The organism is Caballeronia sp. AZ7_KS35, assembly GCF_023631045.1.
GTDB lineage: Bacteria > Pseudomonadota > Gammaproteobacteria > Burkholderiales > Burkholderiaceae > Caballeronia > Caballeronia zhejiangensis.
Map to the genome: position 1 here is coordinate 1 of NZ_JALQDV010000039.1, position 57,671 is coordinate 57,671.

General features: G+C 64.1%; 49 protein-coding genes and 2 pseudogenes. 22 read left to right on the forward strand and 29 right to left on the reverse strand.

Annotated elements, in window-relative coordinates; genetic code table 11:
• From NCT05_RS24085 to glgX, 6 genes and pseudogenes are all read right to left on the reverse strand, one after another.
• A pseudogene (locus tag NCT05_RS24085) lies at window positions 1–245 on the reverse strand (hypothetical protein); the annotation flags it as partial.
• A gap of 21 nt (window positions 246–266) precedes the next feature.
• Window positions 267–494 (reverse strand): annotated as a pseudogene (locus NCT05_RS37035) (DUF2950 family protein); the annotation flags it as partial.
• An 88-nt stretch (window positions 495–582) separates the two neighbouring features.
• Window positions 583–1,254: a VIT1/CCC1 transporter family protein gene (locus NCT05_RS24090; protein WP_008348510.1), complete on the reverse strand. Its 672-nt coding sequence runs from the start codon at window positions 1,252–1,254 to the stop codon at window positions 583–585.
• Window positions 1,255–1,264: 10 nt separating this feature from the next.
• Window positions 1,265–2,260: a 2-hydroxyacid dehydrogenase gene (locus NCT05_RS24095; protein WP_008348512.1), complete on the reverse strand. Its 996-nt coding sequence runs from the start codon at window positions 2,258–2,260 to the stop codon at window positions 1,265–1,267.
• 42 nt (window positions 2,261–2,302) lie between these two features.
• Window positions 2,303–3,892, reverse strand: coding sequence for an aspartate-alanine antiporter-like transporter (locus tag NCT05_RS24100; RefSeq protein ID WP_250503335.1), 1,590 nt, complete (start codon window positions 3,890–3,892; stop codon window positions 2,303–2,305).
• A gap of 89 nt (window positions 3,893–3,981) precedes the next feature.
• Window positions 3,982–6,081 (reverse strand): glycogen debranching protein GlgX, encoded by a 2,100-nt coding sequence (gene glgX, locus NCT05_RS24105; RefSeq protein ID WP_250503336.1) that lies wholly within the window; start codon window positions 6,079–6,081, stop codon window positions 3,982–3,984.
• 196 nt (window positions 6,082–6,277) lie between these two features.
• Between glgX and NCT05_RS24110 the strand changes: the two genes are divergently transcribed.
• Complete coding sequence (locus NCT05_RS24110; protein ID WP_250503337.1) at window positions 6,278–8,014, forward strand: SulP family inorganic anion transporter; 1,737 nt, start codon at window positions 6,278–6,280, stop codon at window positions 8,012–8,014.
• Here the strand turns inward: NCT05_RS24110 and NCT05_RS24115 are convergent.
• From NCT05_RS24115 to NCT05_RS24125, 3 genes are all read right to left on the reverse strand, one after another.
• Window positions 7,996–9,672, reverse strand: a complete 1,677-nt coding sequence (locus NCT05_RS24115; protein WP_250503338.1) for a fatty acid--CoA ligase — start codon at window positions 9,670–9,672, stop codon at window positions 7,996–7,998. The genes NCT05_RS24110 and NCT05_RS24115 overlap by 19 nt on opposite strands.
• Window positions 9,673–9,688: 16 nt before the next feature.
• Window positions 9,689–10,813 carry a porin gene (locus tag NCT05_RS24120; protein ID WP_175981191.1) on the reverse strand — a complete coding sequence of 375 codons (1,125 nt, stop codon included), beginning with the start codon at window positions 10,811–10,813 and terminating at the stop codon, window positions 9,689–9,691.
• Window positions 10,814–10,975: 162 nt separating this feature from the next.
• A complete protein-coding gene (locus NCT05_RS24125; protein ID WP_250503339.1) occupies window positions 10,976–13,651 on the reverse strand; it encodes a winged helix-turn-helix domain-containing protein in 2,676 nt (891 codons plus the stop codon).
• Between the two features lie 136 nt (window positions 13,652–13,787).
• Here NCT05_RS24125 and NCT05_RS24130 point away from each other — a divergent pair, with 136 nt between their 5' ends.
• From NCT05_RS24130 to NCT05_RS24145, 4 genes are read left to right on the forward strand one after another with little or no spacing between them, the layout of a single operon-like run.
• A complete protein-coding gene (locus tag NCT05_RS24130) occupies window positions 13,788–14,519 on the forward strand; it encodes a universal stress protein (RefSeq protein ID WP_008348524.1) in 732 nt (243 codons plus the stop codon).
• Between the two features lie 38 nt (window positions 14,520–14,557).
• On the forward strand, window positions 14,558–15,538 hold the full coding sequence (locus NCT05_RS24135; protein WP_175981196.1) for a quinone oxidoreductase family protein: 981 nt from the start codon (window positions 14,558–14,560) through the stop codon (window positions 15,536–15,538).
• 10 nt (window positions 15,539–15,548) lie between these two features.
• On the forward strand, window positions 15,549–16,397 hold the full coding sequence (locus tag NCT05_RS24140) for a TauD/TfdA dioxygenase family protein (RefSeq protein WP_008348529.1): 849 nt from the start codon (window positions 15,549–15,551) through the stop codon (window positions 16,395–16,397).
• Between the two features lie 11 nt (window positions 16,398–16,408).
• Window positions 16,409–16,966, forward strand: coding sequence for an RBBP9/YdeN family alpha/beta hydrolase (locus NCT05_RS24145; RefSeq protein ID WP_175981198.1), 558 nt, complete (start codon window positions 16,409–16,411; stop codon window positions 16,964–16,966).
• Here the strand turns inward: NCT05_RS24145 and NCT05_RS24150 are convergent.
• On the reverse strand, window positions 16,963–18,195 hold the full coding sequence (locus tag NCT05_RS24150; protein ID WP_175981200.1) for a Zn-dependent hydrolase: 1,233 nt from the start codon (window positions 18,193–18,195) through the stop codon (window positions 16,963–16,965). The genes NCT05_RS24145 and NCT05_RS24150 overlap by 4 nt on opposite strands.
• A 21-nt stretch (window positions 18,196–18,216) precedes the next feature.
• The gene (locus tag NCT05_RS24155) at window positions 18,217–19,164 is read right to left on the reverse strand and encodes a GlxA family transcriptional regulator (protein ID WP_250436924.1); all 948 of its coding nucleotides are present in this window, start codon (window positions 19,162–19,164) and stop codon (window positions 18,217–18,219) included.
• Between the two features lie 118 nt (window positions 19,165–19,282).
• Between NCT05_RS24155 and NCT05_RS24160 the strand changes: the two genes are divergently transcribed.
• Window positions 19,283–20,095, forward strand: a complete 813-nt coding sequence (locus tag NCT05_RS24160; RefSeq protein WP_250503340.1) for an SDR family NAD(P)-dependent oxidoreductase — start codon at window positions 19,283–19,285, stop codon at window positions 20,093–20,095.
• Here the strand turns inward: NCT05_RS24160 and NCT05_RS24165 are convergent.
• On the reverse strand, window positions 20,081–21,292 hold the full coding sequence (locus NCT05_RS24165; RefSeq protein ID WP_250503341.1) for an MFS transporter: 1,212 nt from the start codon (window positions 21,290–21,292) through the stop codon (window positions 20,081–20,083). The genes NCT05_RS24160 and NCT05_RS24165 overlap by 15 nt on opposite strands.
• A gap of 164 nt (window positions 21,293–21,456) precedes the next feature.
• Window positions 21,457–23,049: a galactarate dehydratase gene (garD, locus tag NCT05_RS24170; protein ID WP_250436816.1), complete on the reverse strand. Its 1,593-nt coding sequence runs from the start codon at window positions 23,047–23,049 to the stop codon at window positions 21,457–21,459.
• A gap of 204 nt (window positions 23,050–23,253) precedes the next feature.
• On the opposite strand from garD, the gene kdgD reads away from it, so the two are divergent.
• Together kdgD and NCT05_RS24180 are read left to right on the forward strand one after the other, a co-directional pair.
• Complete coding sequence (kdgD, locus tag NCT05_RS24175) at window positions 23,254–24,171, forward strand: 5-dehydro-4-deoxyglucarate dehydratase (protein WP_008348545.1); 918 nt, start codon at window positions 23,254–23,256, stop codon at window positions 24,169–24,171.
• Window positions 24,172–24,290: 119 nt separating this feature from the next.
• Window positions 24,291–25,643, forward strand: a complete 1,353-nt coding sequence (locus NCT05_RS24180; protein WP_008348547.1) for an MFS transporter — start codon at window positions 24,291–24,293, stop codon at window positions 25,641–25,643.
• Between the two features lie 60 nt (window positions 25,644–25,703).
• On the opposite strand, the gene NCT05_RS24185 is transcribed toward NCT05_RS24180, so the two are convergent.
• Complete coding sequence (locus NCT05_RS24185) at window positions 25,704–26,036, reverse strand: DUF2322 family protein (protein WP_008348548.1); 333 nt, start codon at window positions 26,034–26,036, stop codon at window positions 25,704–25,706.
• Between the two features lie 82 nt (window positions 26,037–26,118).
• A complete protein-coding gene (locus tag NCT05_RS24190; protein WP_008348550.1) occupies window positions 26,119–26,565 on the reverse strand; it encodes an SRPBCC family protein in 447 nt (148 codons plus the stop codon).
• Between the two features lie 164 nt (window positions 26,566–26,729).
• Here NCT05_RS24190 and NCT05_RS24195 point away from each other — a divergent pair, with 164 nt between their 5' ends.
• From NCT05_RS24195 to NCT05_RS24220, 6 genes are all read left to right on the forward strand, one after another.
• Entirely contained in the window at window positions 26,730–28,214 is a 1,485-nt protein-coding gene (locus tag NCT05_RS24195) for an MmgE/PrpD family protein (RefSeq protein WP_250503342.1), read from the forward strand.
• Window positions 28,215–28,428: 214 nt separating this feature from the next.
• Complete coding sequence (locus NCT05_RS24200) at window positions 28,429–29,304, forward strand: glycine betaine ABC transporter substrate-binding protein (protein ID WP_175981212.1); 876 nt, start codon at window positions 28,429–28,431, stop codon at window positions 29,302–29,304.
• A 154-nt stretch (window positions 29,305–29,458) separates the two neighbouring features.
• Window positions 29,459–30,820: an MFS transporter gene (locus NCT05_RS24205; protein WP_250503343.1), complete on the forward strand. Its 1,362-nt coding sequence runs from the start codon at window positions 29,459–29,461 to the stop codon at window positions 30,818–30,820.
• Between the two features lie 13 nt (window positions 30,821–30,833).
• A complete protein-coding gene (locus NCT05_RS24210) occupies window positions 30,834–31,805 on the forward strand; it encodes a dipeptidase (RefSeq protein ID WP_250503344.1) in 972 nt (323 codons plus the stop codon).
• Window positions 31,806–31,880: 75 nt separating this feature from the next.
• On the forward strand, window positions 31,881–32,441 hold the full coding sequence (locus NCT05_RS24215) for a PAS and helix-turn-helix domain-containing protein (RefSeq protein ID WP_008348559.1): 561 nt from the start codon (window positions 31,881–31,883) through the stop codon (window positions 32,439–32,441).
• Between the two features lie 180 nt (window positions 32,442–32,621).
• Window positions 32,622–32,825: a hypothetical protein gene (locus NCT05_RS24220; protein WP_144403683.1), complete on the forward strand. Its 204-nt coding sequence runs from the start codon at window positions 32,622–32,624 to the stop codon at window positions 32,823–32,825.
• A gap of 77 nt (window positions 32,826–32,902) precedes the next feature.
• Here NCT05_RS24220 and NCT05_RS24225 read toward each other — a convergent pair whose 3' ends face one another.
• Window positions 32,903–34,882: a PhoX family protein gene (locus NCT05_RS24225; RefSeq protein ID WP_250503345.1), complete on the reverse strand. Its 1,980-nt coding sequence runs from the start codon at window positions 34,880–34,882 to the stop codon at window positions 32,903–32,905.
• An 88-nt stretch (window positions 34,883–34,970) separates the two neighbouring features.
• Window positions 34,971–35,294 carry a hypothetical protein gene (locus tag NCT05_RS24230; protein ID WP_250503346.1) on the reverse strand — a complete coding sequence of 108 codons (324 nt, stop codon included), beginning with the start codon at window positions 35,292–35,294 and terminating at the stop codon, window positions 34,971–34,973.
• Here NCT05_RS24230 and NCT05_RS36825 point away from each other — a divergent pair.
• A complete protein-coding gene (locus tag NCT05_RS36825) occupies window positions 35,284–35,406 on the forward strand; it encodes a hypothetical protein (protein ID WP_284507566.1) in 123 nt (40 codons plus the stop codon). The two genes, NCT05_RS24230 and NCT05_RS36825, sit on opposite strands and share 11 nt — an antisense overlap.
• A gap of 108 nt (window positions 35,407–35,514) precedes the next feature.
• Here NCT05_RS36825 and NCT05_RS24235 read toward each other — a convergent pair whose 3' ends face one another.
• Window positions 35,515–35,847, reverse strand: coding sequence for a double zinc ribbon domain-containing protein (locus NCT05_RS24235; protein ID WP_250441091.1), 333 nt, complete (start codon window positions 35,845–35,847; stop codon window positions 35,515–35,517).
• 27 nt (window positions 35,848–35,874) lie between these two features.
• The gene (locus NCT05_RS24240; protein ID WP_250503347.1) at window positions 35,875–37,938 is read right to left on the reverse strand and encodes a heavy metal translocating P-type ATPase; all 2,064 of its coding nucleotides are present in this window, start codon (window positions 37,936–37,938) and stop codon (window positions 35,875–35,877) included.
• A 202-nt stretch (window positions 37,939–38,140) separates the two neighbouring features.
• Here NCT05_RS24240 and cadR point away from each other — a divergent pair, with 202 nt between their 5' ends.
• Entirely contained in the window at window positions 38,141–38,572 is a 432-nt protein-coding gene (gene cadR, locus NCT05_RS24245) for a Cd(II)/Pb(II)-responsive transcriptional regulator (protein WP_250503348.1), read from the forward strand.
• Window positions 38,573–38,592: 20 nt separating this feature from the next.
• On the opposite strand, the gene NCT05_RS24250 is transcribed toward cadR, so the two are convergent.
• Genes NCT05_RS24250 through NCT05_RS24260 form a run of 3 tightly spaced genes read right to left on the reverse strand, consistent with a single transcriptional unit; the run spans window position 38,593 to window position 42,522 of the window.
• Window positions 38,593–39,621 carry an alpha/beta fold hydrolase gene (locus NCT05_RS24250; RefSeq protein ID WP_250457516.1) on the reverse strand — a complete coding sequence of 343 codons (1,029 nt, stop codon included), beginning with the start codon at window positions 39,619–39,621 and terminating at the stop codon, window positions 38,593–38,595.
• Between the two features lie 39 nt (window positions 39,622–39,660).
• Complete coding sequence (locus tag NCT05_RS24255; RefSeq protein ID WP_250503349.1) at window positions 39,661–41,166, reverse strand: M81 family metallopeptidase; 1,506 nt, start codon at window positions 41,164–41,166, stop codon at window positions 39,661–39,663.
• Window positions 41,167–41,196: 30 nt separating this feature from the next.
• Window positions 41,197–42,522: an MFS transporter gene (locus NCT05_RS24260; protein ID WP_008348574.1), complete on the reverse strand. Its 1,326-nt coding sequence runs from the start codon at window positions 42,520–42,522 to the stop codon at window positions 41,197–41,199.
• 135 nt (window positions 42,523–42,657) lie between these two features.
• On the opposite strand from NCT05_RS24260, the gene NCT05_RS24265 reads away from it, so the two are divergent.
• Window positions 42,658–43,617, forward strand: coding sequence for a LysR family transcriptional regulator (locus tag NCT05_RS24265; protein ID WP_250457518.1), 960 nt, complete (start codon window positions 42,658–42,660; stop codon window positions 43,615–43,617).
• 65 nt (window positions 43,618–43,682) lie between these two features.
• Here the strand turns inward: NCT05_RS24265 and NCT05_RS24270 are convergent, their stop codons facing one another.
• The 5 genes from NCT05_RS24270 to NCT05_RS24290 all read right to left on the reverse strand — a co-directional run bounded on the left by NCT05_RS24270 (window position 43,683) and on the right by NCT05_RS24290 (window position 51,174).
• Window positions 43,683–44,552 carry a YajG family lipoprotein gene (locus NCT05_RS24270; RefSeq protein ID WP_250503350.1) on the reverse strand — a complete coding sequence of 290 codons (870 nt, stop codon included), beginning with the start codon at window positions 44,550–44,552 and terminating at the stop codon, window positions 43,683–43,685.
• Between the two features lie 152 nt (window positions 44,553–44,704).
• On the reverse strand, window positions 44,705–46,984 hold the full coding sequence (locus NCT05_RS24275; RefSeq protein ID WP_250503351.1) for a putative bifunctional diguanylate cyclase/phosphodiesterase: 2,280 nt from the start codon (window positions 46,982–46,984) through the stop codon (window positions 44,705–44,707).
• Between the two features lie 76 nt (window positions 46,985–47,060).
• Window positions 47,061–49,181, reverse strand: coding sequence for an ATP-binding protein (locus NCT05_RS24280; RefSeq protein WP_250503352.1), 2,121 nt, complete (start codon window positions 49,179–49,181; stop codon window positions 47,061–47,063).
• A 97-nt stretch (window positions 49,182–49,278) separates the two neighbouring features.
• A complete protein-coding gene (locus NCT05_RS24285; protein WP_250503353.1) occupies window positions 49,279–49,917 on the reverse strand; it encodes a Vgb family protein in 639 nt (212 codons plus the stop codon).
• Window positions 49,918–49,953: 36 nt separating this feature from the next.
• Entirely contained in the window at window positions 49,954–51,174 is a 1,221-nt protein-coding gene (locus NCT05_RS24290; RefSeq protein WP_250503354.1) for a helix-turn-helix domain-containing protein, read from the reverse strand.
• Window positions 51,175–51,264: 90 nt separating this feature from the next.
• Between NCT05_RS24290 and NCT05_RS24295 the strand changes: the two genes are divergently transcribed.
• Entirely contained in the window at window positions 51,265–51,576 is a 312-nt protein-coding gene (locus NCT05_RS24295; RefSeq protein ID WP_250503355.1) for a hypothetical protein, read from the forward strand.
• On the opposite strand, the gene NCT05_RS24300 is transcribed toward NCT05_RS24295, so the two are convergent.
• A complete protein-coding gene (locus NCT05_RS24300) occupies window positions 51,518–52,516 on the reverse strand; it encodes an FUSC family protein (protein ID WP_250503356.1) in 999 nt (332 codons plus the stop codon). The two genes, NCT05_RS24295 and NCT05_RS24300, sit on opposite strands and share 59 nt — an antisense overlap.
• Window positions 52,517–52,625: 109 nt before the next feature.
• Window positions 52,626–52,841: a hypothetical protein gene (locus NCT05_RS24305; RefSeq protein ID WP_250497396.1), complete on the reverse strand. Its 216-nt coding sequence runs from the start codon at window positions 52,839–52,841 to the stop codon at window positions 52,626–52,628.
• Between NCT05_RS24305 and NCT05_RS24310 the strand changes: the two genes are divergently transcribed.
• The 4 genes from NCT05_RS24310 to NCT05_RS24325 all read left to right on the forward strand — a co-directional run bounded on the left by NCT05_RS24310 (window position 52,840) and on the right by NCT05_RS24325 (window position 57,467).
• The gene (locus tag NCT05_RS24310) at window positions 52,840–54,360 is read left to right on the forward strand and encodes a methyl-accepting chemotaxis protein (RefSeq protein WP_008348591.1); all 1,521 of its coding nucleotides are present in this window, start codon (window positions 52,840–52,842) and stop codon (window positions 54,358–54,360) included. The two genes, NCT05_RS24305 and NCT05_RS24310, sit on opposite strands and share 2 nt — an antisense overlap.
• 232 nt (window positions 54,361–54,592) lie before the next feature.
• Window positions 54,593–55,888 (forward strand): MFS transporter, encoded by a 1,296-nt coding sequence (locus tag NCT05_RS24315; protein ID WP_250503357.1) that lies wholly within the window; start codon window positions 54,593–54,595, stop codon window positions 55,886–55,888.
• Window positions 55,889–56,241: 353 nt separating this feature from the next.
• Window positions 56,242–56,820, forward strand: a complete 579-nt coding sequence (locus NCT05_RS24320; RefSeq protein ID WP_250436837.1) for a PAAR domain-containing protein — start codon at window positions 56,242–56,244, stop codon at window positions 56,818–56,820.
• The gene (locus NCT05_RS24325; RefSeq protein WP_250503358.1) at window positions 56,820–57,467 is read left to right on the forward strand and encodes a M35 family metalloendopeptidase; all 648 of its coding nucleotides are present in this window, start codon (window positions 56,820–56,822) and stop codon (window positions 57,465–57,467) included. The genes NCT05_RS24320 and NCT05_RS24325 overlap by 1 nt, the downstream gene beginning before the upstream one ends.
• The last annotated feature ends 204 nt before the right edge of the window (window positions 57,468–57,671 follow it).

Sequence of the window (57,671 nt, forward strand, 5' to 3'; positions counted from 1 at the left end):
CCGCCGACGCGCTCGCCGCCGCCCACAGCCGGTCCGCCTTGCGGTGGCGGCGCCGCCGATGCCGTCGCCGGGTCGATGCCCGTGTTGCTCTTCGCCCAGCTGTAGCACGCGCCGTCGTCGCTTTGCTGCTTCTGCGCGCTCTGTCCCTTGGCCGGATAAGCGATCGGCTTGCTCTGCGCAATGGCGTCGAGCGCCATCACGGCGATCACGATGGCGCAGCCGGCACGCAATCTCGTTGCATTCATGGCGACTCCTTGCCTGATTTCCAGAGTTGGCGATTCAAGATTCTTTTGATACACGACGCCGTCGTTATTGACAATGAAAGTCATCGCGCCGCTTGCGCCGGATTGCACGCGATAGTCTGCAATACAGACCACTCCGGATTCAGGAAGCGAACGCGTGAAGAACCTCTGACCAGAACAGCAAATTTGTATTCTCGTGTTGCCGTTTGTAGCTTGATGCGCGCCGGACGCAGCGCCGCGAAAAACATGCATATTCGAAGATATGCGAACGTCCTGGCGAATTCAAGAATCGCCGCATAGGTGTTTGTTCGCTGATTTGTCGAACGACTCGGGCTTTTAATTACCCGCCTAAAGCGATGATCGCCATCGTCAGAAGCACGCCGAGCGCCATCATCGCGAGACCGGCTTTCCAGCCGCGCCAACCCGCATAACCGCCCAGCGCGAAGCCGCAGCAAAACAGCATCGCGAGCGTGAGCACGCGCGATATGAAGAGCGCGGTCGGAACGTGCTTGACGAGAACAAAAGGCGCGGCGACCGGAAAGGTCGACAGTACGATGATGATGAAGATGCCCAGCGCCGCGAGAAAATCGTCGCGCACGAAGCGCGCGCGTTCCGGCAGGCTGTCGCTCGCGGCGATGCGCTTGCGGATGGATTCGAGATCGTCGTCGGAGATGAACGGATCGAGCGTCGCGGATACTCTCTCGCGCAACATGCGCACGCCCGCCGCCGCGTCGCGCTCGCGCTGGATCGCAAGCGCGAGCGCGTGCCTGCGCGCGCGGTCCGCGATCGTGCGAACGAGATACATGACGGCATCGGCGAGACCCCACGCGAGATTGCAGCCGAGCGCCGTGTAGAGCATCTTGTGTCCCGCCGCCTCGCCGCCCGTCGCCGCCGATACCGTGCCGACAAACGTCAGCGCCATGAAGAGGCCGAAGCACAGCTCCGACACGCGATCGACGGTGTCGAGCACCGGCGCTCGCGTGCGTTTGCCCGGCGAAGTCTCCTCGTGCATGAGCGCGCGGCTATCCGACCTTCACCTCGTTTTCCAGGGGTTGATTGTTCTCGAAAGCCGTGATGCTCTGCAGCGTGGTTTCGCAGATCGTCGTCAACGCTTCGCGCGTCAGATAAGCCTGATGCCCCGTCACGATCACATTCGGAAACGACACGAGCCGCTGGAAAACGTCGTCGGTGATGATTTCGCTCGAGAGATCGCGGAAGAAGAGATCGGCTTCCTGTTCGTAGACGTCGATTGCGAGGCCGCCCAGTTGTCCCGTCTTCAGCGCTTCGATCACCGCTTCGGTGTCGATCAGTCCGCCGCGGCTCGTATTGACGAGCAACGCGCCGTGCTTCGAACGCTTGAGCGATTCCGCGTTGATGATGTGATGCGTCTCTGGCGTCAGCGGGCAAAAGAGCGCGACGATGTCCGCCTTCTCGCCGATCTCGCCGGACGTCGCGTAACGCAACCCGAGCGCCTCGAACTGTTTCGACGGATACGGATCGTAGCCGATCACGTTGCAGCCGAAGCCCTGCATGATCTTCGCGAACACGCAGCCGATCTTGCCCGTTCCCACGACCGCGACGGTTTTGCCGTACAGATCGAAACCGATGAGGCCGTCGAGCGAGAAGTTCGAATCGCGCGTGCGGTTGTATGCGCGATGCACTTTGCGATTGATCGCGAGCAAGAGCGCGACCGCGTGCTCCGCGACCGAGTTCGGCGAATAGTTGACGACGCGAACCACCTTGATGCCGAGCTTCGCGGCGGCCGCGAGATCGACGTTGTTGAAGCCGGTGCAGCGCAGCGCCACGAGACGCGTGCCGCCTTTGTGCAGCGCTTCGAGCACTTCGGCATTCGCCGTATCGTTGACGAAGATGCAGACCGCGCCGTAGCCCGCCGCGAGCTCGACGGTGTCCATGTCGAGCGACATGTCGTGGTACCGGAGCTTGTGGTTTTCCTTCTTGTTCGCCTGGTCGATGTACTGACGCTCGTAAGGGGTCGAACTATAGATCGCCACTTCCATGATGCACTCCTTGAAAATTGTATTGACGGGCCGGTCAAGAGCCTAACCCGCGGCCAGCGATATGGCGATCTGCACGAATAACACCTTGACGATGGTCATCGACGGAAAAATCATCGCGTACATGATGTCCGGCTGATCCGTCGGCGCGACGCGGTTCGCGAACGCGAGGATCGCCGGATTGCCGGTCGCGCCGCAGATCACGCCGATCGACGTGTCGAACGGCAGCCTGAAAATCCACAGGCAGCATATCGCCGTGACCGCCACGAGCACGAATACCGTGATGATGCTGAAGACGAGCAGAATCGGCCCGGCGGTGCCAACGGTGTCGACGAACTTCGGCCCGCACGAAATGCCCACTTGCGCGAGAAAAATCGTGAGGCCGAGATTGCGCAAGACGAGATTCGCGGACAGCGGCATCACCCAGACGAACGGCCCGTTGCGGCGCGCCTTGCCGAGACACAGCGCGACCAGGAGCAGCGCGGCGAGACCAAGACTGAACGCGCCGAGGCCGGGAATCGGCAGCGGAATCGCGCCGGCAAGCAAGCCCAGCGCCGCGCCGATGCCGAGGCAGATGAAGCTCAGGTCCGCCGTGCCCTTGATCGAATCGCCGAAGAACGTCCGCATGGTCGCCTGATGCGCGCGATTGACGAGCAGCCCGACGCGATCGCCCGCTTCGAGGATGAGATCGGGCGTCGAGAGCATGTCCGCGTCGCCGCGCCGCACGTGCGCAATGGCGCAGTTCACGCCATCGGGAAAGCGGATGTCGCCGAGCGCCATGCCGACGACCGCCGGATTCGACGCGAACACGCGCATGTAGTCGAGGTCCTCGCGATGGCTCGTCATGCGGCCCGGCTGCATTTCGCCGCAGAGCGCGGCGGCTTCTTCGAGCAGACGGCGATCGGTGCTCGTGGCGAGCAGCACGTCGTCAGCGCGCAGCGTGAGGTCGGCGGCGGGCAACTGATTGTGATGCGCGCGCCGCACCGCCGCGATCGCCACGCCCGAGGGCAGCCGGCTCGACAGCTCCGACAACCTGAGGCCGATGAGGCCCGCGTTTCGCAGCGCGATTTCGGCCGTTTCGAGTATCTTCGCGGGCGGCTTCTGAATCTTTATCTTCAGCGCAACGTTGAGCAGATAGATGAGCAGGATCGGCCCGGCGACGCCGAACGGATAGGAAATGCTGTACGCGACGGCCGCATCGTTGCTTTTCATCGATGCGATCGCGACCTGCAGGCTCGCCGTGCTGGTTCCGCTGCCGGCGAACATGCCGAGCGCATCGGCGAGCTTGATGCCGAAGTGGATGAAGCCGCACGCCACGAGGCCCGCGACGATCACGCCGACGCACGCGGCGATGTTCGCCTTCATGCCCTCGCGGCTCGTCAGTCCGCGAAAGAACTGCGCGCCGTACTGAATGCCGATGCCGTATAGGAACAGCAGCAGCCCCAGCGTGCCGAGCAACGGCGGCGGTGCGGACTTCGGCGCGAACGCGCCGATTGCGAGCCCGACGAACAGCACCGCGCCGGAGCCGAGGGCCACGCCTTTGATGTTGATTTCACCGATCAGATAGCCCAGCGCGATCGTCAGAAAAAGCGCGAACAACGACTGATTCTCGAGGAAGGTTCTGACTGCATCCATGCCGCCTCCTGTGGGTGGACAAAGCAACTCGGCAGTACACGAACATTAAAGGCGCTTTGCGTCGCACAGTCCAGCACCGCCGTGCGCATTCAACGGGACTGAAGCACGACGACGCTGCGCGCCTCGACGCGGCACGCACCGCGCTCGACGAGCGCCGTTTCGACATTCGGAACAATGTCGTTCGGCGATTCGGCAGATGTATCGACGACGCGCAGCCAGCTCGAATTGTCCACCGCCGGCAGCGCGGCCTCGCGCGCATCGTCGTTCATGTTGAGGACGATGTGCAGCATCGGCTCGCCCGGCGCGTGGCCCGCGAGCGTGAACGCCACGAAGCGCGCGCCGGGGTCGTGCCACGCGGGCGCATCGAGACGTTCGCCGTGCCATGCGACATCGGGATGCGTCTGTCCGTTCGCCGGACGTCCCGTCAGAAAGCGTCGGCGGCGCAGGCTCGCGTGACGCTTGCGCAGCGCGATCATCTCGCGCGTGAAACGCAACATGTCGCGCGCGTCGTCGGAAAGTTGCCAGTCCATCCACGAAAGCGCGTTGTCCTGACAGAACGCGTTGTTGTTGCCGCGCTGGCTGCGCAGGAGCTCGTCGCCGGCGAGAAGCATCGGCACACCTTGGCTCAGCAGCAGGATCGCGATGAAGTTGCGCGCCTGCCGAAGCCGCAGTTGGATGATCGCGGGATCGTCCGTCTCGCCTTCCGCGCCGCAATTCCACGACAGATTGTCGTTGCTGCCGTCTCGGTTGTCCTCGCCGTTCGCCTCGTTGTGCTTCGCGTCGTAGCTGACGAGATCGGCGAGCGTAAAGCCGTCATGGCACGTCACGAAGTTGATGCTGTTCGCGGGCAGCCGGCCATCGTCCTCGTAGAGGTCCGCGCTGCCCGCGATGCGCGTGCACACTTCGCCGACGACGCCCGGCTCGCCGCGCACGAAGCGCCGGATCGCGTCGCGATAACGCCCGTTCCACTCGGACCAGTCCATGCCGGGGAACGTGCCGACGTGATAAAGGCCGCCCGCATCCCAGGCTTCGGCGATCAACGGCACGCGCGCGAGGATCGGCGATGCTTCCATCGCCCAGGGTAACGGCGGCGTGCGCAGCAATTCGCCGTGCTCGCCGCGAGCAAAGACGCTCGCGAGATCGAAGCGAAAGCCGTCGACGCCGAGTTCGCGCACCCAGTATTCGAGGCAACGCATGATGAACGCCGACACCAGCGGATGATTGCAATTGACCGTATTGCCGCAGCCCGTGTAATCGAGGTATCGCCGCGAATCGTTCGGGTCGGACTGATAGAAGGCGTCGTTGGCGAAGACCTTGAAGTGGATCAGCGGGCCGTTGTTGCCCGCCTCCGACGTGTGATTGAACACGACATCGAGCAGCACGCGAATGTCCGCCGCGTGCAATGCGTCGACGAGTTCGCGGAATTCCTGCGGCGCCCGCGCGGGCTCGACGCAATAGCGCGGATGCGGGCTATAGAAGCCATATGTGCTGTAGCCCCAATAGTTGCGAAGTCCGCGCTCGGCGGCGAAGGCGGGAAGGTCCTGTTCGTCGAAGGCCATCACGGGAAGCAGTTCGACATGCGTGACGCCGAGCGCCTTCAGATAGGGAATCTTTTCGATGAGACCTGCGAACGTGCCCGGATGACGCACGCCGCTCGACGCATGCCGCGTGAAGCCGCCGACATGCAGTTCGTAGATGATCGCGTCGTCGAGGGTGCGGATGTCCACGTCGTCGACGGGCCGATTCAACGGCTCCGTCACGATGCCTCTGAGCGACGCGTGTTCGGCGGCGTGCACAGCGGCGGCCTGCGCGCGATCGTAGAAGCGGTCGCTCACGCCGCGCGCTTGCGGATCGAGCAGTTCCTTCCGGCTCGCGGCTTCGTCGCTCATCTGGGGCACGTCGAGCGGGCCGTATGCGCGCCACGTATAGCAGCAACGCAGCGGCAGATCTTCGACGAACACATGCCAGAAGAAATACGTGCGGTTCGTTTCGCTCGTGAGCGCGATGACCCGAAACGGTTCGACGCTCTCTTCCGATGCGTACAGCAATAGTTCGACGCGCGTCGCGCGCCGGCAGAACGCGCAGAAGTTGACGCCGCCCGGCATGACCGTCGCGCCGAGCGGGAAGCGCGAGCCGGTCCGCGTGCGATAGCCCGCGTGATCGTGCGCGACTGCAGGAACATCGCTCATGGTCGTCTCCCGCTTCGCTTCGTCACACTGAGCAAGGATATGTGAGGCGTCGCGGATTACAAGTGGACGGCTCGGGCGCGCGTCGCATCGGCGGGTGTTAAGCGTTTCAATATTTCTGTCGGATCGTTTCATCCGCTTGACCCCATTCGGATTCCGGCTACAACGGAATCAGTGCACACGTTGCGTGGAATCGGTCATGCCATCCGAACAAACGTTACAAGAAGGCTCGAGCGGCGGCGGCGTGCAAGGCTGGTCGCGTCATGTGCCGTTGATCGCGTTGCTGCGCGACTATCGCGTGGGGTGGCTGAAGAACGACATCATCGCCGGACTCGTGCTGACGACGATGCTCGTGCCCGTCGGCGTCGCATATGCGCAGGCGTCGGGCGTGCCGGGCGTGTGCGGCCTCTATGCGACGATCGTCCCGCTACTCGCCTACGCGATCTTCGGCCCGAGCCGCATTCTCGTGCTCGGCCCCGATTCCGCGCTCGCCGCGCCCGTGCTCGCGGTCGTCGTGCTGAGCGCATCCGGCGATCCGTCGCGCGCGATCGCCGTCGCGGGCATGATGGCGATCGTCTCCGGTATGGTGTGCGTCGTTTTCGGCTTGCTCAAGCTCGGCTTCGTCACCGAGTTGCTCTCGAAGCCGATTCGCTACGGCTATATGAACGGCATCGCGCTGACCGTGCTGATCAGCCAGTTGCCGAAGCTCTTTGCGATATCCATCGAAGATCACGGGCCGTTGCGCGATCTCGCGACTCTCGCCAAAGGCATCGCCGCTGGCCAGTCGAACTGGTACAGCTTCGCCGTCGGCGCGGCGAGCCTCGCGCTCATTCTCCTGCTCAAGCGCTTCGACAAGGTGCCGGGCATTCTCATCGCCGTCGTGCTCGCGACGCTATGCGTGAGCGTGTTCCATCTCGACCAGCGCGGCGTGAAAGTGCTCGGGACCATCCCGCAAGGACTGCCCGCGTTCTCGCTGCCGTGGCTGAGCGATGCCGATTTCGTGCGCATCGTGCTCGGCGGCTGCGCGGTCGCGCTCATCGCTTTCGCCGATACCAGCGTGCTGTCCCGCACCTTCGCGGCGCGCGCCAATACGCGCGTCGATCCGAATCAGGAGATGATCGCGCTCGGCGTCGCCAATCTCGCGACCGGTCTGTTTCAGGGCTTCCCGGTCAGCAGCAGTTCGTCGCGCACGCCTGTCGCGGAAGCGGCGGGCGCGCGCACGCAGGTGACGGGCATCGTCGGCGCGGTGGCGGTGGCGGCCGTGCTGCTCGCCGGGCCGAATCTGCTGCGTCATCTGCCGAGCAGCGCGCTCGCGGCCGTCGTGATTGCCGCGGCCATCGGACTATTCGAGTTCAGGGATCTGAAGCGCATCTATCGCATTCAGCAATGGGAGTTCTGGCTGTCGATCTGCTGCTTCGCCGGCGTGGCGGTGTTCGGTGCGATTCCCGGCATCTGCATCGCCGTGGTGATCGCGGTCATCGAATTTCTATGGGATGGATGGCGGCCGCATTACGCCGTGCTCGGGCGCGTGGAAGGACTGCGCGGTTATCACGACACGATGCGATACCCGCAAGCGGAACAGGTTCCGGGCCTGCTGCTGTTCCGCTGGGACGCGCCGCTTTTCTTCGCGAACGCCGAGCTGTTCCAGCAGCGCGTGCTCGAAGCGGTGAAGCAGGCGCCGACGCAAGTCAAACGCGTCGTCGTGACGGCCGAGCCGGTCACGAGCGTCGATGTCACGTCCGCCGACATGCTGCGCGAACTGCATCGCGCGTTGCAGGAACGCGGCATCGCGCTGCATTTCGCCGAGATGAAAGACCCGGTTCGCGACAAGCTCAGGCGCTTCGAACTGACGCCGATCTTTCCCGATGCGTGCTTTCATCCGACGATAGGCAGCGCCGTCGACGCCTGGCTCGCCTGTCAGACGCCCGCCGCCTGAATGTCGGCGAAGCGCGCCCGGAGCGTCTTCTTGTCGATCTTGCCGACGCTCGTCTTGCTGATCGCGTCGATGAAGCGCACGTCGCGCGGCACCGCATAGCGCGAGATGCGTCCGGTTTCGGCGATGCCGCGCAGATATCGCGTGATCATTTCCTCCGTGATCGGCGCCGCGCAATCCGGCTTCTGCACGACGAGCGCGAGCGGGCGTTCGCCCCACTTCGCATCGGGCACGCCGATCACCGCGACCTCGGCCACGCCCGGCAACTGCGAGATCAGGCTTTCGACTTCGAGCGACGACACCCATTCCCCGCCCGACTTGATGACGTCCTTCGCGCGATCGGTGATGCGCAGATAGCCGTCGGCATCGACGTTGCCGATGTCCTGCGTATGCAGCGCGCCGCCTTCCCACAACGTCGCGGATGCCTCGTGATTCTTCAGATAGCCTTGCGTGAGCCACGGCGCGCGCGCGACGATCTCGCCGCACGTGCGGCCATCGCGCGGCGCTTCGCGCAGTTCGTCGTCGACGATGCGCAAGTCGACGAGCGGAATCGCGCGGCCCGTCGTGCAACGCAGGCGCACTTGCTCGTCGGCGTGGAGCGTGTCCGCGTGCGGGGGCAATTGCGCGAGACTCAGCAGCGGACCGCTCTCCGACATGCCGTATCCCGAGAACACGTCGATGCCGCGTCCGAGCGCCGCGCGCGCGAGTCCTTCGGTCAGCGCGCCGCCGCCGATCACGACCTTCCATCGGCGCAAATCGACGGCTTCGGCATCCGGGCACGTCAGAAGCATATGCAGGATCGTGCCGACGCAATGCGAGAACGTCACGCCTTCTTCCTCGATCAGACGCATGATGTTCTGCGGCACATAGCGGCCGGGGTACACCTGCTTCACGCCGAGCATCGTCGCGATGTAGGGCATGCCCCACGCGTGCACATGGAACATCGGCGTGAGCGGCATGTAGACATCGCCGCGATGAAAGCGCTGGCCGCTCGCCGGGCTCGCGAGCGCGGCCATTCCGGCAATCGTATGCAGCACGAGCTGGCGATGCGAAAAGTACACGCCCTTGGGCTTGCCGGTCGTGCCGGTCGTGTAGAACGTCGTGGCGCGCGTGTTCTCGTCGAAATCGGGAAACTCGCGCACGGGATCGGCGGCGGCGAGCATCGCTTCGTATTCGCGCGCGAACCCGATGCCGTGCTCCGGAACCGCGACGCCTTGCTCATCGATCCAGATGAAAGTACGCACGGTTTCGAGGCGCGTTCTGATCGCGTCGATCACCGGCAGGAAATCGGTATGCACGATCAGCATGTCCGCGCCCGCATGATTGAGCGTGTACAGAATCTCGTCCTGCGAAAGCCGCACGTTCACCGATTGCAGGACCGCGCCCATCATCGGCACGGCGAAATAGCATTCGAGATAGCGATGGGTGTCCCAGTCCATCATCGCGACGGTGCTGCCATGCTTCGCGCCGAGCGCGTCGAGGGCATTCGCGAGGCGCGCGACGCGCTCCGTCATCGTGCGATACGACTGCCGCACCGCGCCGCGATAGACGATCTCCTGATCCGGCGAATTCGCGAGCGGCGTGTGCAGCAACTGCTTGATGAGCAACGGGTACGAATACGCGTCGGGCGCGGCGTGCGGGTCGAAATACGTGTCTTGCATCCTTGTCTCCAAATATTCAGAAGTTGTGGCGCAGGCCGAGCATGGCCGCGGTCGTCGACTTGCCCGGCGCGGTCGGCTGGCCGTAGGCGATCATCTGGTTCATCGTGCCGTTGTTGTCGACGTGGCCGACTTCGGCATACGCGAGCGTGCGCTTCGACAGGTTGTATTCCGCGCCGATCGCGAATTCCAGCGAGTGATTCGACGACTGGTTCTTGTCCTTGATGTAGTAGACGCCGGTCGTCACGTTGAGATTGGGCGCGAAGCGATAGCCAAGACCGCCCGAGTACATGTCGAAGTTCGCGCGATCCGAATCGGCGGGGTTCTTGCCGTTCGCGTAGGACATCGAGATCGAGAAGCCGTGCGTCGTGTACAGGCCGCCGAAATACATCATGCGATTGTTGTTGAGTCCGGTGGGCACGGAGCCGGGCGCGGGATTCGCGTCGTGGCCGTTGTAGTAGACAGCCGTCAGCGTCAAGCCGAAGTTCGAGTACTTCAGCACCGCCGATTCGCGCGTGCCGCCCTGAAACTGTCCCGCCACGCCGCCGGGCGCATATTCGAGCGATGCCGACAAACCCGCATACGTCGGCGACTGATACACGAGCGCGTTGCTGTCGTAGAGCGCGCCGATCGAGCCGTTGGTGCTCGTGCCGGGCCAGCCGGCCGCCGTGTTCATGCCGAGCCATGCGGTCAGCACGCTGCCGAAATACTGCGCGCGGCGCACGTCGGTGTCGTACATCGCCCAGATCATCGGCACGATCTGGCGGCCCGCGTTGAAGGTGCCGAACGGGCCGGACACGCCGATCGTCGCGTATTGATTGAACATCGCGGTGGCGCCGGGCGTATCGGAGAGGCCGGTCTTGCCGGTGCCCGAATCGAACGAGCCTTGCAGCTTCACGTTGATGAAGTAGCCGCCGCCGAGATCTTCGCTGGCCTTCAGGCCCCAGACGCTCGAATAGATGCCGCCGTCCTTGAAGCGATACACCTTCCCCGTGTCCCGCGCGTTGCGCGCGAAGCTCGCCGCCGACGTGCTCTGATACATGAGGCCGGCGTCGAGCACGCCATAGAGCGTCACGGTGGATTGCGCATGCGCGCCGCCGGCGGCCAGCACGAGCCCTGCGGCAGTGGCGAATCTGAGCTTCATCGAGTCTCCTGATCTTGTTCTGGATGCGCCGCGCACCGATAGGGTCGCGGCGTCAGGAGGCAAGAATACGCATCGGCCAAGTGCCGAACCCCTCTCACGGAGAGAGGGGTAGGGATTGCGAGAGAGGCGGGAAAACCCTGCTGAAAACGCTTGAAAAAGGCGCTATTGCACGCCTTCGAGCAGGCCGAGCGCGATGGCGCGGCGCACCGCGTGCTTGCGCGAACTGGCGTCGAGCTTGCCGAAGAGATTCTTCAGATGCCACTTGACGGTGCCCTCGCCGACCGCCGCCGCGAGCGCGATTTCCTTGTTGCTCAAGGTGCGCGCGAGCAGTTCGAGAATCTCGCGCTCCTTCGGCGTGAGGATCACGCTCGGCAACGCGCGCGGCCCGCCTTCGCCCGAACGCGGCGGCACGCGCACGACATGCGGCGGCACGACCGGGCGCTCGCCGGCATCCACGCCGCCCGCTTCGCTCACGCGCCGCGCCCAGTCGGCGAGACCGGGATGCGCGTCGATCAACACGCGCCCGAGGTGATACGTGCGCGCGAGGTTCAGCGCTTCGAGAAACGGCGCGTGGCCGTCGCCCGTCGCGCGTTCCTGGGCGAACGCGCGCAACGCCATCAGCTCGATGCGCTCGCGTCCGCGCTTCATCGTCGCGGCGATCTGTTCCGCGCGCGCGAGCGGTTCGACCGCAGCCGGCCAGTCCTGACGCGCGAGCGCCGCGCCGCCGTGCGCCATCGTCTGCAGCATCTGCACGGAGCGGCTCCAGATCGGCCCGCGCGTGGCGATGTGTTCATCGACGATCGCGTCGATACGCTCGACGAGCGCATCGCAGGTCTGCGCGCGATAGCGTCCCGCATGCGCGCTCACCTGCTCCGCGAGGCTCGTCACGCAAAGACGCGGCAGATTGCGCGCGACGCCCATCGTGTAAAGCATTTCGAGCAGATCGAGCGCGCGATGCTCGTCGCCGCGCAACGCCGCGATGCGCGCCGCCGTGCGATATGCGAGCACGACGGTCTCCGGCAACGCCGCGCGTTCGAGCACGTCGAGACGGTTGGCGAGCAGCGCGGCGGCCTCGTCGATGCGATCGTCCTCATACGCGATCGACGCGCACGTCGCCGCGAACATGCACGTCAGCGGATGACGCCGCCCGAGGTCTTCTTCGGCGCTCGCGAGCGCGGGCAGCAGGACGCTTTCGGCGAGCTTCACCTGTCCTTCCTGAAGCCACGTCAGGCCGACCATGTGATCGCCCCAGCGCACGACATAGCCGAGCCCCTTGCCGATCTGCGCGCGCGTCACCGCCTGTTGCAGACGCCGCGCCTGCGCCGGCTCGCCGAGCAGCATCGCGCGGGCGGCGAGGCGGTTCGCATGCGACTGCGCGAGCCACGAGTCCTTGGGCGGCGGCGTCTGCGCCCACGGCTCGAAAAGCTTCAGGAAGCGGTCGGGATCGTCGGCGTACCACGCGGCCGCGCTCAGGATCAACGCGCATTCGTAACGCAAGGCGTCGTCCGCACCCGGCGATGCAAGCACGCGCTCGACCTGACGCTGCGCCTCGTGATGACGTTCGCCCAGCGCGAGCGCCCACGCGACCGCCAGACACAGGCGCGGACGCTTTTCCAGTTCCGCTTCCGGCAGACGTTCCAGCCACTCGAGCACGGTGCCGAGCTGGCCTTGCTTCACGGCGTCGTGCAGCGACTGCTCCGCGAGTTCGTACGCATGTTCGCGCTCGCCCGCCGCATGCGCGTGGCGCGCCGCCTGTTCGAGCATGCCGCGCGCGCCGAGCCAGCGGGCCGCGCGCCGATGCAGTTCCGCGCGCGCATCGTCCGCGAGCGCGGCAAAGCGCGTCTGCAGCACGTCGCGCACGAGCGGATGCAGGCGGCACCAGTCGCTCTCCTCCGCCGTCACGAAGACGGGCGTATCGCGCGTGAGACGTGCGAGGCGTTGCGGCGCGTCGGCGTCGCCGGTCAGGGCTTCGCACAAGTCGGGATGCAGCACGTCCACGACGCTGATGTCGACGAGCAGGCGTTCATCGGCGGATGACAGCTCGCTCAACAGCGCCGCGACGAGCGGTTCGCGCAAGCCGCGCGGGCCCGCCGCGAGATTGTCGAGCGCCGTGCGCGGGTCCTGCGCGCGCGCCATCGCGGTGAGCGCGAGTTGCAGGCCGAGCGGCCAGCCGCCGGTGATTTCGAAGAGGCGCGCGGCGGCATCGGCGTCGACGCGCGCGCCGAAACGCTGCGTGACGAGCGCGATGGTTTCATCGACGCGAAAACGCAGCGCGTCCGGCGCGACGAGTTCGGCCTGTCCGTAGGCGAGCAGTTCCGCCGCGGGCTTGTCGAGCCCCTGCCGGCCCGCCGCGACGATGCGCAGATTCTGCGGCGCGTTGTGCATCACGTAATCGAGCAGTTGCGCGCCGGGTTCCGGCAGACGATCGGCTTCGTCGACGATCAGCACGACATCGAGCGATAGCTGCGCAAGCTCGGCCAGCCACGCGGTGGCGAGATCGAACGCGCCGGCGGGCACGCCCGGATTTTCCGCGATGAGACGCCCGAACGAGGGCCGCGCGCAGCATGTCCGGATCGCGTGGACGAGCGCGCGCAGGAAGCGCTCCGCGTCGTCGCGATCGTCGGCGAGCAGCCACGCGACCGCCGCGCCGTGCGCCAGAAACTCGCGCCGCCATTGCGCGAGCAGCGACGTCTTGCCGTAACCCGCGCCGGCCTGCACGAGCACGATCTGGCTGCGTGCGGTGTCGGCGTTCAAACGGGCGCGCGCGAGCAGCCCGGACGGCGCGCGCGGCGCCATCGTCTTCAGAACGAGCTCGGTGGATGGGGAGTCGGTGGGCATCGGTAATTTTTTGTCTTCCATCTAGGATGGTTCGGATCGCGCGCGTGCGTCAAGCCCCTCCCGCCGCGAGAGGGGCGCTCGGCCGCCGCCCGCACTACGATTCGATCAACCGTGCAATTGAAACCGAAGGATCACCATGTACCGACATCTGCTCGTGCCCGTCGAGCGCAACGACGCCAGCGTCGAGGCGACTGGCCATGCGGCCGAGCTCGCGCGCTCGCTCGGCGCACGCATCACGTTCGTCAGCCTGCATGCGGGCGCGAGCGACGATGCGGCGCAGCATCGCCGGATCGCGGCCGCCCTCGCCCGCGCCGAAGCCGCCGCTCGCGCGCACGGCGTGCCGGCGACGGTGCTCGGCGTGCAGGGCATCGATTCGGCGGCGGCGAACGATTACGACCTCGTGTGCATCGCGCAAGGCAGCGCGGTGCCGCCCTTGCCGGGCGTGGCCGTGCTGATCGCGCCGAGCGACGCGCGCCCGATGGTCACGAAGGCGGCGGGCGCGCTGCTCGCCGTGCATCGGATGCGCTCGGACGCTTACGACGATGCATTGCGCACTTCGCGACCCGATGCGCGGACGATCGAGCGTCTTCGCGAAACACATCACGAAGAAACCGCGCTGACCACGGCATTGCGCGAGCGCACATCGACGCTCGATGCCGAACTCGACGAACTCGCGCGCCTCGCCGAACGCGAAGCGGCGCTGCTCGCGCGCGTCGCGGCATCGATCGCGAATGGGGAGGTCATCGACGACACATTGCTTGCGAGCGCGCGCTTCGCGTGCGAACGCATGGGACGCATCGAAGGCGTCGTGCTGCCGGCCGCGCGCCGCTATCTGCGCGACGCCGACTGGAACGCGCTCGCGCGCTGAACGCCATACAGGAAACAGAGACTCAAGGAGACGAAACAATGGCACATGCAATCCGCTTTCACGAAACCGGCGGTCCGGAAGTGTTGCGCTGGGAAGAAGTCGCCGTGGGCGAACCCGGCCCGTTGGAGGTCCGTCTGCGTCACGAGGCCGTCGGGCTCAATTTCGCGGACACGTATTTCCGCTCGGGCCTCTATCCGGTGCCGCTGCCTTCGGGCATGGGCGTCGAAGCGGCGGGCGTCGTCGAGAAGGTCGGCGCGAACGTCACGCATCTGAAGGAAGGCGATCGCGTGACCTACACTGGTTTCATCAACACGCTCGGCGCGTACAGCACGGAGCGCATCATTTCCGCCGCGCCGCTCGTCAAGCTGCCCGATGCGATCGACTGCACGCGCGCCGCCGCCATGACGATGCGCGGCCTCACCGCCGCCTATCTGATGACGCGCATCCGCCGCTTCGAGCGTGGCGACACGCTGCTTTTGCACGCGGCGGCGGGCGGCGTCGGGCTGATCGTGTCGCAATGGGCGAAGCTGCTCGGCGTGACGGTGATCGGCACGGTATCGAGCGAAGAGAAAGCGCGCGTGGCGCGCGAGCATGGCGTGGCGCACACGATCGACTACAGCCGCGAGGACGTGGCCGCGCGCGTGCGCGAACTGACCGATGGCAAGGGCGTGAACGCGGTATTCGACAGCGTCGGCAAGACCACTTTCAACGCATCGCTCGATTCGCTCGCGCGCCGCGGTCTGATGGTGTGCGTCGGCACCGCATCGGGTCCGATTCCGCCGTTCGATCCGCAATTGCTCGCGATGAAAGGCTCGCTCTATCTGACGCGCCCGGCGCTCGCGGATTACATCGCCGATCCGGCCGAGAAGAATGCGCTCGCCGCCGAACTCTTCGATCACGTCGCGAGCGGGCGCATTCGCATCGAGATCAACCAGCGCTATGCACTGCGCGACGCGGCGGACGCTCATCGCGATCTCGAAGCGCGCAAGACCACGGGTTCGTCCGTGTTCGTCGTCTGAGGAGACATTCATGCGTATCGAACAACTTACTTGCGCGATCGGCGCGGAACTCACCGACGTCAATCTCGCCGACGCCATTCACGACGACGCCCTCTTCGCCGAAATCCGCGCCGCGTTGCTCGCGCATCGCGTGCTTTTTCTGCGCGATCAGGAAATCACGCGCGCGGAGCACGTCGCGTTCGCGCGGCGCTTCGGCGAACTGGAGGATCATCCGGTCGCGGGAAGCGATCCGGACCATCCGGGGCTCGTGCGTATCTACAAGTCGCCCGATCAGCCGAACGACCGCTACGAAAACGCGTGGCACACGGACGCGACCTGGCGCGTCGCGCCGCCCTTCGGCTGCGTGCTGCGCTGCGTGGAAACGCCGCCCGTCGGCGGCGACACGATGTGGGCGAACATGGTGCTCGCGTATGAGAAGCTGCCCGCGCACGTCAAGGAACAGATCGCGGATTTGCGCGCGCGGCACAGCATCGAGGCGAGTTTCGGTGCGGCGATGCCTATCGAGAAACGCCTCGCGCTGAAGGCGCAGTTTCCCGATGCCGAGCATCCCGTCGTGCGCACGCATCCGGAAACGGGCGAGAAGGTGCTGTTCGTCAACGCCTTCGCGACGCACTTCACCAACTATCACACGCCGGAGCGCGTGCGCTTCGGGCAGGACGCGAATCCCGGCGCGGGGCAGTTGCTCGCGTATCTGCTGAGCCAGGCGTATATCCCGGAATATCAGGTGCGCTGGCGCTGGAAGAAGAACAGCATCGCCATCTGGGACAACCGCAGCACGCAGCATTACGCGGTGATGGACTATCCGCCGTGTCATCGCAAGATGGAGCGCGCGGGGATCATCGGCGACGTGCCCTTCTGATGGATCGACGCATGAACGCACCGACGATACTCATGGTCCCCGGCCTGCGCGATCACGTCGAGGACCACTGGCAGACGCATTACGCCAACGCGCATGACAACGTGCGTACCGTGCCGCCGCTGCAACGCGACAAGCTCGATCGGAGCGCGCGGGTCGCCGCGCTCGACGCGGCGCTCGCGCAGATCGACGGACCGGTCGTGCTCGTCGCGCACAGCGCCGGCGTGATGATTTCCGTGCACTGGGCGCAGCGGCATCGTCGCGAGATTCAGGGCGCGCTCTTCGTCACGCCGCCCGATTTCGATTCGCCGCTGCCGGAAGGCTATCCGTCAGTCGATGAACTCGAGCTGCACGGATGGCTGCCCACGCCGCGCGAACGCCTGCCGTTTCCGTGCGTCGTCGCGGCGAGCCATGACGATCCGCTCGCGCGCTTCGAACGCGTCGCCGGCATGGCGCACGACTGGGGCGCGCGGCTCGCCGATCTCGGCCGCGTCGGGCACATGAATCCGGCGTCGGGATTCGGCCTCTGGCGCGACGCCGGGCGATACATCGCGGAGATCACCGAGCGTTAAGCCGACAAGCTCGCGAGGATATTCGCCGCTGCCCGCGCCGCCACTTCGCAGCCGAGCACGATGTGCGACTCCGCCGTGTCCTCGATGAAATCGTGACTCACTCCGCCGATGCTCGGCACGAACAGCATGCACGCCGGCACATGATGCGCGATCACCTGCGCATCGTGCGACGCGCCGCTCGGCATGCGTTCCCACTGACCCGGCGCGAGCGCTTCGGCGGCCTCCGCGATATGCGCCTGCAAGGCGGCGTCCATCACGACGGGCGCTTCGGGCGGCTCGCTGTCCGTCATCGCGACACCGATTTTCCCTTCGGCATTGAAGTCGCGGATCAGCGCGGCGAGCGCGGCTTCCATCGCGCGCAAACGCTCCGCGCTGGCGTCGCGGAATTGCAGATACATGTCCGCCGCGCCCGGCACCACGCTGAACGAACCCGGATCGAGCTCGATGCGCCCGACGGTCCAGACGGTATCGGCATCGGCGATCGCGCGAAACGCTTCGTCCATGCGCGCGATGAACGCAACGAGCGCCGCGCCCGCATCGCGCCGGATCGACATCGGCGTCGTGCCCGCGTGATTGCGCTGCCCGGTGAAGCGCAGCTTCAGCTCGCGTATGCCGACGATCGTCGTCACCACGCCGATCGACTTGCCGTGCGCCTCCAGCCGTCCGCCCTGCTCGATGTGCGGTTCCAGATACGCCTTGTGCCGCGCCCTGTCGATACGCACGCGCGCCGCGCCGATGAGTCCGGCTTGCGCGAGCGCATCGCCGAGCAGGACGCCTTCGCGATTGCGCGCGTGGCGCAGGGCTTCATCGACGGCTTCGCCGACGAAACTGCGGCTGCCGAGAAAGCCCGAGAACGTGCCTTCCTCGTCGATCCACGATGCGACGTCCACCGCGAAATGACGCGTCGTTTCGCATTCGGCGAGCGCCCGCGCGATTTCGAGGCCGTAAATGACGCCGAGCGCGCCGTCGAGCCAGCCGCCGGTCGGTTGCGTGTCGGTGTGCGAGCCGATCAAAAGCGCCGGGCCGGCGTTGCGCGAGCGGCCGAACACGGTGCCGACGCCGTCGATCGTCGCGGCGAGTCCCGCTTCGTTCATGCGGCCCGCGAGCCAGCGGCGCGCGTCCATATCGACCGATGACAGCGAGAGGCGCACGACGCCCGGACCGGTTGCGCCGAACGTGCGCAGATGACGGAGGTCGTCGAGCAGGCGGGCGGGATTGATCTTCAGCACTGTTTGTCCTTGATGTAGTCGTTACGTTTGAGTGCGCGCCTCGCGCCGCACTTCCTGCGGCGGCACGCCGAAGCCGCGCATGAATGCTTCGCGCATGTGACGGCGGTCCCTGAAGCCCGTTTCCTGCGCGATCGTTTCGAGCGAATGCCGGCTTTTCTCGATCATCAGACGCGCCGCTTCGAGCCGCAATCCTTCGATGGCTTTCGCCGGCGACTGCCCCGTCTCCAGCGTGAAGACGCGGCTGAACTGACGCGGGCTCAGATGCGCCTCGCCCGCGAGCTCCTCGACCGTCAGCGGCCGGTTCAGATTCTTGCGCGCATAGTTCAGCGCATTCTGGATGCGATCGGACTTCGGCGCGAGATCGAGCATTTCCGAATGCTGCGACTGCCCGCCCGCGCGACGCTGATGCATGACGAGCTTGTGCGCGACCGAACGGGCGATATCGGCGCCGAGATCCTTCTCGACCATCGCGAGCGCGAGATCGAGCCCCGCGGTCATGCCCGCCGACGTCCAGACCGGGCCATCGACAATGAAGATGCGGTCTTCTTCCACTTGCACATCGGGATAAAGCCGCTGCATGTCGCGCGCGTAGGCCCAATGCGTGGTCGCGCGGCGATTCGCGAGCAGGCCCGCTCCGGCCAGCACGAATGCGCCCGTGCAGATGCCCGCGATACGCCGCGTGCGCTTCGCCGCGCGGCGCAGGAACGCGAACACGTCGGCGGGCGGCGCGATCGTGAGCGGCGTGGTGACGCCGACGGCGATCCAGGTGTCCATCTGCGTGCGCGCGGTGATCGCTCGCGTGTCGATCTTCATGCCGAGCGACGAGCGCACTTCGCCGCCCGCCGTCGAATAATTTTCGATGCCGTAGAACGCCTCGCCCGATACGTCGTTCGCCATTTCGAAAACCGTCTGCGAGGCGAGCGCCATGATCTGGAAGCCGTCGCTCAATAAATAGCCGATGCGGTGCATGTCGTTTTCCTGCCGCGCGATGTCACGAATCACTACCCTATACGTCATTTGCGTCACGGTCAAATCCGGCCAGAATTCACTCACGCAATCAACCACTTGTTTTCTGACGGAGTGAAACATGACGCAGACACACCTCGGCACCGCGCTCGTCACGGGCGCGTCTTCCGGAATCGGCGCGGTCTATGCGGACCGCCTCGCGCGGCGCGGCTACGACCTCATTCTCGTCGCGCGCAATCGCGACAAGCTCGCGGCGCTCGCCGAACGCATCACGAACGAGACGCGCCGCAGCGTCGAGATTCTCGATGCCGATCTGAACGACCGCAGCGCGCTCGCCACTGTCGAAGCGAAGCTGAAGAATGACGCGAGCATCACGCTGCTCGTGAACAACGCGGGCATCGGCACGCATACGCCTTTGCTCGACAGCGACGTCGACGCGATGACGCGCATGATCGATCTCAACGTGACCGCGCTCACGCGCCTCGCTTACGCGGCGGTGCCCGGCTTCGTCGCGCGAGGCCGTGGCGCGATCATCAACATTGCGTCGATCGTCAGCATTGCGCCGGAGATCCTCAACGGCGTGTATGGCGGCACCAAGGCGTTCGTGCTCGCGTTCAGCCAGTCGCTGCATCGCGAACTGGCGGGCAAGGGCGTGCGCGTGCAGGCCGTGCTGCCCGGCGCGACGGCCACCGACTTTTGGGAAACGGGCGGCCTGCCGATCGAGAATCTCGACAAGGCGATCGTGATGTCGGCGGGCGATATGGTCGATGCGGCGCTCGTCGGCTTCGATCGCGATGAGCTCGTGACGATTCCGTCGCTGCACGACGGCGCGAAGTGGGACGCGTACGAAGCGGCGCGGCAGGCGATGGCGCCGGAGTTGTCGGCGAACAAGCCGGCTGCACGGTATGTATCGGGCGCTTCAAGCCTTTCGTGACGCGGAATCCGCTCGCCGTGGCGCGAAGCACATGACGAGCGGTATCAGCGCGAGCGCGGCGCCGGTGTAGAAGGTCGCCGGCGCGCCATGGCGATCCCAGATCCATCCGGCGATCGCGCTCGCCAGCACCATGCAGACGCCGCTCGCGAGATTGAACACGCCGAATGCGGTGCCGCGCAGGGAAGGCGGCGCGGATTCGGCGACCATCGCCGCGAGAATGCCTTGCGTGAAGCCCATGTGCAGTCCCCACAAGGCGACGCCCGCGAACAGCGTGAGCATCGACGATCCCGCGCCGAGCAGCACATCGGCCGCGATCAGCAGCGCCAGGCCGCAGGCGAGCAACGCGCGCCGGTCCCATCGATCGGACAGCACGCCCGCCGGATACGCGCTCGCCGAATACGCGAGGCTCATCACGACCATCACGGCGGGAATCCACCCGATATCGAGTCCTGTCTGCTGCGCGCGCAGTACCAAGAACGCCTCGCTGAAGCGCGCGAGCGTGAAGGTCGCGCCGATCGCGACGACATACCAGTAGCGCCCAGAAAACTCGCGCATCGACCGCCAGTGCAGCGGCGAGCGGAAGCTCTCGCCTCGTGCGGACGCGCTTTCCGGCTCACGCACGCCGAACAGAATGATGATGACGGCGATGAACGCCGGCACCGTCGCGAACCAGAGCACCGTGCGGATGTGATCGGAGAACGCGAGCATCAGCACGATGGCGAGCAACGGCCCGGCGAACGCGCCGATCGTGTCCATCGACTGCCGCAGGCCGAAAGCGGCGCCACGGATTTCCGGCGGCGCGACATCCGCGACCAGCGCATCGCGCGGCGCGCCGCGAATGCCCTTGCCGAAGCGATCGACGAGACGCGCGGCCACGACCAGCGCGGGCGTTTCGGCGAGGGGGAACAGCGGCTTTGTCAATGCCGCGAGGCCGTAGCCGAAGAGCAGCAGGCCCTTGCGGCGTCCGAGCCAGTCGCTCAGCGCGCCCGAAAAGACTTTCACGATCATCGCGGTTGCTTCGGCTGCGCCTTCCAGCGCGCCGAGTGCGGTGACGCTCATGCCCATGGTCGTCACGAGGTAGATCGGTAGAAGCGCATGCACCAGCTCGGAGGACAGGTCCATGAACAGGCTGACGAGGCCGAGCGCCCAGACGGTGCGTGGGATCGGCGGGCGCGGTGTGGCGAAAGGAGATGGCATGGGCTCGATTCGTGTCATCGATTCGATGTCATCGTGCCAAAGAATGGCCCAGCGTGGCGGTCCGATCGCGCATTCCGCTCGCTCATCCGCCTCACACCGCGCCCGCAAAAAAAATCGCCCCGCTCAAAGCGGGGCGATTTCGTTTCCGGCGAGCGCGCATCGAATCACGTCACCGGCGCCGGATTGAACAACACAAGCGCGTTGTGCAGCTTCAACGCCTCGGCCTTCGTCTGCTTCTTCCCGCTCGCGACATCGAGCATCAGCCGGAACAGTTCCCAGCCCACATCGGCGATGGTCGCCTCGCCCGTCGCGATGGTTCCCGCGTTCACGTCCATCAGATCGTGCCAGCGGCGCGCGAGATCGGAGCGCGTCGCGACCTTCAGCACCGGCACTTCGGCGAGGCTGTACGGCGTGCCGCGCCCCGTCGTGAAGACATGAAGGTTGATGCCCGCCGCGAGCTGCAGCGTGCCGCAGATGAAATCGCTCGCAGGCGTCGCCGCGTAAATCAGACCCTTCTGCTTCACCTTCTCGCCCGGCGACAGCACGCCCGAAATCGTCGATGACCCCGACTTGACGATGGAACCCATCGCCTTCTCGACGATGTTCGACAGCCCGCCCTTCTTGTTGCCCGGCGTCGTGTTCGCGCTGCGGTCCGCGCCGCCGCGCTTCAGATAATCGTCGTACCACTGCATCTCGCGGATGATCGCCTGCGCCACCTCACGGTTCGCCGCGCGCGCCGTCAGTTGCGCGACGCCGTCACGCACTTCCGTGACCTCCGAGAACATGACGGTCGCGCCCGCGCGCACCAGCAGATCGGTCGCGAAACCGACCGCCGGATTCGCCGTCAGCCCGGAAAACGCATCGCTGCCGCCGCACTGCACGCCGACGACGAGATCCGCCGCCGAACACGTCTCGCGACGGCGATTGTTGAGGCGCTTCAGATGCGTCTCGGCCATCCGCATGATCGACTCGATCATCGAGCCGAAGCCGACGTGCGCCTCGTCCTGCAACACGACCGTGCCGCCGTTGTCGTCGTGCGTGTTGTCGCCGATATCGGCCACGTCTTCCGTTTCCGCCGATGCCGCCGCGATCGGAATCGTGCCCGGCGGCATCAGGCGTTCCGGTTGGAGCTTCTCGCAGCCGAGCGACACCATCATCACTTCGCCGCCGAAGTTCGGATTCAGCGCGATGTTGCGCACCGTGCGGATCGGCACCATCGCGTCGGGCGCGTCGATGGCCACGCCGCAGCCGTATGTGTGACCGAGGCTCACGACGTCATCGACATTCGGATACCGCGGCAGCAGTTCCGCCTTGATGCGCGTCACGGCGTGCTGCACGACGTCCGCGACGCATTGCACCGTCGTCGTGATCGCGAGGATGTTGCGCGTGCCGACCGAGCCGTCGGCGTTCCGATAACCCTCGAACGTGAAGCCTTCCAGCGGCGATTCGTCCGGCGCCTTGATCGTCGCAATCGGCAGGTCGTGCAGCTCGGGCGGCGTCGGCATGCGCGTGACGTGCTCGTTGATCCAGCTTCCCTTCGGGAGCGCCTTCGTCGCATAGCCGATCACGACGTTGTAGCGGATGACCGCATCGCCTTCCGCGAGATCCTTCAGCGCGACCTTGTGGCCCTGCGGCACGCGTTCGCGCAGCACGAGGCCATCGGCGAACGTGGCGCCTTCGCCGAGACCGCCGTCGTTCACGACGATCGCGACGTTGTCGTCCGGGTGGACGCGAATATAGAGAGGGGACTGATTCATTCTGACGAATCCTTGAGCAAACATACCGCGCGGCTGCGGCTTGAGTTATGTCATCCTACAACATAGACAATCACAATTGGTTAGTATTTACCCGTATCCATTGATTTTGCACGCGTAAATAGATTGTCTGACGTCAGTCTATGTTGTACGATGACTTACGAGATCGGCAATCGGCCGGTCGCCGAACATCGAGACTTCATCACCATGACGACACCGCAAGAACTGAAGCAAATCGTTTCCGAAGGCCTGCTCTCCTTCCCCGTGACGGATTTCGACCAACAAGGCAACTTCCGCGCGAACACGTACGCGGAGCGCCTCGAATGGCTGGCTCCTTACGGTGCTTCAGCGCTGTTCGTCGCGGGCGGCACGGGCGAGTTCTTCTCGCTGACGCAACCCGAATATTCGCAGATCGTGAAGACGGCCACCGAAGTGTGCCGCGGCAAGGTGCCGATCCTCGCCGGCGCGGGCGGCCCGACGCGCACGGCCATCGCCTTTGCGCAGGAAGCGGAGAAGCAAGGCGCGCAAGGCGTTCTGCTGATGCCGCACTATCTGACCGAAGCGTCGCAGGAAGGCATCCGCGCGCACGCCGAGGAAGTCTGCCGCGCCGTGCCGAACATGGGCGTCATCATTTACAACCGCGCGAATTCGAAGCTCAACGCCGACATGCTGGAGCAACTCGCGGATAGCTGCCCGAACCTGATCGGCTTCAAGGACGGCGTCGGCGAAATCGAGAACATGGTGACGATCCGCCGTCGCCTCGGCGACCGCTTCTCGTACTTGGGCGGCCTGCCGACGGCCGAAGTCTACGCAGCCGCGTACAAGGCGCTCGGCGTGCCGGTGTACTCGTCGGCGGTGTTCAACTTCATCCCGAAGACCGCGATGGAGTTCTATCGCGCAATCGCCGCCGACGACCACGCGACCACGGGCCGCCTGATCGACGAATTCTTCCTGCCGTACCTGAAGATCCGCAATCGCCGTGCGGGCTATGCGGTGTCGATCGTCAAGGCGGGCGCGAAACTCGTCGGCCACGATGCGGGCCCGGTGCGCGCGCCGCTGACCGATCTGACCGAAGACGAGCTCGAGCAACTCGACGTGCTCATCAAGAAGCTCGGCGCGCAGTAAAGGCACAGGCAGGAGACGGGCGAAGCGAGGACGCACGACGCCGTGTGACGCTTCGCCGATGAGGGCCGCGCGAGCGGCCCTCCGTGCATCTCGCACGTACGGAAAGAAAGGGGAAGTCCATGTCGATGAGCCGCACCGCGAATCCCGCGGACGTCATGAAGCGCACCAAGGTGCGCTATCTCATTCTGTTGCTGATCTTCGTGATCACGACGTTCAACTATGCGGACCGCGCGACCTTGTCGGTGACGGGCTCCGCGATGCGCGCCGAATTCGGTTTCGACGCGATCCGCATGGGCTACATCTTCTCGGCCTTCAGCTGGGCGTATGTGCTCTCGCAAGTGCCCGCGGGCTGGCTGCTGGATCGCTTCGGCGCGCGGCGCGTGTATGCGGCGAGCATTTTCCTGTGGTCGCTGTTCACGTTGCTGCAAAGTTCGATAGGCCTGCTCGGCAGCGCGGCGACCGCCGTGACCGCCCTCTTCGTGCTGCGCTTCGCGATGGGCGCGGCGGAAGCGCCCGCGTTTCCGGCCAATGCGAAGGTCGTCGCGAGCTGGTTCCCGACGAAAGAACGCGGCACGGCATCGGCGATCTTCAACTCGGCGCAGTACTTCGCGGCCGTCGTTTTTACGCCGTTGATGGCGTGGCTCACGCATGCTTTCGGCTGGCATCACGTCTATATCGTGATGGGCGTTGCGGGTCTCGCGCTCGCGCTGACGTGGCTCGCCGTGATGAAGAATCCGGCGGATCATCCGCGCGTGAACCGGCAGGAGCTGGAGTACATCGAGGAAGGCGGCGGTCTCGTGCGCGGTCATCAGCGCGCGGGCGGCGTGGCGCGTGGCACGTCCCACAGCGTGGGCTGGCCCGTCGTCAAGCAGTTGCTGACCAACCGGATGCTGCTCGGCGTGTATCTCGCGCAGTACTGCATCAACGTGTTGACGTACTTCTTCCTGACGTGGTTCCCGATCTATCTCGTGCAGGCGCGTCACATGACGATTCTGCAGGCAGGCTTCGTCGCGTCACTGCCGGCGATCTGCGGCTTCACGGGCGGCGTGCTGGGTGGCGTGATCTCCGATGGCCTCATCCGTCGCGGCAAGTCGCTCACTTTCGCGCGCAAGGTGCCGATCGTCGGCGGCATGCTGCTGTCGTCGTGCATCATCGGCTGCAATTACGTCGACACGGACTGGATCGTCGTCGCGCTGATGTCGCTGGCGTTCTTCGGCAAGGGCATCGGTGCTTTGGGATGGGCCGTGGTCGCGGATACGTCGCCGAAGGAAGCCATCGGGCTTTCGGGATCGATCTTCAACATGTTCGGCAATGTCGCGGGCATCGTGACGCCGATCGTCATCGGCTATCTCGTCGCGCAGTCGGGCTCGTTCAATGGCGCGCTGGCGTTCGTCGGGATCAATGCGCTGATCACGGTGTTCAGCTATCTCGTGATCGTGAAGGACATCAAGCGGGTGGAGTTGAGGGTCTGATCCGCTGCAAGCGATGAATCGGAAAAGCCCGTTCTGCTCATGGCAGAACGGGCTTTTGCTTTACTGCGCCCGAACCACGTCGACCCGCAACGCCTCGCCGCCATCGACGATCGCAATCAGCCGATCCACATTCGGATGCGCGCCCGGGCGATTGCGCGCATCGGCCGTATGTTCGGCGAACACGGCGAGACCATGCTCGGCGGCTTGCGCGTCCAGCGCGCCGAACGCCTGCTTCAGATAGTGATAGACCGCGAGCGAGCCCTGCTTGCCCGGCTTGTTCTCGATGCTCGCGACCACGTCACCTTTGCCATCGACCAGATCGATGCGCTCGATGCCGTCGATGGCGGGCAATTGGGCGAGGTTATCCTTGAATACGTTGCTCGGCTGGATCACGAAAAGCACTCCACGTTTTGAGTTGATGTTGCGGGGCGCCGTATCTTATCCGATCAACGAAAGGGCTCGATCGCGCGCATCGTCACTCGGGGATCACAGGCTCGACGAGCCGCGCGAGTTGCTCCAGCGACTCTTGCCAGCCGAGATAGCACATCTCCACCGGAATGACTTCGGGCACGCCCTCCTGAACGATGCTCAACTCGGTCCCGCACACGACCTGCTTCAAAGAAACGGTGACCTGCATTTCGCCGGGCAGGTTCGGATCGTCGAAGCGGTCCGTGTAGCGAATCTTCTCGAACGGCACCAGCTCGACGTACTCGCCACCGAACGAGTGACTATTGCCCGTGCCGAAATTGCGGAACGACATCTTGTGCGTGCCGCCCTGGCGCGCATCCATGTGATGGACCTGACATGTGAAGCCGTAAGGCGGAAGCCACTTCGCGATCGCATCGGGTTCGAGGAACGCGCGATAAAGACGCTCGGGCGTCGTACGCAAGACACGGTGAAGGCGGATGGTTCCGGTGGCCATGGTGTGCTCTCCTTTCGCGGAAAAATTGGACACATCTCTACGACGATGCATCGAAGCGTGAATCGACATGCAAGGGAATCGGGAAAACCCTTGGTTCGCCTCGTTGCCGCGGAATGATACTTGCGCGCGGTTTCCCACTTGTGCCATTTCAAGGAAACGACTCCATGCCCAACATCGATCGCCGTAGCTTTCTCATGACCAGCGCAGCAGGCGCTTTCGCATCGGCGGCAGGCACGACAGCGTTCGCACAGACAAGCAACGCCGCATCTGCATCCGCTTCCGCATCGGCCAGTGGCGCGCATGCGAAGCCGCCGCGCGTCACGCGCATTCTTGCGGACTTCATCGTAAGAACGGGTTATGGCGATCTGCCCGCGCCGGTGCGCAAGGAAGGCGTCAGGACGTTGATGAACTGGGTCGGCGTCGCGGTCGGCGGATCGCACGACGAGACCGTGAATCGCGCAGTCGCCGCGCTCACGCCGTTCTCCGGTCCGCCGCAAGCGAACCTGCTCGGCCGGACCGAGCGCTTGGACATCATGAACGCGGCGTTCATCAACGGCGTGAGCAGTCATATCTTCGACTACGACGACACGCATCTGAAGACGATCATTCACCCGGCGGGACCGGTCGTGTCGGCGATATTGGCGTATTCGCAATATCGCGCCGTCACGGGCAAGGACTTTCTGAACGCGCTCGTGCTGGGCGTCGAAACCGAGTTGCGAATTGGCAATGCGGTGTATCCGAATCATTACGATGTCGGCTGGCACATCACCGGTACGTGCGGCGTGTTCGGCTCGGCGGCGGCGACGGGCAAGCTGATGGGACTGAGCGTCGAGCAGATGGTCTGGGCGCTCGGTCTCGCCGCCTCGCAGCCGGTCGGCTTGCGCGAGTCGTTCGGCTCGATGAACAAGAGCTTCAATCCCGGCCGCGCCGCCGCGAACGGCATCTTCGCGGCACTGCTCGCGGGCCAGAACTACACGAGCTCGGACGGCATGATCGAAGCCAAACGCGGCTGGGCCAACACGATCAGCACGAAGCAGGATTATCGCGAGATCACGGAGGGCCTCGGTTCGCATTGGGAATCGACGTTGAATACGTATAAGCCTTTCGCGTGCGGCATCGTCATTCATCCGTCGATCGATGCAGCGATCCAGTTGCGCAATCAGGAACACTTGAGCGCGGATCAGATCGCGCGCATCGATCTTCGCGTGCATCCACTCGTGCTCGAACTGACGGGCAAGAAGACGCCGCAGATCGGGCTCGAAGGCAAGTTCAGCATCTATCACGCGGTGGCGATCGCGATCATCGACGGCGCGGCGGGCGAGAAACAGTTCAGCGACGCCAAGGTACGCGACCCGAAGACAATCGAGCTGCGCGACAAGGTGAACGCGATCGTCGATCCGTCCATCAAGCCGGAACAGGTCGACGTGACGATCACGCTGAAGGATGGCCGCAAGCTGCACAAGTACATCGAACACGCGATCGGCAGCACGCAAGTGCCGATGACCGACAAGCAGCTCGAAACCAAGTTCTCCGATCTGGCGGACGGCATCCTCACGCCGGAGCAAACGCGCGCGCTGATCGATAAATGCTGGCACGTCGAGCAACTGGACAGCGCAAGCGAAATCGCGACTTCGGCGCTGCCGCGATGATCGTTCATGCGAAGAGCGCCAGCTCGATGTATCGACGTTCCATCCGACGATATAAGCAAAGAACATTGACGTCGCGTTAATGCGCCCGAATACTGCGGGCTGCAGGGCGTCGCCTGCAATTGCTTAATCATCCGTCGCAAATGAATGCGTTATAGATCAGGAGAATCGATCGCGTCGCGTCTTCCATAAAACCTGTCGATGCAAGGAAACGTCAATGAAGAATGCCTTGTCCGTGAGCTTCGCCATGAAAGCTGCCGTTGCAGTCTCCACTGTCACGTTCGCGATGTGCGCGAGCGCCGTCGAGCCGATCAAGATCACGCTAGCCAATTGGGCCGATACGCAAGCGGTCGTCTATACCGCGAAGTACGTTCTCGAAACGAAGCTGCAACAACCGGTTACCCTGACCACGGCGGACCTCGGCATTCAGTTTCAGGGCATCGCGCGCGGCGATGTGGACCTGATGCTCGGCGCGTGGCTTCCGGTCACGCACGCGGCCTACTACGCGCGCTTCAAGAACGACATGGAAGATCTCGGCGTCATCTATTCCGGCGCGAAGATCGGCTGGGCGGTGCCGGATTACGTGCCCGAGAGCGAAGTGGCGTCCATCGGCGATCTGAACAAGCCCGAAGTCAAGAGCAAGTTGAACAGCACGATTCAGGGCATCGAACCGGGCGCGGGCGAGATGGTCGCTTCGGAAAAGGCGCTGAAGGAATACGACCTCGCCGGATATAACCTCATTCGCGCAAGCGAGGCCGGCATGTTGACCGCCGTTGCGCGCGCGTATCAATCGAAGAGCTGGATCGTCGCGACGGTGTGGAGTCCGCACTGGCTCTGGCAGAAGTACAAGATGCGCTATCTGAAAGATCCCAAGGGCGTGCTCGGCGGCGACGAGCAGATTCACGGCTTCTCTTCCAAGCAGTTCGCGACGAAATTTCCGCGCGCGAATGTCTTCATCCGGCACTTCAAGCTGACGCTGGCCGATGTCGAATCGATCGAGCTCGACGGCAACGCATCGAACGACTGGAGCGCGGCGGCGAAGAAGTTCGTCGACAGCCATCCCGAGAAGGTCCAGGCGTGGCTCCAGCAATAGGCGCGAAGCCGCGCCCGGCCTTGCACGCCGGGCGCGGCGGCGTCGTCGGACCGCCGATTACCTAGGTAATTGGCACGTATGGACCTAAGTAATTTGAGCACTTACGCTCCTTTCAATCCGGATCGAATCCGACACGCGAAAGGGGTGAAGCGCCATGCCACATCAAGCAACTCACGAGGTCGATACCAAAACGCTGAGACGTGTCATCGCGGCGGCGTCGATCGGAAACTTTGTCGAATGGTTTGATTTCGCGGCGTACGGCTTTCTCGCGACCATCCTGACGCGCGAGTTCTTTCCCAGTGGCGATCCCACGGTCGGTCTCCTGAAGACGTTCGCGGTCTTCGCGGTCGCCTTCGCATTCCGTCCGCTCGGCGGCCTCTTCTTCGGCGTGGTCGGCGACCGCATCGGCCGCAAGCGCACGCTCGCTTTCACCATCCTGTTGATGGCCGGCGCCACGACGCTGATCGGGCTGCTGCCGACTTATGCGAGCATCGGCTATTGGGCGCCGCTGCTTCTCACGATCATCCGCTGCGTGCAGGGCTTTTCCGCGGGCGGGGAATACGCGGGCGCGTGCGCCTATGTGATGGAGCACGCGCCGCGCCGACGCCGCGCGTTCTTCGGCAGCTTCGTTCCGGTCTCGACATTCTCTTCGTTCGCATGCGCGGCCGTTGTCGCCTATGCGCTCGAATCGTCGCTTTCGCCCGCGGCGATGGTCGACTGGGGCTGGCGCGTGCCGTTCCTGATCGCGGCGCCGGTCGGTCTCATCGGCGTGTATCTGCGCGTGAATCTGCACGAGACGCCGGCATTCCAGGCGCTCGAAGGCAAGCATGAAGTCGCGCATGCGCCGCTGATGGAAACCCTGCATTCGCAGTCCGGAAACATTCTGAAGCTCGGCGCATTCGTTTCGGTGACGGCGCTTTCGTTCTACACGTTCACGACGTATTTCGCGACCTACATGCAGGTCGCCGGACATCTGACGCGCGGAACATCGCTTCTCGTGACCGTGCTCGCGCTCTTCTTCGCCGCGGCGCTGTGCCCGCTCGCCGGTCTGTTCTCCGACCTCGTGGGCCGCCGCGCGACGATCGCGACGACGTGCATCTTCATCATCGTCTCGGTCTATCCCGCCTTCGCGCTCGGCGGATCGGGAAATCTGTCGCCTTCGCTGCTCGGCGTTGCGCTGCTCGCGGTGGGCGCGGTGCTTTCGGGCGTGGTCACTGCTCCGCTTCTTTCGGAAGTGTTCGCGACGAAGACGCGATACACCGCATCCGCGATCACGTACAACCTCGCGTACACAATCTTCGGCGGCACCGCGCCGCTCGTCGCGACGTGGCTGATCGCGGAAACGGGAACGAATCTGTCGCCGGCGTATTACCTGATCGCCGTATCCATCTTCGCGATGATCGGCGGCCTCTCGCTGCGCGAAACGTCGAAGACCGCGCTCGAAGAAGCAGGTTCGGCGAACAAGAGCGCAAGCAGTGGCCCGGCCGTCGAGCGCGGCATCAAGAGAACCATCTGAACGGATACACGCGATGAATAGCCTTCACGATTCGAGCATCATCATCGACGGACTGAACATCTCGAAGTTCGAGCGCTCCGTATTCGAAGACATGCGAAAGGGCGGCGTCACCGCCGTGAACTGCACCGTGTCGGTGTGGGAAGACTTCCAGAAGACCATCGATAACATCGCGGAAATGAAGCAGCAGATCCGCGAATACAGCGAGATTCTGACACTCGTACGCACGACCGACGACATCCTGCGCGCGAAGAAAGAGAACAAGACCGGCATCATCTTGGGCTTTCAGAACGCGTATGCGTTCGAGGATAACTTAGGCTATATCGAGGTGTTCAAGGAGCTGGGCGTGAATGTGGTCCAGCTTTGCTATAACACGCAGAATCTCGTCGGCACGGGTTCTTATGAACCGGATGGCGGCTTGTCGGGATATGGCCGCGAAGTGATTCAGGAGATGAATCGCGTCGGCATCATGGTCGATCTTTCGCATGTGGGCGCGAAGACTTCTTCCGATGCGATCGCCTGCTCGAAGAAACCCGTCACCTACTCGCACTGCTGCCCTTATACGTTGAAAGAGCATCCGCGCAACAAGACGGATGAGCAATTGAAGGAGATTGCCGAAGCGAACGGTTTCGTCGGCGTGACCATGTTCATGCCCTTCCTGAGACGAGGCGCCGATGCGACCGTCGACGATTATCTCGAAGCTATCGAATACGTCATCGATCGTATCGGTGAAGACAAGGTCGGTATCGGAACGGACTTCACGCAAGGCTATAGCACCGAGTTCTTCGACTGGATCACGCATGACAAGGGCCGTTATCGCCGTCTGACGAACTTCGGCAAGGTCGTGAATCCGGAAGGCATTCGCACGATCGGCGAGTTTCCGAACATCACCGCCGCGATGCAAAAGGCCGGCTGGAGCGAATCTCGCATCAGGAAAGTGATGGGCGAAAACTGGCTGCGCGTATTCGGTGAAGTCTGGAACGGTTGAAGCGAAAGTCCGTGCGAAAAGTGCCGAACCTCGGTGTTACAGTAACTTTTCGCCAGACGCGACAATCTTCCCGACATGACCGATTCGCCCAAGCTCGACTACGAGGACTTGTTCAGGCATTTGCCCGTGGCCGTCATCGTCGCGAGAGAGCGGATCATGGTCGACTGCAATGCACGCGCGCTGGAACTCTTCAGGGCAAAACGCAGCGATATCATCGAGCAATCGTTCTCGAAGCTCTATCCCGAGCAGAAGGATTTCACCACCACCGGTCATCGTCTGGCGCCGTTGCTTGCAAAGCATGCCGTATTCAGCGATGACCGCATCATGCGGCGCGTCGACGGAAGCTACTTCTGGGTGACGGTCGGCGGCTTCGGCTATAACCCGAAGCGGCCTTTCGAGCTTGCGGTCTGGACGTTCACGGATCTGTCGCAAGGCACGAAGCAATCAGACAACGCAAGCCTGCTGACCGAGCGCGAGCGCGACGTCGCCGCGCTGCTCGTGCATGGCATGACGAGCAAGGAGATCGGCAAGGAGTTGAACATCAGCCCGCGCACGGTCGACATCCATCGTGCAAGCCTGCTGCGCAAATACGGCGCGCGAGCCACACAAGACCTGATCGCGCGGCTCCTGGCCTGAATCGGCGCGAACTGCCGCAATATTCAGACGAAAGCGCTCGCGTAAAGAAACATTTTCCGATGCCGATAACCTGAAGCAGAAGGAGCCGGACGCCAGATCGTTCGCGCCTTTTCGACATTCATAACGCGTGTTCCGCAGCCATACGGCGCGGGCCGACGACATCCGGAAGAGAAAGAAGCAATGGTCTTCAGTTACAGGGACATGATGGTCACGCCGGCGGCGGTCCGGCACGGCGACGCGTTTGCCGCGACGGCGCGAATCCAGGATTTGAACGGGATGGAGCGTTCGGTGCGCTTGGCCGGCGAGTTTCCGAACGTGGAAGAAGCGATCCGCTATGCGATTGCGGCCGGCTTCGAATATATCGATTACGAGCAAAGCTGCTGAACTCCGCGAGGCGCGCCGCGTCCGCGACGCACCTCGAAGCTACGCATCGAGGGAAGCGTTGCGCTTCCCCTGGCTCGTCAACTCAGCTTGACCGAGGTTGCATCGGCGGTCAGATAGCCCACCGCCGCGCCGTAGCGATCCTTGTAGTTCGCGCGGATCAGCGGATCGAGCGTCGCCTGCACCTTCGAATGCAGCGGCGTTTCCCAGTCGCCCGCATGCTGGAAGTTGCTCATGATGTAGGTCCAGCCGTTGATCTCGTCGACCGCGTGGAGGCCCGTCGATTCAGCGCCCGACGGCGCCGACAGAATGCGCGACAGCGACTTCGTATCGACGTTGTATGCCCACAGGAAGTTGTTGACGTGCCGGCCGCTGTCTTCGCCGATGAACAGCGTGCGCAGCTTCTCGGAGAACTTGAGGTTATCCGGATTCGCGATGCGCTCCGGGTTGCCGATGTTGCCGAGCGCATCGGCGGAAATGTCTTCGCCGACGAGCGCGGCGGGCGCGGCCATGTCGACCGGAACCCATTCGCTGTTGATCGCCGCGCCGGTCAGATCCTTCTGTCCGCCCTTCAGATTGAACGCGTACACCGCGCCGGAGTTGATGGTCTTGTCGACGGCGAATTCGGCCGCGTGCGCGTCGCCCTTGACCATGGACTTGACGATCTGCGACATCGCCGAGTACACGATCTTGTCCTTCGCGTTGACCGTCGTGCCTTCGAGCTTCGTGAAGCACATGCTCGCGCCGCGCAATGCCGCGTAGCGATGCGTCTCCAGAAACGCGGCCGCCTTCTCCATGCCCGGCTTGATGCGAATCCAGTTGAACGCGCCGTTGTAGTTGATGCGCGTATAGCTCGCATCGAGCGTCGCGCCGACGGTCGCATCGCTGAGGACATCCATGATGTCGGCGAGCGTCAGCGTGTTGGCGAGGTTCTCGATTTCATCGCTCGTCGCGTGGCCGAGGTTCATCCACGTCAGATTGGCCGAGCCCGCGCCCGCCGATGACGTCATCGCGCATTTCGCGACGTAAAGCGTGCCCGCGGAAAGATCCGCTTCCTTGTCCGCGACGAACATGAAGACGCCGCCGTTGGTCGCGTCGTCGCCCATCATGACGGTGCGCTTGTCGGGCATCACTTGAATCAGCTCGTGCGAGATGCGGCCGAGGCAATAGTGCTTCTTGATCGTGCCGGTGCCGTCCGGGTTGACGGTGACTTCGGGCACATGGCCGTAGTGATACGGACGGGCCTTCGTTTGATCGCCGTAAAGGTTCCGGCTATACGCGAGGAACTGCGCGTCCTTCGAGCCGAGCGCCGCATCCGGCTCGTACTCTTCGCTCGACAAATGCGTGTTCCACGGCGAGAGGCTCGCGCCGCACGTGATCCACAGACCGTTCGCCTTCGACGTATCGACGTTCGCGTAGCTCACGAGCGTCAGCTTGCCGGTGGCCGGATCCTGATCGAGCGTCAGCACCGCGATCGGCGACGGCAGGCGGCCGTACATGCTCGCGGCGTTCTGGTCGCGCGTCGTGTATTCGAACTGCACGACGGCGAACACGGCGTTGCCCTTCACGCCCTTGACGGTCGTCTTGTCGAGCTTGATGAGCGACGTGCCGTCCGGGCAGTCCGAGAAGAACTGGCGCTCCTTGCCCGCCACCGACTTGTCGATGATCGGCTGATTGTCGATATCGAAATAGCCGCCCGCGACGATGGTGCCGCCGGCCGTGTTCGGCACGACATCGCCCGTCACGAAGAACGGCTGATACGCGAGCTTGTACGCGCGATTGCTGCCGTCGCTGAAGTTCACGGTCATGGTCGAGCCGACGGTGGTCTTCGCCATCGCCGCGGGATCGGCGAGCGTCGGCGCGGCCATGCTGCTGAACGTCGCCGTGGTGAACGCAGCCGTCGACGCGGGCGCGGACGCGTTCGTCGCCGCGTTGCTGTCGCTGCCGCCGCATGCGGTGGCGAGCAGCGAAGCGGCGGTCGCGCCGCCGAGCGGCAGCATCGGTGCGCCGGCGAGAATCTTGAGAGCTTTGCGGCGGGAGAGGTCGAGTGGCAGCGCCATGTGTGGTTCGAGTCCTTGATCGTGGGTTTGTACCGGCGATGAATGTCCCTGCTTCGGGCCGTTGCAGCCCGATGTGCCGGTTGACGCGCTACTTTAGGAAAGAAATGTGAAATTTGTTTGACAGGACGCTGTAATCTCTTGATTCCTCGACCGGAACGTAGAAATGTCCGCTGAGGCTTTGCCATCGGGCCGCTGGACCGACGGTTCCGATTCCGGCGGCGGCAATTTCAACGCCAACCAGGGCGCGCATTACGTCGTCGGCAATCGGCTGACGCTCGCCAAAGGCACGGGCACCCTCGCCTGCACCAATCTGATGGCCACGTCGCCCGATCGGATCCGACAGCAACGCAAGCGTCACGAAGGACACCGTCTTCGCGGGCGGACAGGTCATGGGCGGCGGCATGAACGTCATGTCGCGACTGATGGGCAACAATGCGACGCATCCTCTCATCGCGATCGTGTCCGCCGCGAAGCTGCCCAACACGGGAGACGTCACCGGCGCCGTCGTGCTGGCGTGCAACTGATCGCCGCGCGACCGTTCTGATCGCATCGCGAAGAAAGGCCACTCATCAGTGGCCTTTTTTTGGCTTCCAGTCTTGCGAAGGCGGCGCGTTCCCCACACGCTCCGACAATCAAACCACGCGCTTCCCGCAACTGACGCAGTACCGCGCGCCCGCCTGGATCGACGTGCCGCACGTCGGGCATCGGCTGGGATCGAGCGGCGTGTCGCACTGCTTGCAGACGGCCGTGTCCGGCGGATTCGACTTGCGGCATTGCGGGCAGATCACATCGGGCGGCAGCGGCGGAATCGAGCCGGGATGACGGCCCCACGATTCATCGCCGTCGTATTCCTGATAGCCGTCCCGATGACGCCGGTCATGCTCTCTCCGATGGCTGCCGTGCCCGCCGTGCCCGCCATGTCCGCCGAAGTGACCGTTCTCGAACAGCTTCCGCAAGAAACTCATGATTTGCTCCTTTTGCTGGTGAGGTGCTCAGTTGAAGCGCTTGTGCAGAATGCGCAGCCCGTTGCCGACGACGAGCAGGCTTGCGCCGACATCCGCGAACACGGCCATCCACATCGAACCGAGTCCGGCCACGGCGAGCGCGAGAAACACGCCCTTCACGACGAGCGCGAACGCGATGTTCTGCACGAGAATCGCGTGCGTCGCCGACGAAAGACGGATAAACGCGGCGATCTTGCGCAGGTCGTCGTCCATCAGCGCGACGTCGGCGGTTTCGATGGCCGTATCGGTGCCCATCGCGCCCATCGCAAAACCGATGTCCGCGCGCGCCAGCGCAGGCGCGTCGTTGATGCCGTCGCCGGCCATGCCGACCGCGCCGCCGTCCGCGCCGAGACTTTCGATGGTGCGCAGCTTGTCCTCGGGCAACTGGCCCGCCTCGACGCGATCGATGCCGACCGCGCTCGCGATGGCGCGCGCCGTGTGCGGGTTATCGCCCGAGAGCATCGCCGTCTGCACGCCGAGCGCGTGAAGCCGGGCGATCGCGTCGCGGCTCGATTCCTTCACGGTGTCCGCCACGGCGAAAAGCCCGAGGACGTTGTCCGCATCGGCGAGCATCACGACGGTCCTGCCTTCACGCTCCAGCGCTTCAGCCCGGCGCTTCGCATGGCTCGCGCCGCGTCCGATGTCTTCCATCATTCGCTGATTGCCGAGCCAGTAAGCACGGCCTTCGACGACACCGCGAACGCCGCGCCCCGGCACCGCTTCGAACGCCTCCACCGCGATGCGCGGCACGCCGTCCTGGCTCGCGGCCTGCGCGATCGCGAGCGAAACCGGATGATCGGAACGGCCCGCGAGACTCGCCGCGATCGCGCGCACGCGGCCTTCGTCCATGCTCCGGTCGAGCAGCGCGAAATGCGTCTGCACCGGCTTGCCGTGCGTGATCGTGCCGGTCTTGTCGAACGCGAGCCAGCGCAGGCGCCATCCGCGTTCGAGAAAGGTTCCGCCCTTCACGAGGATGCCGTGCCGCGCCGCCGCGGCGAGTCCGCTGACGATCGTCACCGGCGTCGAGATGACGAGCGCGCACGGACACGCGATGACGAGCAGCACGAGCGCGCGATAGATCCACGCGTACCACAACTCGTCGAACGCGAGCGGCGGCACGACCGCGACCGCTATCGCCACGAGAAGCACGAGCGGCGTATAGATGCGCGCGAAACGATCGACGAAACGTTGCGTCGGCGCCTTCGCACCTTGCGCGCTTTCGATCGCGCGGATGATGCGCGCAAGCGTCGTGTCCTTCGCCGCCGCCGATACGCGAAACTCGAACGAGCCGGTTTCGTTGACGGTGCCCGCGAACACATCGTCGCCCGGCGACTTTTCGACGGGCAGGCTTTCGCCGGTGATCGGCGCCTGGTTGACGGCGGAGCGCCCGGACGTGACGACGCCATCCAGCGCGATGCGCTCGCCCGGCCGCACGCGCACGACGGCGCCGCGCGTGACGGCGCTCGCTTCCATCGCGCGCCACAGGCCGTCGGCTTGCAGAACGGTCGCCGTGTCGGGCGCGAGCTTCATGAGTCCCGCGATCGCGTTGCGCGCCCTTTGCAGCGACTTCGCCTCGATGAGTTCGGCGATCGTGAAAAGCGCCATGACCATCGCGGCTTCCGGCCACTGTCCGATGACCATCGCGCCGGTCACGGCGATGCTCATCAGCGCGTTGATGTTGAGGTTGCCGTTGCTGATGGCGATGAAGCCCTTGCGATACGTCGAGAAGCCGCACGAAGCGATCGCGGCGAGCGCGAGCGCGACGACGAGCCAGGACGGTCCGCCGAACCCGCTCGCAGCCTCCGACGCCGCCGCCGCAACGCACGCGAAGGCGAGCATCCACACCGCGCGCTTGCCTGCGGGCGCGTCGTTGCGGGGTTCGGTGCGCGGCGTGAAGCCCAGTGCGCGCAACGCATCGAGAACGGATGCGAGCGCGTTGGCATCGTGTTCGACGGTCAGCACGCGACGCAGCAGATTGAACTCGACCGATCCGACTCCCGGCATGCCCGCGAGCTTCTTGCGGATCAGCGTCTCTTCGGTCGGACAATCCATCTCGTCGACGACGATCTCCGTCCGAACCGAAGCTTTCGTCTTTATTTCGTATTCCTTTAAATAATTTCGGACACGACGATCAGCCGGCTCAGGCCGGGGCTTGCCGATGCTCTCGGGACGTAACATACTGGCTCCTTTTCTTGACTTTTCCCGAATTGAACACCTTGGAGCCACTCCAGGGTCAAGAAAAAAGGATGCCGAAATGAAGATAGGGGAACTGGCGCGCATAGCGAATTGCACGCCCGATACGATCCGCTTCTACGAAAAGGAAGGGCTGATTCCGCCGCCTGCAAGGACGGACGCGAATTACCGGACTTACGACAAGACGCATGTCGAACGCCTGCGCCTTATCCGCAATTGCCGCGAGCTCGACATGACGCACGACGAAGTGCGCGCCCTGCTCTACGCATTGCAGGCGCGCTCGCCGGATTGCCGCGAAATCGATGCGCTCGTCGATGAGCATATCGGCCACGTAAGCGCGCGCATCGACGAATTGATGAGGCTGCGCGACCGGCTCACCGCATTGCGCGAGACATGCGGCGGCGAGCACGCCGTCGATTCGTGCGGGATCGTGCACGAACTGACATCGCAGAAGACGCCGGGACGCACAACGAAGAAGTCACACGTCGGCTAGCGCTTCGTCCTGCATGCGCGTTACATGCGGCTTGCGTCGATGACCGCATCGGCGAATGCTTTCGGCGCTTCTTGCGGCAGATTGTGGCCGATGCCGCCCGCGACGTTCCGATGCTCATACTTGCCCGTGAACTTCTTGGCATACGCCGACGGATCGGGATGCGGCGCGCCGTTGGCATCGCCTTCCATCGTGATCGTGGACACGCCGATCGTCGGCGCGCTCGCGAGCCGCTGTTCGAGCGCGTCGTATTGCGCTTCGCCCTGCACGAGCCCGAGACGCCATCGATAGTTGTGAATCACCACGGCGACGTGATCGGGGTTATCGAACGATTTCGCGGAACGGTCATACGTCGCGTCGTCGAAGTTCCATTTCGGCGATGCGAGTTGCCAGATCAGCTTGTTGAAAGCGTGACGGTTCGCCTCGTAGCCCGCCTGGCCGCGCTCGGTCGCGAAGTAGAACTGATACCACCATGCGAGCTCGGCTTTCGGCGGCAGCGGCGCGCGATTCGCCTGCTGGCTGCCGATCAGATAGCCGCTCACCGAGACCATCGCCTTCACGCGTTCCGGCCACAGCGCCGCGATGATGTTCGCGGTGCGCGCGCCCCAGTCGAACGCGCCGAGCGTGGCCTGCTGAATCTTGAGCGCATCCATCAACGCGATGATGTCCACCGCGACCACCGCCTGCTGTCCGTTGCGCGGCGTGTCGGCGGAAAGAAAGCGCGTGGAGCCGTACCCGCGCAGATACGGCACGATCACGCGATAACCCTGCGCCGCGAGCATCGGCGTGACTTCCGCGAATGCGTGGATGTCGTAGGGCCAGCCGTGCAGCAGGATCGCCACGGGACCGTTCGCCGGACCCGCTTCCGCATAGCCGATGTTGAGCGCGCCCGCGTCGATCTGGCGAATGCCGGCGAAGCCCGCACTCGACGATGCGCGCGGCGCGGTCTGCGCGCGCACGAGGTCGCTGAAACCGAGCTGCATCGCGCCTACACTCGCGACCGCCGTGCCGAGCAAGCGTCGGCGCCGCGCGTTGATCTGATCGTCCGGCATCTTTTGATTCTCCTTGTCCATGTAGTCGATGAAAAACGTTCACGCAGCCGATGCGCGCAGTTCGGCGAGCGTCGGCCCGAGCGGTCGCACACGCATGCGCGAATCGAGATTGCGCCAGGGCAGATCGGCCGGATCGGCGGCCATCGGGCCGGGCGCTTTCGCGACGAGCACGCGCTCGGCGATCGGCTCGAAATCGGCGCGGAAATGCACCGAGCTCTTGTTCACCAGAATCTTCATGCGCTCGGGCTCGATGCCCGCAACGCGAAAGAGATTGCGGTCGAAGACCTGCATCTTGATGCTGCTCACCGCGATACGCACGCCGCCGATACGCAGGCAAGCGGTCGGTCCCAGTTCGCCCGACATGCCATTGAGCATCGGGCCGTCGAAGCGAAAGCGGCCATCCGACAAATACTCGACTTCGAACTCGCCTTCAAGCGGCGCGTCGCCGGGCACGTTCGAGCCGCCGCCCAGCGCTATCCTGATGCGCGCGCCGACGCCCGCGCGATGCGCCGCATGGGCCGCCTTCTCGTCCCAGATAACGCCTACCGCAGCGTCGCGCGCGTCGTGGCGCAGCAGTGCGCGGACCATGCCCATCGTGTTCGAATCGCCGCCGACGCCCGGATTGTCCTGCGTATCCGCGATGATGACGGGCTTGCCCGCATCGCGGCTCGCGTCGATCGCTTCACGCGCGGCTTCATCGGGAGAGAGGAACGGCACGTTCCAGCGCGCTTCTTCGTCCACGAGTTGCGTGTATAGCTTGTCGACCGCGAAGTCCGCCGCCTCGCCGTCGAGCGCGTAGCCCCAGAACACCGGACCGCATTCGTCGAAATCGGATGCCGGAAAGCCCGGCGCGAACGACAGCGACACGACATCCTTCTCCAATGTCTCGAGCATGGCGTACATGCCGCGCGCCGGTTCGACGAGCGTGCACATGCCGTTCACCGGAATCAGAAACGGGATGCGCCGCATCGCGCGCGCGAACGGCTTCCCGTGTTCGATGCGCTTTGCCAGCAGATGCGCCGCGCGCAAGCCCGTTTCGGCCATATCGACGTGCGGATACGTGCGATACGCGACGAGTGCATCCGCGAGTTCGACCATGCGCGCCGTGACGTTCGCATGCAGGTCGAGCGAAACGACGAGCGGCATCGCATCGCCGACGATGTTGCGCACGCGCGCCAGCAGTTCGCCTTCGCCATCGTCGAGATGTTCGGCGACCATCGCGCCGTGCAGATCGAGATAGATCGCGTCGAAGCCGCCTGCCTGCACGCGATCGACGATCGCGCCCGCGATGCGCTCGTATGCGTCCTGCGTCACATGCGCCGATGCGCTCGCGCCCGCCCAGATCACCGGAATCGGCTCGTGCCCTTGCGCCTCGGCCCATTGAATGAAACCGCCGATCGGCACGTTCACGTCGCGCAGCTCGAGGACATCGTCGCCGTGCGCCATCGGCGGAAAGCCTTCGCCCTGTATGAAGCTCTGGTAGCTCGCCTTCGTCGGCGCGAAGGTGTTCGTTTCGTGCTGGAATCCTGCGATCAGAATCTTCATGACCTTGTCCTTTCGAGTATCGATTGATGTTCAGGCCGCGCGTGCCGTGGCCGCGGCAGCCGTGCGCCTGTTCGCGAGAATCAGCACGCAGGACAGCGCCGCCATGCACGCCATCACGACGAGGCCGCCGTTCGTGCTGCCGGTCGCGGACTTGACCCAGCCGATCATCGCGGGGCCCCAGAATCCGCCCGACAAGCCGATCGTGTTGATGAGCGCGATGCCGCCCGCCGCCGCCGGGCCGGAAATCGTTTCGGAAGGAATCGCCCAGAACACCGTGTAGGCCATCCACATGCAGGCGGTGGCGAGCGTGAGCAGCGCGAGCGTCGCGACGACGTTGCCGTTCGCATACGGCGTCATCACGAGCAGCGCGGCGGCGGCGAGCGCGGGCACTGCGCTGTGATAGCGGCGCTCGCCGACCTTGTCGGAACGGCGGCCCGCTGCGTACATCGCGACGGCCGCGGCGACGTACGGAATCGCGACGTACCAGCCGAGGCGGATCGTGTCGTGCATGGAGCCGCTGAGACCCTGCTCCTTGATGAGCGTCGGCAGCCAGAAGCTGATCGCGTAGATCGGAAAGATGATGCAGAAGTACGCGATCGCCAGCAGATAGATGCGCGGGTTCTTCGCGATCTCCGCGAACGATTCGATGCGATGCGACGCGCCGCCGTGATGACCGACTTCCGCCTCGACGAGCCGCTGTTCGTCCTGCGTGAGCCAGCGCGCATCGGCGGGACGATTGGCGAGCACGCGCCACACGAGCGCGCCGAGCGCGATGCACGGCAGGCCTTCGACGAGGAACATCCACTGCCAGCCCGCGAGTCCGCCGACGCCGCCGAGCGACGCAATCAGCCACGCCGACAGCGGCCCGCCGACGACACCGCCGAGCGGCCCCGCGACGAACACGAGCGCGATCGCGCGCGCCATGCGCTTCGGGCCGTACCAGTTCGAGAGGTAATAGATCATGCCCGGCGCGAAACCCGCTTCGAAGACGCCGAGCAGGAAGCGCATCGCGTAGAACGCGGGCACGTTGCGCACGAAGAGCATGCACGCCGACGTGATGCCCCACAGCACGAGAATGCGGCTGAAGGTGAGACGCGCGCCGATCTTCGGCAACATCAGGTTGCTCGGAATCTCGAACAGCACATAGCCGATGAAGAAAATCCCCGCGCCGACGCCGTACGCTGCATCGGAGAAGCCGAGATCGCTTTGCATCTGAAGTTTCGCGAAGCCCACGTTCACGCGGTCCAGATACGCGAACATGTAGCACGCGATGAGGAGCGGCAGCAGCCGCCAGTTGATTCTGCTGTAGAGCGCCGAAACGGCATCGCCGCTGCGCAGGGTCTGGATCGTCGACATCCGCGTCTCCTTGTCTCGTCTTCCCTTTCTCGGGTAAGGCGATGTTGAGCGCGTGCGACCGTGCGAGCAAGAGCAACAAAGTTCACGTATCGTTGCTCTGCGAGCAACGCATTCCTTCCCATACGGACGACGACCATGCGCGAAATCAATCAGCAACGTCTGCGCTATTTCCACGAAGTGCTCACGCACGGCACGATTCGCGGCGCGGCGGATCATCTGAACACGTCGCCGTCGGTGATCGCGCGGCAGATCAAATTGCTGGAAAACGAACTCGACACGACGCTCTTCGAGCGCGAGCCGCGCGGCGTGCGGCCGACCGAAGCGGCGTTCCATCTGCTCGAATTCTGGCGCGGCTATCGTTCGCAGCAGGAGAAGTTCGAGGATCAGCTGCATGCGCTCAAAGGCCTGCAGCAAGGGCAGATTCGTCTCGCGGTGAGCGAAGGCTATGTCGATACGCTCGTCGACGATGTGCTCGCGCCGTTCTGCGCGCGCTATCCGCGCCTCGAAATCGACGTGCAGATGCTCGCGGTCGACGATCTGCTCGAAGAAGTCGCGCAGAGCCGCGCGCATATCGGGCTCGCGTACAACCCGCCGCCGCACGAGCGCATCGAGATTCGGGCAAGCTCGCCGCAGCCGGTCGTGCTGCTCGCGCGGCGCGATCATCCGCTGGCGGTGCGCGGCGGCGTCGCGCGGATTCGCGATCTGCTCGAGTATCCGCTCGCGCTGATGCCGCCCACGTTCGGCATCGGCCATGTCGTGAAGATGCTCGAAACCACCGACGATCTCGCGATCCGCCCGACGCTCACGACGAACTCGCTCGGCGCGCTGAAGCGCTTCGTGGCCGCGGAAAATTTCATGACGCTGATCGGCGAATTCGCCGCGTATCGCGAGCTCGCGAGCGGCGAGCTGACGACGATACCGGTCGCGCATCCGCTTTTCGAGAGCGCGCAGGCGAAGCTGCTCGTGAAAGCCGGACGTCCGCTCGCGGCCGGGCCGCAGGAACTGCTCGACTGGATTCTGACCCGCATGCCGATGTTCGCGCATGCGGCCGCCGCGCCCGTCAGACGAACGCGCGCTCGGGCGCGTCGCAAGTGATCGCGGAACGGCGCTTGCTGCGCTACGGAAAACATCTTCAGGAGAATGCGATGAACCGCGAACCGTCAGATCCCGTGCAGCGCGCCGACGAACGCCGCGAGGCGCTCGGCGAGGGCGACGTCAAGGAAAAAAGCGATGGCACGATCGAGCAGCGCGAGCACGGCAATATCGATCCGACGCTCGTTCCGAAGGGCAAGGATCATCCCGAGCAAGGGCCGTACACGCCCGAGCATGATCTGAAGGATCCCGACACCTCGCCGGACGCAAGCGCCGACCATCCGAAAGGCAAGCGCGACTCGGAAGCGTGAAACGTATTGCCCGCCGTCGAGCTTCGCCTTCTCCGCCGCGATCTGATCGGCGATCTTCGCGGCGAGCGCATCGAGCGAGGCAATCGACTGAACCTCGTTGATGACGAAGCGCGCCGCGGCGCCGTAGGGCTTCGGCGCGGCCGCCGATTTCTGCCCTTTCAGTTCGCCGCTCGTGTCGATCTGCGCCGGCGCGGCGTCCGGGCTCGCCGCAAGATTGGCGAGCTGCACGGTGACATGCGTGTTGGGCGTCTTGTCGGATGAACCCATCGACGGCAACGCGGAGCCGAATCCGCTCGACAGCGTTTCGTCGAACTCCCCGCTGACGAGCCAGCCCGATGCCGGCGGCGGCGAATCCGCCGTCACATGGCAAGCGGCGAGACCTTTCCCGTTCAGCGCCTTGACGATGCCATCCGCCAGCGCCGATGCGTTCTGATCCACCTTCACCGCATTGCGCGCCGATCGCAATCGCGAGCCGAGCACATGCGACGCGCCGCTTTCACGGCTGACGGCCGTGAAGTCGCGTACCTGTATCAGTTGGCCGGCCGCGGGCGGGCACTGCGGCGCGGACTGGGCGCATGCAAGCGAGCCGATCGCGGCCAGCGCAACGCCCAGGCAAAAGGTCTTCATGGGTGCTCTCCGTCGGAGAACGATCGTCGTCAACCGCCGCAGCAACACGCCCAACGCGAAGATCAGGTGGCTCATTGCGTCCATCCTCCGTTTCCGGCTCGCATCCGCGAATGCCGCGATGATAACGCCGGGCGGCCCGCGCGGGCACGCGTTTAGCGCACGGTCGCGGCGTCTTCTGCGTCTGTCCGCATCATCAGGCTCGCGAGCAGGACGGGGCGGCTCAACAGAAAACCCTGCACCTTGTCGCAGCGCACGTCGCGCAGCGTGTCGAGCTGCTCCTGCGTCTCGACGCCTTCCGCGACCACCGTCACGCCGAGCTTGTGCGCGAGATCGATCACGCCTTCGACGACCGTGCGCACCATCGCGTCGGTGGCGATGTTGTCGACGAAGGATTTGTCGAGCTTCAGCACGTCCGGCCGGAAGCGCGCGAGATAGCTGAGGCTCGAATAGCCGGTGCCGAAATCGTCGATGGCGATGCGTACGCCCATCGCGCGAACGTTCGACAGCACGACCTGCGCATCATCGACGTTGTCGATCAGCGCGGATTCGGTGATCTCGAGCGTGATGCGGTTCGAATCGATGCCGGCGCGCCTGATCGCGTGCCGCAGAACCGACACGAGGCGCGGATCGCGGAACTGCTTCGGCGACACGTTGAGCGCGACCGAGCAAGCCTGCGGCAGCGCGAGCGCGAGTTGCGACCCGGCCTGCACGGCCTCGCGAATGACCCAGTGCCCCGCCTCGACGATCAGCGCGCTCTCTTCGAGCACCGGCACGAACGCACCCGGACCGAGCAGCCCGAGCTGCGGATGATTCCAGCGCAACAGCGCCTCGACACCGACAAGCGCACCGGAATCGACGCGATATTGCGGCTGATAATGCAGCACGAACTCGTTCTCGCGGATCGCGCCGTGCAGTTGCGCTTCGAGATGCGCGCGCGCGAGATCGTCCTTCTCGCGATCGCCGAACACGCGAAACGTGTTGCGGCCCGCGCGCTTCGCGGCGTACATCGCCATGTCGGCGCTGATGAAAAGCGCTTCGGGCGTGCGTCCGTGTTCGGGATAGAGCGCGACGCCGATCGAGCACGTCATCGTCACGCTCTTGCAGTCGATCTCGATCGGACGATGGCACGCGAGCGAGAGCTTGCGGCACGCGCGCTCGATGCTTTCCTGATCGAAGCTGCCGGGCAGGATCACGGTGAACTCGTCGCCGCCCGGCCGCGCGGCCACGGCGCCATCGGGCAGCGTTTCCGCGATGCGTCGCGCGATGGTGCGCAGCACCGCATCGCCGGCGATATGACCGGCAGTGTCGTTGATCGACTTGAAGCGATCGATGTCGATGAAGAGATACGCGAACGGCGCGAGCGCTTCACAGCGCTTCACGAGCGCGTCCATCATCGCGTTGCGATTGGCGAGTCCGGTGAGGCTGTCGGTGTTCGCGAGCCGATGCAGTTCCTGAAGGCGCTGGCGCTCGTCGGTGGCATCGACGCACACGCTCACGACGCGCGACACCGCGCCGTCCTCGATGACCGGATAAATATCTGCGCGCACCCAGCGCGTGCGATCGTGCGGCAGGCAGAGACGAAAATAGCTCTGCGTGGCCGCGCCCGTGTTCACGGCGGTACGCATTTCGTCGCGCAGCGCGGGCAGGTCTTCGGGATGCACGCTTTGCGACCAGGCGGTCTGATCGGCTTCGAGCGCGGACATCGGCATTTCCCACATGCGTTCGAACGCGGAGCTCACATGCAGAAGCTCGCGGAAATCGCGCGTCGCGGTCCAGAAGACGGCATCGACGTGATCTTCCATGTCCTTTTGCACGCGCGCGTTGCCGCGCAATTCGTCGATGAGATTGCGCTCCGCCGTGATGTCGCGCGACTTGCACAGCACCGCGCTCACCCGTCCGTGCTCGCCGTAGACGGGCGCGAAGGTCGACGTCCACCATTTCAGCGTGCCGTTCATCGTGCGGCAGGCTCCGGAGAACGACGTCGATTCACCCGCTTTCGCGCGTTCGAAGGCACGCCGCGCGTCGGGGCCGTCCCAGAGCGCGAGCCAGTCGACGCCGATGAGATCGTCTGCGTGATCCGCTTCGATGAGCTGCCCGCCGACCTCCGAAATGCACATGATGCGGCCTTCGAGCGACAGCAGCTTGAGACAGTCCTCGGCGATGGCGAGCAGCCCATGCGCGACCTGACGTGCGACGAAGATCTTGCGATTCGCTTCGTGCATGCGATGCACGACGAACGCCGCGCCGAAGACGAGCACGCCGAGCAACACGTTCCACGGCAGCGGCACGAAGATGGTTCCGCACGCGGCGGCGAGCACGCCGAGCGGCGCGAGACCGAGCGCACCGAAACGGCGTGCGCGTTCGATGTAAGGCCGGTTCCTGGCGATGGTCTCGCCGATGGTCCCGAGGAAATCGTTGGCGCCTCTCTGCACCGTTCTGGCCCTGTTCTATTGATGGGTTTGATCGGTGTTTATCGGCGCGGAGAAGAAAGTCTTGAGAAAGGAACCGCTACGCCGCGGCCTGCAACGCCCCCGCGATTTCCTTCGCCAGCGCCTCCGCGCGATACGGCTTGCCGAGCAAGGTCACGTTCGGCCGCAGCACGCCATCGCGCGAGATGATGTCGCGCGTATAGCCGGAGACGTAGATCACCGGCACGGGCCGCTCCTGCGAAAACGCCCATTCCGCGAGATCGGCGCACTTCACTTTGCCGGGCATCACGACGTCGGTGAGAATCAGGTCGACGTTCACGCCGCTTTCGAGCACGCTCATCGCGGCATCGCCGTTAGCGGCGCGCAGCACCGTGTAATGCATCGCTTCGAGTATCGCGACCGTCGACATCAGCACGGCGGGATCGTCATCGACGACGAGCACCGTCGCGCCGCCCGTGTGCGCCGTCATCGCATCGACGCGCAGTTGCGCGGTTTCATCGTCGAAGCTGCGCGGAAAGAACATCTCGACCGTCGTGCCCACATCGACCGAACTCGACACCGCGATATGCCCGCCCGACTGCTTGACGAAGCCGAACACCATCGAGAGGCCGAGACCCGTGCCGTGCCCTTCCGGCTTCGTCGTGAAGAACGGCTCGAATGCGCGTTCGAGCACGTCGGGCTCCATGCCCGCGCCGGTGTCCGATGCGGACAGCTTCACGTATTCGCCCGGATGCAGATCCTTGCCCTCGCACGCCGCGGCATCGAGCGCTTCGTTCGAGCAGACGAGCGTGAGCTTGCCGTCGCCGCGCATGGCATCGCGCGCGTTGATCGCGAGATTCAGCAGCGCGTTTTCCAGTTGATTGCGGTCGACGCGGAAGTTCCATGCGTGCTCCGCGAGCAACGTGTTGATGCATACCGACGGTCCCACTGCATGCTGCAGGAGCTCGCGCATCTCTTTGAACAGGCGCTGCGGATTGATCACGACCGGCGACTGCGGTTGCCGCCGCGCGAACGACAGCAATTGCGAAGCGAGCTTCGCGCCGCGCTGCACGGCTTCCATCGCGGCGTGTACGCGCTCGGGCACGCGGCTGTCCGTCGGCGGCAAATACTGCAGCAATTGCAGGTTGCCGCTGATCGCCTGCAGCGTGTTGTTGAAGTCGTGCGCGACGCCGCCCGTCATCGCGCCGAGCGCTTCCATTTTCAGGCTCTGACGCAATTGCGCCTCCACCGCGATGCGCGCGGCCACGGCTTCGGAGATCTTGTCTTCGAGACCGCGCGTCAGTTCCCGCAAGGTCTCTTCGGCGATCCTGCGATCGTGAATGTCGATGATGACGCCGGGAAAGCGCATTGGTCTGCCGGTTTCGTCGTGGTCGCAGCGGCCGGTGGCGAGAATCCAGGTCCATCGCGCATCGCCGGAAAGGATGCGGTATTCGGCGCGAAACGGCTCGCCGTGCTGCAGCGTGCGCACGATAAGCCCCCTGACGCGTTCCAGATCCTCGGGATGAATCTTCGCGAACGCCGCCTCGATCGGCATGCCGCGCGCCACTTCGTCGAGCGAAAACGAAAACGTGCGCGCGAAGCGCTCATCGCCTTTCACGCGATTGTCGGGAATGTCCCACACGAACGTGCCGAGCACCGCGCCGGAATTGAGCGCGAGTTGCAAGCGCTCATCGGCTTCGCGAAACGCGCGTTCGGCTTCGGCGCGCGTGCGTTCGAGCAGCACGCGCCCGGTCGTTTCGACGACGATCGCGAGCACGCCGACGGGCACGCCTTCGTTCGACGCGACCGGGCTGTAATGCAGATCGAGCCACACTTGCGCATCGCGACCGTCGCGCGGCAACGTAAAGCTCATGTCGCGATACGAAAGCGATTCTCCGCGCAGTCCCGTATCGAGCACATTGCGATTGAACTCGGCCGCCTCGGGCCACGCCGCTTCGATCGGCATGCCGAGAATGCGCGGATGACGCCCGCCCGAAAAACGCGCGTATGCGTCGTTATAGAGCAGCGTGCCTTCGTCGCCCCATAGCACGGCCATCGGCAACGCGTTGCGCAGCATCATCTGCACGACGGAGCGCAACACTTGCGGCCATGCGTCGATGGGACCGAGCGGCGTCGCGCGCCAGTCGTAGTCGCGAATGGCGCGCGCTGTTTCGCCGACCCAGGAATCGAGCTGACGGTGATCGGAGATATTCGAAGTCAAAACCGGCCTTAACTGTCTGAAGAATCGCGTGGTCGTTCGCGAATTCGACAGCATAAAGGCTATTCGTTCAGACCTGAAGCGCTACCCGCCATGCCTCTTATCCGCGCTTCGGTTTGCGCACCGCGCGCACCTTGCCCGTGCGCCCGCCGCCGCAGAAAAAGCGGTCGCGTCCATCCGATTCGAGTCCCGACACGCCCACGCCTTCGGGCATGTCGAGCCGCTGGATGACTTCGCCCGATTGCGCATCGATGTGCCGCAACTCGCTTTCGTCGCCTTCCCACGTCGCGTGCCACAGTTCGCCGTCGATCCACGTCACGCCCGTCACGAAGCGATTCGACTCGATCGTGCGCAGGATCGCGCCATCGTCCGGATCGATCTGATGAATCTTGCGTTCGTTGTACTGCCCGACCCAGAGCGTGCCCTCGGCCCACGCGAGCCCCGAGTCCGCGCCGCCGCCCGGCGCGGGAATCGTCGACACGACGCGACCGGTTCGCGGATCGATCTTCTGGATGCGGTCCTCGGCGATCTGAAACAGATGCTCGCCGTCGAACGCGGTGCCCGCATGCGCCGCGACTTTGAGCGTTCGCGCCTTCTCGCCGCTTTCGGGATCGAAGGCGTTGAGCGTATCGCCGGCGGCGAACCACACATGCTCGCCGTCATACGTGACGCCATGCACGCCGTCGATATCCGGAAAAGGCCCATATTCGCGGATGATTTCCGCCTTCGCGCGTTTCATCGCCGTCCTCCTGATGATTGATTCGATGGCTTCATGCTAATCACTCGCGAGATCGACGGGGAGTAACAAGGCCGTCGCGAATCCGGGCATCGGCGGCGTGGTCCAGCGGCGCGCACGGCCGCGACCGAATGATTGCACCTTGCCGCTCGCGGCGAGCGCATCGAGCGATCGCTGCACCGTGCGCTGACTCGCGCCAAGCGCAATGGCGAGCGCGGAGCTGGACCACGATTCGCCATCGGCGAGAAACGCGAGCAGCGGCGCATGTTCGTCTTCGACGGGCAACGCGAGCACCGCAACGTCGCGCGCGTGACGCGGCTTCAGCACGAAGCCGCGCGGCGTCGCATCGATGTTCGCGTGTGCGCGCAGCATCGTGCGCAGCCGGCCCATCTCGACGCGCAAGCGCGCGCGATGCGTTTCGTCCGCTTCACGAATGCGAAACGCGCGCAGGATCAGCGCGTCGCGAGGCACATCGCCGGGCCACGCTTGCGCAAGCATGCGCGCGAGCGTGAAGAGCACGGGGCGCGTCGCGAGCGACATCGACGTGCCGTTTTCGCGCACGCAAAGACGGCACGCATCGACGACGAAGGCATTCGATGCGAACAGCGCTTCGACTTCATGGAGCCGGAGCAGCCGCTCTTCGCCCTGCGCGATGAGACGCGCGGCGGGCGCGTTGAGGATGCGCCACGCGCTGTCGACTTCGGCGGCGAGCGCGGGAATCGCAGCCTCACGCGCGGCGAGCGTCGCGCGTTCCAGCGCCGCGCGCGCCGCGTGGGTCTGCAGACGGCGCATCGCGATGCCCGCATCGATGAGTTCATGCGCGGCCCGCGATGCAGCGGGCAGCGCCGCATGATCCAGTTCGACGAGCATGCGTTGCGCATCGCCGATCCGTCCGATGAGAAGCGCGCGCCGCACTTCGAGATAGCGCGCGTGCGCGGCGTTGACGTGATCGCCGTGCGCTTCGAGAATCGCGCGCGCCTGATCGAGCGCCTTCGCGGGCCACGCGAGATCGCGCGATGCGAGCGCGATTTCCGCTTCCGCAACGATGCAGCGCGAACGCGCCAGCGCCTCTTTCGCGCCGAACGCGCGCGCCGCGCTTTTGACGAGCGTGCGCGCCCGAACGAAGTCGCCGAGCTGCGCCATCGCGATGCCGCGCAACGCGAGCGCATTCGCATCCTCGCGCAACGCGATGCGATTCAGCGCGCCGAGCGGATCACCCGCCGCGAGCGCGCGCGCCGCCGCCGTGATCAGCGAATCCATGCGAATCCCGACACACTTGTCACTCCTTTGCCGTGCACGCCCGCGACTAATCTAACACCGTACTCGACGTGCCTTGGCAGGAAGGACATCATGAACATCGAACGAGAGAGCAGCCGCTTCGTCGCGATCATCGCGCTCGTCGTCGTGGCGAGCGTGATCGCGATTCATGCGATGCACATGCCGATGTCACCGATGAGCGAGTGGCCGATGCCCGGCGGCTGGATGTCATCGCCCGCCTTCACGCCGATGTGCGGCCGCGCATGGTTGCGCGCGATGGCGGCGTTCATCGGCATGTGGCTCGCGATCGTGAAGGCGACGCGCTTCGTCTTCGATCCGCGGACATTCAACGCGACATGCGACGCGCCAGCACATGCGCGCCCACCACGCACACGATGCCGATGACTCCGCCCGGGAGCACATGCGTGAGCCGCTCGAACGCATCGGCGGCGGACTGATTCGCCAGCATGATTGCAAGCGCAACGAACATGCAGCGAAAGAAGTATCCGACGATATAGCGCTGAAATGCGACGAGCGTGAGGAACGCGGCGAGCGTCGCGAGCGTGACGGCCATGCCCGAATGCGGCACGACGAAGCGCCCGAGCACGATGCCGATCGGCACGCCCGCGATCACGCCCCACGCGCGGTTCCGCAGCTTCGTGCGCGCCGTATCGACCGAACCGGTGACGATGCTCGCCGCGCCCCAGATCACCCAGTTCGCGTGATCCATGTGCGCGTACACGACCATCATCGCGGCAATGCCGACGCTTGCGAGCATCGCCGCGAGGTCTTCGCCGAAGGGCGCGCGTTCGCCGAAATCATCGAGATTGGACCAGCGTGACGCGGGCTTGCCACGCGAGCGCATATGCGCCGACAACATCGCTGGCACGAGCGCGGCAAGGAGATAAGGCAACCAGGCGGGCGCGGCGTGCAACAACGCATCGACGGTGCGTCCGCCGTGCAGTTCGTTCGCGAGAATGAGCACAGGAATGAAAGTCCAGTTGCCGACCGTGCGAAGTTTCGACCCGCGCGATGCCAGCAGAATCACGCACGCCGCGAGCGTCATGCACGCAACGACGAAGAACGCCGGCACGAGTTCGGCATGCAGCAGCAGATACGTCCCGGCGATGACCGCGAGTCCGTGCGAGACGACGCCAGGCGGTCTCAACGCGAGCTGGTCTTGCGCGATTGTCGTGGCGATCGCGAGCAGCGACGCCTTCATCCATAGCGCGTTGCCGGTGGCGAGCGCAAGCGCGACGAAAGGCAGCAGCGCGATCGTTGCGTGCGCGAGCGGCCAGAGCTTGATCTCGCTGGCGATACGAAGATGCGGTGCATCGGCGGACATGCGCTGTGGCCTCTTCGTGAGTTCGCATGAAGTTTAGTCGTCGGTCCGGGCCGATGTGAACAATCGCTCGCAATGCGCCGTCGATTCCCGGTTCGCTACGGCAAAACCCTTAAAACAAGGCTTCTTCGCATGACCGTGCTAAAACATCATTTAAACGTTTTCTAAAGGACTTTGCGCTGCGGTCGTTATACAGATCAGCCGATGCACTCATCGGCGGCGCAGCAGACGAAGCATCGCCGTCACCGCTCGCGCACGCGCCCTTGCGATGCAGCCACCTTGAGAGAGCTATGTTTTCCACAATCAAAGGCCGACTGGCCTTGGCCATGATGCTTCTGAGCGCACTTCTGATCGCGGTCGGCATGGTCGGACTGATCGGCATGACTCAGTCCAACACGGTCACGCACGACCTCTTCACGAATGAAATGCCGAGCGCGGTATCGGTCGGCAATGCGGAAATGTTCGTGGCGCGCGAGCGTCTCTCCTTCGATCGGGCGGCGCTGAACGTGGGCACGCCCGCGGCGGAAGAAGCCATCGGACGCGGCGCGTTGATGCGCAAGTCTTCCGACGAAGCCTGGACGAAGTACTCCGGATTGCCGCAGGGCCCGGAAGAGAAAGTGCTCGCCGAGAAGTTCGGCGCGCAGCGTCTCGCAGTGCAGAAGCTGCTCGACGAAGGCTATGCCGATATACGCGCGCAGGATCAGGCGAAGATCGTCGCCGATGCGAACGCGATGCAGGTCTCGTTCAACGAGCTGGCGAAGACGGGCATCTCGCTGCGCAAGCTGCAATTCGATCAGGCGAAAGCCGCCTATGACAACGGCCAGCAAGTCTTCGGCATGTTCCGCATGGCGTCGATCATCGCGATCCTCGTGGGCATCGCCGCTTCGTTCTATTCGTGGGTGTCGCTGCGCCGTCGCATTTCGCGTCCGCTCGATGTGGCGCTTGCGCAGTTCGATGCGATCGCGAGCGGCGATTTGCGCAGCAACGTGAAAGTGACGTCGAACGACGAAATGGGCCAGTTGTTGCGCGGTCTCGCGACGATGCAATCGAGCCTCATCGATACGGTGCGCACTGTGCGCGGCGGCAGTGAGTCGATTGCGTCCGCAACCAAGCAGATCGCGGCGGGCAATGTGGATCTTTCGTCGCGCACCGAAGAACAGGCGTCGGCGCTTCAGGAAACCGCGTCGAGCATGGATCAGCTGACCGGCACGGTCAAGCAGAACGCCGACAACGCGCGCCAGGCGAGCGTGCTTGCCGCGAATGCGTCGGAGATCGCGGGCAAGGGCAGCCATGTCGTGTCGCAGGTCGTGACGACGATGGGCGAGATCAACCACAGCTCGTCGAAGATCGCGGACATCATCACGATCATCGAAGGCATTGCGTTCCAGACGAACATTCTCGCGTTGAACGCAGCCGTCGAAGCGGCGCGCGCCGGTGAAGAAGGCCGCGGCTTCGCGGTCGTCGCTGGGGAAGTGCGCTCGCTCGCACAGCGTTCGTCGGCGGCGGCGAAAGAGATCAAGGAGCTGATCGACAACTCCGTCGAGCGCGTGCAATCGGGCGCCGCGCTCGTCGATGAAGCCGGCCGCACGATGACGGAGATCAGCACGGCGGTGCAGCGTGTGACCGACATCATGGGCGAGATCGCGGCGGCGTCGGAAGAGCAAAGCAGCGGCATCGAGCAAGTGGCGCGCGCCGTCACGCAGATGGATGAAGTGACGCAACAGAACGCGGCGCTCGTCGAGGAAGCGGCGGCGGCTGCGCAATCGCTGGAAGATCAGGCGGGCGCATTGCGCACGGCGGTGGAGACCTTCCGTCTTCACGATGAAGGCATGCGCGCGACGGTCTGACGCCCTTTCGCGTCTCGATCATGCACGGCTCGCGATCCTTCGGTACGCGAGCCGTTTGTCTTTTGCCGAGTCATAACCGCCGGTAATCACCTCATGAGGCGAATTCAATAGACGGCTATCGCTGTTTTCGCGAGACTGCGGAGCGTCGGATCGACATGCGGTCCGTCCTCGATAAAAGAGCGCGCGCAACGAATCGGCCAGCGCGCAACAAGCCTCGGAGGAGACATAGAAGATGCTGCATCGACCCAGAGTCACCCGCTCCGTGCTCGCGCTGATGTGCGCGATGTCGTTCATCATGTATCTCGATCGCGTGAACCTGTCCGCTGCGGCGGGCCTCATACGCGACGATCTTCATCTCACCAATACCGACGTCGGCCTCGTGTTCGGCGCGTTCGCCTATACGTATGCGATCTGCCAGGTGATCGGCGGATGGTTCAGCGATCGATTCGGCGCGAAGACGACGCTCGTGCTGTGCGCGTCGATCTGGATCGTCGCGACGATCGCGACGGGTTTCGCGGGCGGCGTCGCGTCGCTGTTCTGCGCGCGCATGTTGCTCGGCGTCGGCGAAGGCGCGGCGCTGCCGGCGCAGGCGCGCGCGCTCGTCAACTGGTATCCGGCGAGCAAGCGCGGCTTCGTGCAGGGGCTCACGCATTCGTTCTCGCGTCTTGGCAACGCGCTTACGCCGCCGTTGATCGCGTTGCTGGTCGCGTTCGCTTCGTGGCGTGCGTCCTTCGTGCTCGTCGGCGCGCTGACGGCCGTGTGGGTGATCGTTTATGCGTGGTACTTCGCGGACAATCCGCGCAAGCATCGGCATATGACGGCCGAGGAAGAAGCGGAGTTGCCGCCGGAGAACAAGGTCGCCGTCGACAAGACGCGCGAACCGACGCCGTGGGGACGCCTGCTCAAGCGCATCTCGCCGACGATGCTCGTCTACTTCTGCTATGGCTGGACGGGCTGGCTCTTCTTCACGTGGCTGCCGACGTTCTTCATGCATGGACGCGGGCTCGATCTGAAGAGTTCGGCGTTATTTTCGGCGGGCGTGTTCTTGTCGGGCGTCGTCGGGAATACGGCGGGCGGCGTGATCTCCGATCGCATTCTGAAGCGCACGGGCAGCGTGGTTTCGGCGCGGCGCAACATGATCATCGTCGCGTTTCTCGGGGCGCTCGTGTTTCTCGCTCCGGTGATGTTCGTGAAGTCGCTGCCGGTCATGGCTGCTTCGATGAGCCTGTCGTTCTTCTTTCTCGAGATGACGATTGGACCGATCTGGGCCGTGCCGATGGACATCACGCCGAAACATGTCGGGATTGCCAGCGGGCTGGTGAATGCAGGGTCCGCTATCGCGGGGATTTTCTCGCCGATCGTGTTCGGGTTTGTCGTCGATCGGACCGGGAGTTGGACTTTGCCGTTCGCTGGATCGTTGGGGTTGCTCGCGGTTGGCATCGTGATGACGTTTTTTATGCGGCCGGATATTGCGTTGGATAGCGCTGGTGCGGCGGCTTCTGGGAGGGAGTTGGGGTTTGCGGAGTAGCGGGTTTTTGCGGTCATTCGGCTGTTCGGATTTCTTTCGCCGGATCCCGGTTTCGTCCCCGGTCGTCGCTAAACACAGCGGCCGGGGTGACGTCAAGCATCGCCACCACGTCCGTCGAAGGATGCTATTCCGATGTTGCAATCTCGGACGGCGCTCACCTATCGACTGCAAATTCGCCATTGCGCAGTCACGTTGCATTCAAGCATACGCCCGGGTAGATCATCTCTTCTGACACGGCTTGTCCATCGTTTTCGAAAGGATCGTAGCTCGTCAACATAAAGTTACGCCTATCTATTCCGTCGGATACCTAAATCCGCTACGTTCGTTATCTCCGACAAAACAGATTGACGAACATGCAAGAACGCGACGTACTCAATGGCCGGGGCACGAGCAGTGAGCTTTCCATTGCTGGATCCGCCATGCGTAAAGCCGCAATACGAGAGGGCGATCCAACGACAACAGGTGGCTATGTCATCGCTGGTACATCAACAATTCGCGACGGCAAGAGAAAGGTTGCTCTCAGCGACGACCAAGCGACATGCGGGAACTGCGAAGGCACTTACAAAATACATGGGACCGGACAGGGCATAAAGGAGAAGGGCCGTCATGCGGTGGTTGATAACGATATCGTGCTCTGTCCGTGCAAACAGAATCGAGTCGTAATCGGGAAAAGACCGGGCATTTTCCTCAAGAGCGGCGCGGGTAGTGGCAACGCGCACGGCGCGAGCATGCCAACCATCGCTTCCGTTTTCGACGAACAATACGTCTTTCGCGACAGAACGAACGGTCGCCCCCTCGCTAACGTGTTCTATCGCCTGGTCAGCAGCAACGGCGTGACCGTGGAAGGTGTGACAGACCAAGCAGGACGGACGCAACGCATCAAAACCAGCTTAACCGAAAAAGTCGTGGTCGAGATTGAAGAAGCAGAATAATGGCAAAAGAGATATTTGAAGTTCATTCCTCGATGACTAACGCGGTCAAAGGCTCGTCCGTGGATGTGTATGTCAATACGCAGCGCATCTGCCCGAACATGACCAATGCGCAATTTAGGGAATTGGTCTTCTCTTGCAGAGACGAAGCGGTTCAGATGACTGATGCCCGTCTGAACGACCTTCGCCGATGGAATCAGGCGGACAAAGCGCGTGTCGACATATGGTTCGGGAGATGTGACGAAACGACTCGACAAACTCTGATCAGGGGCCTTTCTGCCATCTCGCGCGTTCTTAAGACTTTGAAGGCCGAAAACTTTGTGCGATGGGACCCCGATCACGCTACACATATTTCGTGCTCACCAAACTTGAGTAACGCCCTTGGCGCAGTGGCGGAAGTATGTGCCCCAGATACGGAGACGCACACCATCGCGATACGCGAGGCCTTCTGCGAAATGCGATCGGTGTCATATGCAAAGGACTCGATGGTTTCCACACTGATCCATGAGGCTAGTCACTTCAACGACACTATGGCGACCAAAGATTGGAGATACTTCATGAGAGAGTGCCTTCCGCTCGGCAAGACCAACCCAGAACAAGCCATCGAGAATGCAGACAGCATTGCCGGTTATGTCATCTACAGTATGTAAAGCAGTATCGAGTCTGCTTCTCGCCGCGTCGACAGGTGTGCTCGCCTGCGTTCCAAGCGAGAACTTCGACATCTACTTCAATCAGGACAGCGCAGAGGTCCCGACCGCGGAAGTGCTTCGGCTCGCAGGGTGGGTAGCAAAACAGCAGTTGGCGTATGCCCAACACGTCACGAAGGAGATAACGCAAATTAGCGGACATGCAGA

Bases quoted from the DNA above. Each gene is read 5' to 3' on its own strand.
- NCT05_RS24090 (WP_008348510.1), bottom strand. From the start codon at position 1,254: ATGCACGAGGAGACTTCGCCGGGCAAACGCACGCGAGCGCCGGTGCTC.
- NCT05_RS24095 (WP_008348512.1), bottom strand. From the start codon at position 2,260: ATGGAAGTGGCGATCTATAGTTCGACCCCTTACGAGCGTCAGTACATC.
- NCT05_RS24100 (WP_250503335.1), bottom strand. From the start codon at position 3,892: ATGGATGCAGTCAGAACCTTCCTCGAGAATCAGTCGTTGTTCGCGCTT.
- glgX (WP_250503336.1), bottom strand. From the start codon at position 6,081: ATGAGCGATGTTCCTGCAGTCGCGCACGATCACGCGGGCTATCGCACG.
- NCT05_RS24110 (WP_250503337.1), top strand. From the start codon at position 6,278: ATGCCATCCGAACAAACGTTACAAGAAGGCTCGAGCGGCGGCGGCGTG.
- NCT05_RS24115 (WP_250503338.1), bottom strand. From the start codon at position 9,672: ATGCAAGACACGTATTTCGACCCGCACGCCGCGCCCGACGCGTATTCG.
- NCT05_RS24120 (WP_175981191.1), bottom strand. From the start codon at position 10,813: ATGAAGCTCAGATTCGCCACTGCCGCAGGGCTCGTGCTGGCCGCCGGC.
- NCT05_RS24125 (WP_250503339.1), bottom strand. From the start codon at position 13,651: ATGCCCACCGACTCCCCATCCACCGAGCTCGTTCTGAAGACGATGGCG.
- NCT05_RS24130 (WP_008348524.1), top strand. From the start codon at position 13,788: ATGTACCGACATCTGCTCGTGCCCGTCGAGCGCAACGACGCCAGCGTC.
- NCT05_RS24135 (WP_175981196.1), top strand. From the start codon at position 14,558: ATGGCACATGCAATCCGCTTTCACGAAACCGGCGGTCCGGAAGTGTTG.
- NCT05_RS24140 (WP_008348529.1), top strand. From the start codon at position 15,549: ATGCGTATCGAACAACTTACTTGCGCGATCGGCGCGGAACTCACCGAC.
- NCT05_RS24145 (WP_175981198.1), top strand. From the start codon at position 16,409: ATGAACGCACCGACGATACTCATGGTCCCCGGCCTGCGCGATCACGTC.
- NCT05_RS24155 (WP_250436924.1), bottom strand. From the start codon at position 19,164: ATGCACCGCATCGGCTATTTATTGAGCGACGGCTTCCAGATCATGGCG.
- NCT05_RS24160 (WP_250503340.1), top strand. From the start codon at position 19,283: ATGACGCAGACACACCTCGGCACCGCGCTCGTCACGGGCGCGTCTTCC.
- NCT05_RS24165 (WP_250503341.1), bottom strand. From the start codon at position 21,292: ATGCCATCTCCTTTCGCCACACCGCGCCCGCCGATCCCACGCACCGTC.
- garD (WP_250436816.1), bottom strand. From the start codon at position 23,049: ATGAATCAGTCCCCTCTCTATATTCGCGTCCACCCGGACGACAACGTC.
- kdgD (WP_008348545.1), top strand. From the start codon at position 23,254: ATGACGACACCGCAAGAACTGAAGCAAATCGTTTCCGAAGGCCTGCTC.
- NCT05_RS24180 (WP_008348547.1), top strand. From the start codon at position 24,291: ATGTCGATGAGCCGCACCGCGAATCCCGCGGACGTCATGAAGCGCACC.
- NCT05_RS24190 (WP_008348550.1), bottom strand. From the start codon at position 26,565: ATGGCCACCGGAACCATCCGCCTTCACCGTGTCTTGCGTACGACGCCC.
- NCT05_RS24195 (WP_250503342.1), top strand. From the start codon at position 26,730: ATGCCCAACATCGATCGCCGTAGCTTTCTCATGACCAGCGCAGCAGGC.
- NCT05_RS24200 (WP_175981212.1), top strand. From the start codon at position 28,429: ATGAAGAATGCCTTGTCCGTGAGCTTCGCCATGAAAGCTGCCGTTGCA.
- NCT05_RS24205 (WP_250503343.1), top strand. From the start codon at position 29,459: ATGCCACATCAAGCAACTCACGAGGTCGATACCAAAACGCTGAGACGT.
- NCT05_RS24210 (WP_250503344.1), top strand. From the start codon at position 30,834: ATGAATAGCCTTCACGATTCGAGCATCATCATCGACGGACTGAACATC.
- NCT05_RS24215 (WP_008348559.1), top strand. From the start codon at position 31,881: ATGACCGATTCGCCCAAGCTCGACTACGAGGACTTGTTCAGGCATTTG.
- NCT05_RS24220 (WP_144403683.1), top strand. From the start codon at position 32,622: ATGGTCTTCAGTTACAGGGACATGATGGTCACGCCGGCGGCGGTCCGG.
- NCT05_RS24225 (WP_250503345.1), bottom strand. From the start codon at position 34,882: ATGGCGCTGCCACTCGACCTCTCCCGCCGCAAAGCTCTCAAGATTCTC.
- NCT05_RS36825 (WP_284507566.1), top strand. From the start codon at position 35,284: ATGAACGTCATGTCGCGACTGATGGGCAACAATGCGACGCATCCTCTC.
- NCT05_RS24230 (WP_250503346.1), bottom strand. From the start codon at position 35,294: ATGACGTTCATGCCGCCGCCCATGACCTGTCCGCCCGCGAAGACGGTG.
- NCT05_RS24235 (WP_250441091.1), bottom strand. From the start codon at position 35,847: ATGAGTTTCTTGCGGAAGCTGTTCGAGAACGGTCACTTCGGCGGACAT.
- NCT05_RS24240 (WP_250503347.1), bottom strand. From the start codon at position 37,938: ATGGATTGTCCGACCGAAGAGACGCTGATCCGCAAGAAGCTCGCGGGC.
- cadR (WP_250503348.1), top strand. From the start codon at position 38,141: ATGAAGATAGGGGAACTGGCGCGCATAGCGAATTGCACGCCCGATACG.
- NCT05_RS24250 (WP_250457516.1), bottom strand. From the start codon at position 39,621: ATGCCGGACGATCAGATCAACGCGCGGCGCCGACGCTTGCTCGGCACG.
- NCT05_RS24255 (WP_250503349.1), bottom strand. From the start codon at position 41,166: ATGAAGATTCTGATCGCAGGATTCCAGCACGAAACGAACACCTTCGCG.
- NCT05_RS24260 (WP_008348574.1), bottom strand. From the start codon at position 42,522: ATGTCGACGATCCAGACCCTGCGCAGCGGCGATGCCGTTTCGGCGCTC.
- NCT05_RS24265 (WP_250457518.1), top strand. From the start codon at position 42,658: ATGCGCGAAATCAATCAGCAACGTCTGCGCTATTTCCACGAAGTGCTC.
- NCT05_RS24270 (WP_250503350.1), bottom strand. From the start codon at position 44,552: ATGAAGACCTTTTGCCTGGGCGTTGCGCTGGCCGCGATCGGCTCGCTT.
- NCT05_RS24285 (WP_250503353.1), bottom strand. From the start codon at position 49,917: ATGAAACGCGCGAAGGCGGAAATCATCCGCGAATATGGGCCTTTTCCG.
- NCT05_RS24290 (WP_250503354.1), bottom strand. From the start codon at position 51,174: ATGGATTCGCTGATCACGGCGGCGGCGCGCGCGCTCGCGGCGGGTGAT.
- NCT05_RS24295 (WP_250503355.1), top strand. From the start codon at position 51,265: ATGAACATCGAACGAGAGAGCAGCCGCTTCGTCGCGATCATCGCGCTC.
- NCT05_RS24300 (WP_250503356.1), bottom strand. From the start codon at position 52,516: ATGTCCGCCGATGCACCGCATCTTCGTATCGCCAGCGAGATCAAGCTC.
- NCT05_RS24310 (WP_008348591.1), top strand. From the start codon at position 52,840: ATGATGCTTCTGAGCGCACTTCTGATCGCGGTCGGCATGGTCGGACTG.
- NCT05_RS24305 (WP_250497396.1), bottom strand. From the start codon at position 52,841: ATGGCCAAGGCCAGTCGGCCTTTGATTGTGGAAAACATAGCTCTCTCA.
- NCT05_RS24315 (WP_250503357.1), top strand. From the start codon at position 54,593: ATGCTGCATCGACCCAGAGTCACCCGCTCCGTGCTCGCGCTGATGTGC.
- NCT05_RS24320 (WP_250436837.1), top strand. From the start codon at position 56,242: ATGCAAGAACGCGACGTACTCAATGGCCGGGGCACGAGCAGTGAGCTT.
- NCT05_RS24325 (WP_250503358.1), top strand. From the start codon at position 56,820: ATGGCAAAAGAGATATTTGAAGTTCATTCCTCGATGACTAACGCGGTC.